Source organism: Clostridium sp. AM42-4 (assembly GCF_003480105.1).
Lineage (GTDB): Bacteria > Bacillota > Clostridia > Lachnospirales > Lachnospiraceae > Brotaphodocola.
On record NZ_QUIK01000007.1, the window covers coordinates 115343 to 164938 of the forward strand.

The following is a 49596-nucleotide window of genomic DNA, read 5'->3' on the forward strand; positions in this document are numbered from 1 at the left end:
CGGATTTTGCCAATAACTAACTACATATGATAGGGCGCAAGGTTTTGCGCTACGGTCGGACATCCATAATCCAGTTCTGGGTTGTGGATGTTTTTTATTGCACTTCCATACAGAAAGTGCATCCGTGGTACATCCGCTGATTTTGCGCCAGTACACACAGAAAGGACATCTGATTCTTATGAAAAACGAACTTTTTGAAACAACGCCGGTTCCAAAAGCGTATCTCACGCTCGCATTTCCGGTCGTACTCAGTATGATGGTTTCTCTCATCTACAACATGGTAGATACCTACTTCATTGCACTCACCGGCAAACAGGACCTGGTGGCCGGTGTTTCCCTGGCTGTTCCCGTATTCACGCTGATGATCGCCTTCGGAGATATCTTCGGACTTGGCGGAAGCTCCATCATTTCCAGACTGCTTGGCGAAAAAAACGAAACTGCAGCAAAGAAAGCCAGCGCATTCTGCATCTGGACTTCCATTGGTTTCGGACTTCTGGTGACGCTCATCCTGCTTTTGTTCCGCGCCCCGGTTCTAGCCCTGCTTGGCGCCAAAGGAACTACTTACCAACATGCCAGTGATTATTATACCTGGATCGCCATTGGCTCCGCAGCCATCATCTTCGGTCTTGTTCCAAGTAACATCCTGCGCACCGAGGGAATGGCAGCCCAGGCTATGATCGGTTCCATACTCGGTTCTATCATCAACATTGTTCTGGACCCTATGTTCATCTTCGTGCTAAACCAGGGCGCAGCCGGTGCCGCCATTGCAACGGTGCTTGGAAATGTATTTGCGGACTGCTATTACCTTTTCGTCATTGTAACAAAATCGCAGCGCCTCTCCGCATCCATCCGGGAAATCCACATTTCCGGGACCATGGCGCGGGATATTTTCACGATCGGCATTCCTGCTTCCATCACCAACCTAATGCAGAGCTTCATGGTCATGATGACCAACCATTTCCTGCTTGCTTACGGTACCGATAAGATTGCAGCTATGGGTATCGCCCTGAAAGCCAACATGATTACTGCGCTGATCCTGGTCGGCTTTGCCTTTGGCGGCCAGCCGCTGATCGGCTATAACTACGGCTCCCGGAACCAGAAACGGTTAAAAGAAATCCTGAAATTCGCTTATCTTCTGGAGATGGGACTCGGGCTGGTCTTCACGATCCTGATGAGCGTATTTGCCCCGGCCATCATCGGCATTTTCATGAAGGATCCCGACATTATGGCAAACGGCGCTGCCATGCTCCGCTGCCAGCAGCTCGGCATGGTCTTCATGTCTGTCACCCTGGTCTCCACCTGCGTCTGCCAGTCAGTCGGAAATGCCCTCGGCGCATTCCTTTTATCCGTATGCCGCCAGGGTGTACTGTACGCCGCTTTCCTGTTTCTTCTCTCTAATCTGTTTGGATACCACGGTGTCCTGTTGTCGCAGGCATGCGCAGACCTGGCAACCGCGGTGATGGCGGTGTGCATTATACGGAATTTATTCAAAAAATGATGAAACCTGCATCTGATGCTTCATCGTCCGAAACAAATGCGTGCAAATGATAACACCCACCATGATTGACAGATAATCCGCCGTCGGCTGCGCATAAATCACACCATCCAACCCAAACAGATGATTCAAAATAAAAATCAGCGGAATAAAAATCAGTCCCTGGCGGCAGACCGTAAGGATGAGGGAAGGCAGCGCCTTTCCCATGCCCTGGATCGTGTTGATGCACAGGAACAAAATTCCGATGAACGGGGCGGAAAGCTGCAGCGCAATGACCATCCGGATACCATATTCCACGACTTCTGCGTCGTTGATGAAGACCTGGATCAGGGACTTTCTTGCAATGAGCATAAACAGGGTCAAAATAACTCCCATAACCACTGAAACGGCGCCGGTAAATTTGAACACCTGCATCAGGCGCTTCTTATTTCCAGAGCCGTAATTGTAACCGATCAACGGCTGGATTCCCACACAAAGTCCGATCTGCAACAGCACTACCAGCATATTCGACTTCATTGCCACGCCCATTGCCGCAACCGGCGTATCGCCATAGCCGACCAGCGCCTGATTCAAGATGATGTTCGCAAAACTCATCAGAATGTTATTCAAAGAAGCCGGAATACCGATTGCCGCAACCGCTACGGCAATTCCATCTCCCATCTTAAAATCTTTCAGATGAATGGACAGCATCGATTTGCCGCGCACATAGTAGGCAATATAGAACAGGCAAGCCGCAATGTTTCCGATCACCGTTGCAAGCGCTGCCCCGGAGACACCCCAGCCAAGCCCCAGGATCATAACCGGATCCAGAATAATATTTACAACCGTTCCAAGCAGGTTCCCGATCATGGATTCCCTGGATGCACCTTCGCCGCGCAAGATATTCGCAAATGCGGTCGAAAACATGATGGTCGGCGCACCAACAGCAATGATCGTCAGATACTGTCTTGCAAAATCAATGGTATTCGCGCTTGCACCGATCAGGCGCAGAATCTTTTCCATACAAAGCACGGAAACTGCTGCCACAATGACGCCAAGTCCCAACGAACCATAACAGCAGAAGGAACTAATATGCCATGCACGGTCCTTTCTCCGTTCTCCCAGCGCTCTTGAAATTGCCGAGCTTCCGCCAATTCCAAACAAATGTCCCAGTGCCATAAAGATCATAAATACCGGCGTAGCCAGTGACACGGCTGCTACCTGAAGCGGATCTTTTGTCTGTCCAATGAAAAATGTATCCGCCATGTTGTAAATAACCACAACCAGCATGGAAATCATCGTTGGAATCGCCATCGTCGCCACGGCCTTCGGCACCGGGGCATTTTCAAATAAATCTGTGTTTGCTTTCACTGTCTTTTCTCCTTTTCCTGCGTACCTTCCTTTTTAGAACGTTTCTTCCCAAAATCTTTATGCCAACGTTCCTATTCTAAACGGCATTATGCTTATTGTAGTATTATTTTCATGTGGACGTCAAGTAGATACCATGGGTTCCGCAATACAAAAATATCTTGCAGTATGTACGCAATAGCAGCCTCTAATTTCTGCCCTTTATAAATCACAAAATTCTTTTTGTCTTTATCTGTAATAAAATTATCTGCCAGGATAATCATGTCTTTCTGAATAGAATCCTTTAATTTTGTTCCGACTAATTTTCTCATTTCAAAAAGATCATCAAATTGCATTATCTTCCCTTCCTTCTGATGCTATTATATACACTTCACACTCTAAAACAACAAGATGTATAAAAAAGTTTTTTACATTTCTTCTCATCGAACGGAGGTGGTAGACGTGATCTTAACAGAATATGACGAACAGAAATACCGGGCTATGGAGAAAAAAGAATGGCTTGCAGAGGGTGAAAAGCTCGGGGAAGCACGTGGTGAAATGCGAGGTGAAATGCACGCCAAAAAGGAATCCATAATGAAATTCACTGCCATACAAAAACAAGTCTGATTGAGTCTGTAAAAAACTCCGAAAACTCTGTTTTCGATTAGAGTTTTCGGCATCCAAATTTCCTGTCAGTGTTTTGAATTTTTTCATTTTCAAAAACTCTTTAGAGCAAAGGACACACTGTCACAAAAAGACAGTGTGTCCTTCGCTTTTACTACAGCTATATCGTCCGATATACCCTCACAATGTAGCCGCGACTTTTTCTACATTTTCTGGTTTCTAAGAAGCATTCTCCGATTCATCATCCATGATTATGAAATAATATGGAACTTCCATGATTGTCCGGATGCTCTCTCCTTCTGTCTTTGATACAATAATCTTCAGACAATAACTTCCTGCCCCAGCATCATCCAGACTACTTAATTGAAATACATTCTCTTCTCCAGACGCATTCAATTCCTGATGGAATATCGTATCAAGATATTTATTATCATCCTTCTTCCAAATTGTTGCTTCCACCTTATCAGCATCTTGATAAATGATCGTAAGCTTCAGTTCGCCATTCTTCGCATACAATCGCTTTTCTGTTTGAATCTTAACAGACGGAAGTTCCGTTGCATTCCTGGTCAGAGTTAATCCCGTTTTCTGCGCAAGCAATTTCCCTTTGAAAGAAGTATCCGTATCTGCGGAAGCCGATACATATAATTCTGCTTTTATATTGTCATATGATTGCCCTTCAAAATAATACGTATCTGACACTAAGCGCAATGTGATCGATTTGGAATCCGAAGTTTTTGAGATTTCATCCAACGGCACCAGAAACTCTCCGTGCTCATTTTGCGGATATACAGTAATATCGCTTTCATTTTCCTGAACTTCAAGTCTCATATCTTCTGGAATCCGGTCTGCCTGGTCCGTAGAAACTACAAGTCCATATGTACGCCCCGCCCACATGGAAAGATCCGATGCAGAAAGATTATAAGCAGCAGTTAACTTCAAACCTTGCTCATTCTGACTGTCTGAACTGTCTTGTGTCAATGTAAAACTCTCTCCAGACTCTCTCGTGATATTTGTACCTCTCTTTAATTCAGGAATGGCAGTTTCTGTATTACCGGATGTGCCATCCGAAGCATCACCTGTGTTGCCTGTATTCGGAGTAAATACCAGATTCATAAAGCTTCCACCATTTTTCATTGAAGATTCTGTTTCCTGGGTCTCCGCGGTATTTGTAAAGTCTACAATGAAACGATAACTTTTCTTCATCACATCCGAATTATCCGTCGGATCCGAATACATTGAACCTGAGTCAGCTCCCATTTTATAAAATTCGTTTAAGTTTAAACTACTTTCCGCCGCAAGCTTCGTATCTGCTTTATAATACCAATAATCCGGCACCGTATTTTGATCCGCACTCTGAGTCTGCATGATGATTGTAGTTCCCGCCGGAACAATCTGTTCAAATTTCAGATAAGGTTTCCTATATTCTCCAGCTTGCCGGTTGCTTACATCAAACTGTGCCGTGAATGCGGAATCAGCTCCAATAGTCAGCGTTTGAGAATCATCTATTCCATCAAAATCATCAAAATAGGTACCAGCCGCCTGTTTTACTTTCATCTCAGCATTCGGAAGCACACCTGTAATTGATACTTCTACACTCAGCTGGGATTCTCGACTAATCGTCGGAAGTATCAGATAATAAAGGTCTTTCAAGTCTTCATCAGCCCCTGCACCATATTTCTCAAACGATACACCAGAATCAGTTCCCGAACTATTACCTCCTACTGCTACAGAATACTGGAAATTCTTTTTATGATATCCCTGATCAATCTTCACACGGTACCATTTTCGATAACTGCCAGAATCATCAGCAAAACCAGAAGGTGCTTCCGATGGTTCCACAGTAATACCCGGATCCATAGTAAAATGCACCTGTGCATTGCTGCTTGTGTAAAATCCGGCATCCAATGCCTCTGAAGCAAGATAGTTTTTCGTTTCTCCATAATATGCTGAAATGCGGCAGTAAACTTCCGAAGAAAGTCCTCCACTGATGGAAAACTGATTTGGATTAGTCAGTTCATCACTTCTTATCTGAGTTATTTTTTTGATAACTCCGTTTGCGGTGTATTCCAGTTCATAAACAGGAATGCTGTGATAATCATCTGTTTGCGGATCTGTGCCCACTGTGATCGGGTTAATCGTCAGTTTTGTTCCAGTATTATCATAAGAATATACTAATCTTCCTGTCGGGGCTTCCTGCTTTGCCTTTGCAATCTGGTAATTGATCCAGATTTTCTGGCTATCTTCTGCAGCTGTACCAGATCCGGCCTCAATTTCTGCCCGGTACTGGCCTGCTTTTCTCGGCAGTTCTCCAGAATTCAATAGCTGAAATTCTCCTGTATTATTCAGCGTTCTCCAGGAATAGGCAATAACCGGTTCTGCTCCGCTCCATGTATCACCTTTGTAGCTGAATTTAACCGGATGGTTATTTTTATCATAAGTCACATTCACTGCATCCATGATTATTTCCGCAGTATGCGCTCCACAGCTGCAAATCTGGATCAGACCATTTTTCGTTTCATTGACCTGATATGATTGTTTTTCAGCAGGATGCAAACATACACTCCATTGTGCATACAGATTGATCGTCGCACCATTTTCCTGGGACAGTCCATTATCAATCTGTTTTCCATCAGGATAAGCAGTACCGGTTCCATCCATTTTGGTATTCCAGCCATCAAACTGGTAACCCGTGCACTGATACACATTTTTCGAAAGTGTCAGTTCTTCACCGACGGTACATGGCAGATTTGCCATTGTACCGGAATACGTAACACCCAAAGGCACATTCGAATGAAATACAACCGTATACATATTTCTCTGCCAGATTGCATAGAGCGTTAAAGTAGGATTATCTAAGATTCCCGTATCCGTCAGCCTAGTTCCTGTACTATAGCTATTCCCCTTCCCGTCTGCTTGCGTATTCCATTCAAGAATGGTCCACCCACCATGCTCAAATAAGGAAGCAGCAACTGTTTTATCAGAAATATCCGAATACTGCCTTGTAATGTAATCTCCGGTTGGGGTTGTCCCATTTCCAGTGAAATTTTCCATATAATTCACACGGTAAACCACATTTTTACTATCCTGCACACGTTTGTCAGAATATCCATTCTGGCTGTCTACCATAATCCGGTCTTCAAAATATGGGTTTCTCATAATTCCAGAAACCGTTACGGATCCGCCCTTCTCAATCAGCATGGAACCAGCCATAGACACATTTCCCTTAACAGGATCTTGACTAGCTTGTGTATAACCTTCATCCCCGATTTTCACGATTCCGCCTTCTACTTTTAAAGCATTGCTGCGCGATTCGCCTTTGGCTTTATTTCCATTCTCGTGTAAGCAGTAAAACTCAATGACAGAATCCTTACTACCATTCACATAAAACGCTCCGCCAGAAGTTCCCGCTGTATTATCTTCAATCACAGGACAGGATGTATGGTGATGTGTGGGATATTTTTCATATAGGAAATCAAACCCGTCAAATTTTCTGTCATCCAGGTCCGAAACAAAATGGTTCTGACAGGTTCCAACCACAATATTTGCCTTCTGCGATGTACTTAATACTGCGATGGCACCACCTGATGTGTGAGATGAATTATTGCTGATCATGCCGCTCAAAATGATTACTTGTGCTTCTTTCTGATCTGCATTTACATAAATGCCGCCACCCGCTCCACCAGATGTTTTGTTATATGTGATACTGCCTTGATACATCAGGACATTGCCATCTTCAACCGCAATTCCTCCTCCTTGCATCTTTGCCGCATTGTATGCAATGGTTCCACCATCCAGCGTAACCGATCCACTGGATACATAAACACCGCCTCCGCTCTGACTAGCCGCATTGGTTCCATTTACTGAGCCAATTGCACCACCTGTCATCTGGAAGTCACCTTCCAGAACCGCTACACCGCCGCCATAAGAAGCTTTGTTTCCGACTATTGAGATCTTATCACTGTTTTGCAAGAAAGAACCATACTGGATACAAACAGCACCACCTTTTCCTGAAGCTGTATTTCCAGACAACATAACAGTTCCTTTACATTTACTATCTAAACCAAAGCTTGCATCATTCTCATTCTCTGTTCCTGCAATATAGATGCCTGCTCCATTTGTTGCACTGTTTCCAGTAATATTTACTGCAGCAACAGGATTTAACGTAACATTCTGCTTATCAATGTAAATACCACCACCATTTTCTGAGGCTGCATTTCCTGTCAAGTTTCCATAATACAAATTGGGGGTTCCGCCTGCCAGATACACTCCAGCGCCATTTACCGCACGATTCCCAGAAATAGCAGTTGTCTGAGACGTAGTTTCCCCGTCCGCCGATTTGCCCATTGAGAACGTTCCGCTTTGCAAATAAGCTCCACCACCATTTTGCAGCGCTGTGTTATTTTCAATCATTCCACCGGATACTTTCAGATCACCATCTGCCAAGTATACGCCGGCGCCATCTTGTTCCGACTGATTGTTTCTGATATATCCTCCCGTAATATCGACAGTTCCATTTTCCAGATAAACGGCCCCGCCGCAGCCAGATGTACTTGTAGACATATCATTCTCAACAGATGTCGTTGCAATACAATTTTCAATGACGCCTTCTCCTGATAGCGTAAATGTTCCAGACTTCATGTAAACAGCTCCGCCCAATACGCCCGTTGCGTTTTTTATTGTTCCGCCACTGATCGTGACTCTTCCATTTTTATCATCCAGATAAACAGCCCCTCCATTTGCCTGTGCACGCTCATATCCAGCGCTACTTAAATTCTGATTGTCAATGGTTCCGCCTGTCATTTCAAACGAACAGTGTTTATTTTCATCGCTGTTTGCAAGAACAAACTGTCCCTGGATTTCGCCACCGGAAATTTCAGCAGTCGCAAAACCAATCGTACCACTCCCATTCTTTCCTCCACCGATCGTTCCGGTTTTTATGGTTCCTCCTGAGATTTCAATACCTGCTTCGTCTGTTCCGTTCTCATCTGTACTGGACTTTGTTACTGCTCCCGGAGTACCCGTTACACTGTCTCCACCACCAATGGATGCGCAATCCAGATTTCCTCCGTTGATCATCACCGAAGCATCTCCTCCTGCTCCGTTTTCGGCGGAACCGCCACCAATCTTACCGCCATTGCAGTTTACCGTGCCACCGGAAATAGTTACGACCGCCGATCCGCCTTTCGCATCTCCCCGGCTTCCTCCACCGCCAATACCAAATGCACCTAATTCATTGGTAGATGATGAATCATACTTATCTGTAATCTTGGAGTAGTTCACACATTCCACATGTGCTTGGCCACTGATCGTGATATTTGCAGAACCACCTTTTTTGCTTTTGCTCGTGCCTCCTCCGAGCGCATTGGTCATAACAAAACTGTCTCCGCTAATTGTAATATTCGCCTGCGCTGCGATTCCATCATAGCTATTACCACTGCCAATTGCATTTCCGTAACGGGCATAGGCTTTTACATAGCTATCTCCTGAAATCTCAATATCTGCAGAAGCACCATCCTTCTGAAATGAACTTCCACTGCCGATTGCTACTCCTCCATAATTATCAGTTCCAGGTCTTGAATAATATTCGTAGTTTTCCGCATACACCCTGCCGCCTGTGATCGTGACTTTTCCACGACCTCCACGCTCCTGCCAACCGATTCCGCCTCCAATTGCCGCACCAGTTCCACAGCAGATTGCAGTAATATCACCACCTGTGATCGTAACTTCTCCATCCGCATTTGCGCCACCGCCAATTGCAGTTGCACAGTTTTGTTTCGATGTCAATACACAAATAGTTCCGCCTGAAATAGTTAAGCCAGTCGTTCCCTGACTTCCATTTTGATAAAAGCCTCCAATTCCTGCTGCAGCCCAGTTATCTCCTAAACCTCCAGTTGTTCCCTGAGCTACATAGTTTATTATCTCTTCTTTAGATTTCATCTTTCTGGGTATGTAAAGTTCTCCGGTTGTACTTCCAGAACTTGCATAACTATCAATCGTCAGTGCAGAATTCGTATTATTATTCGTTAGTTCTTTATTACCTGTCCCATAACTAATACATTTCACCTGGTTCGTCCCACGAAGCTGCAACACGATTTTTTTAGTTGCACCGTTCGGCGCATTGATATTAATAATCCCATTCGTGCTAACTCCATCTAGGATAATTGTTCGCTCTTCCGTGAAATCTCCTGTTGCAACAACTCCGTTCGAAACCTTTGTTACCGCATCACTTTGCGCAATCCGGTATTTCGCACCATCCTTTCCGAACGGTACACTAACCTTTCTTCCATCCTGACGTGTTCCTTCCAAAGAATCTGGTGTCAGCGTGACAGCACCATTTGCCAGATTTACCGTTGCTATATTGCTGACCGCAATATAGTTTCCCAACCCAGGCGTAAGAAACGTCACCTCACCTTCTTTTTTCTCAGATGGCTGCCCAAAAAGAGTGATAGTTCCATTTGCAATTTTGTAAATTTCTATCGACTCATCATCGGACATAATACCGCAATCGGATACTGTAATTTCGCAGACCCCCGGTAAATCTCCATCAGAAGCATTCTCCGCTGTAATGCTATAAGCAAACATAACGGTCTTAGCTCCGTTATAATATTTTTCCTCCTCATCGCTTAATAAATCGACTTTCAATTCGCCAGGATCTGTTCCATTGCCTTTGATCGCAACTGAACCTTTTTTTCGTTCCCATGTTACTGTACCAAGTTGCAGTTCTGCCGTCCTTGCAGATCCAATGAAATAAGAAAAACCTTCCGTCAGGAAACTGGCGCTTCCATCGTCTTCCACCTCACCTGATAGACTGCTTGGTGTCTGCATATTTCCGTCTTCATCCACTTTCACATGGGTAATCAGCAAATCTTCATGATACTCATCTTTTGCATGCAGGATTTTAACCTTCACTGGCTGTTCTGGCTGATACTCTTTCCCGTCTACCCAGAGGGTAATGTCATATGCAAAGGTAATATCTCCTTCCGGAAGCTGCAGTTCACTCAGAGTTTCTTCTGATAATGGTTCCACTGTTACCGTGGTCTCTTTGGGCAGAATTCCAGTAACAGAAACCAACTGATCCGGGTCCTGAATCGTAATGACCGCATCAGGATTGCTCATATCCAGACCAACATAAACTGCCAGTTTTTTCATGGTAAATCTGACCTGGCCTTCGTTATCCATCGTAAAATCCAAAGACTGTGGAACTGAGACTGAATCGATCGTTTTAGTTTCTCGTTCACCTGCTGCATTTGTTTCTGATTCATCCTGATCTATCTGGACTAGCTTCAATTCGCCGCCCAGAAGCTCTGTATTATCAATCTGAACAGTCAATGCATATTCTGGCTCATAGCGGTTTCCGCGCAGCCAAAGGGAAATATCATACGCGAACACAGGCCGTCCGCTGTTCAGTTCTACTTCTTCCAGTCCATAATCCTGAAGTTCTTCTTCCGTGATCACTTCTGCCTTTAAGCTGGTACCGATTGGAAGTTTTCCACTGACCGTAACCGGTTCGCTGTCATCTTCCAGAGTTAACTGCTCGTATTCTTCGGCATTGGATGGACTTGCATTTGATACCGTCGCATTCGATCCACTCGCAAGCGTCCATTCCTCATCCTCATCTTCGGCATTGTCCGGTGTATGCTTGGCATTGGATGGAGTTGCATCACTCCAAAAGTCCTTTTCTTCATCCGTAATGGCACGTACCCCGGAAATCTGATTCGACAAGAGCACACTTCCTAACAGGCAGACGATCAGAACGACCGCACTGATCTGTCTCCATTGTCTTTTTTTCTTTAAAATCTCAATGAGTCGCTTCATTCATTCGTCACCTCCTCCACCGTTACTGCATTGTCTATTTCTGCATGATCCGTTACAGTAGTTACTGTAGCTTTATAATTTTTTTCTGCATCGGATTTAAAAAAACGGAATACATGAGATGCATTGGATTTCAGATCTATCAAGTCAGATTGACTTTCTCCGGAAGTATCCGTTACTGTTAACATATCTTTCATAGGGGAATCCGTGTTATCCGGAATCAATCCAACTGCTTGATTGATTAACCTTATCTTCTTTGCTTTATCTGCAGTCCACACCGTCACCTCAATATAGTTTCCATGATCGGTAACCGTTGCCTGAAGTTCTTCGTTTTTCTGCTGCACACGAATGATTGCTGATAAGGTCTTCGTGTAAGGTGCAGTGGCTGTTGCTGTTACCGTATAAGTTTTTCCCTGTTCAAGACCGGAAATGGTAACGGTTTTATCGTTTGTTTGACCATTTTTGCCTTCACCTGCTGCAATTTTCTCGCTAAGATTGGTCCCCTGCAACAGTCTCCCTGCCTCATTCCCATTTGCCGATTCCACATGATCAGTTTCTGCCGTGTTTTTCTGTTCTTCTTCCCATGTAACCTCATACGTAATTGGTACATCTGAATACCTCAGCTGATCTTCGTGATTCATCAGATGAAAGGTAAGCGTTGCTGTTCCATCCTCGTCCAATGCCGGAATTTCATGCACACCTCCATCCAGCACATCACTAGAAAAATAAAATTCTCTAGCAGTTATAGCGTCATTATATTGCGATGTCTGTATATATTTTGCATATATCATAGAAGCACCAAAAGCCAGAATGCATACCACCATCAATGGCATACGCATTCTGGCAATCTGATCCCAAAATTTTGTCGCACACTCTTGCTTTTTCTTTTGTCTCCTCATACACTCTCATCCCCTAATCTGCCTGAACTGCCTCAAATATGATGCTGACCAAATCGGTTTTTCCCGCATTCGATGCGTCTTTTGCATTCTCCGCATTCTCATCCCAACTGATACATGCGTAATACGTATGAGTTTGCGGGAAATTTGTATTCGAAGCAGGTTCAATCACGGCACTTCCATTCGATAATTCATTTTTATCTTTATCAGTTATAGAAACCGTTAATGGCCAGTCTTCATATTTACTCTTAAGACTCAACTGACAGGAAATTGATACTTCACTTTTATTCGTTACCTCTATCTTATAATAAATCTTTTCTCCAGGTGCAATTTCAGCTACTACAGGCCCCGTTTCCTGCTTCCATACACCTTTATTTGTTACATCAACCTCAAACTTCGCCACCCGCGCCGTTGAGCTTGCTGTCGCTTCTGACGTATACTTTGCATACGTCCCACAAAGTGACCAGGAGGTGAGCAGCACCATCGATGTCAGGATCACCAGCAGATGTCCAAGCCATCTCTGTTTTCTCTCATTCTTTCCCATAAACTCCCTCCCATCTGCTTTTTTGCTTTCTATATTGTCTTTACTTCCGCTATTTTTTCTTTGCTTTTTATCTCTTAGCTTCTTTTATCTCTTTGTTTCTTTTATTTTTCGTTTCCCCTATTTGTTCGTTTCCTCATCATCCTGCTTTAACCGCTGGATTTCTTCTTTGATTTTCTCCAACTCTGCCGCATCGGTATCGCTCTGTTTGCGGAACGATACCTCAATCAGAAAGATGGTGCAAAGAAACGCTGCCATCAGTCCGACCGGTGTTTTCAGGATGCGAAACCAGGTTCCCACAAATGGGATGCTTCCCACGGAGATGCCTTTGATCTGGCTGACTGCAAAGGGCTCGTCCGGGGCGTTGTTTGCATCGCCCTGAGTCGTTACCGTCTCACCATTCATGTCGATAATGCGGTGTACCACCAGACTTCGTCCGTTCTGATACACTACGATATCGCCAGTCTGGTAATGATCCGCTTTTTTTACGATCAGCAGGTCTCCGGCTGAATAGGTTGGCTCCATACTGCCGGAAAGTACGACCGCCGCACCGTAGCCGAACGGCATCGGAAGCGGATCGCCCATGACTCTTCCGGCATTGACGAAATAGATCTGCAGACCCATCAGCAGTCCAAGCAAAGCCAGAACCAGTCTGCGGATCCAGATGCTCCGGATGCCCGATGTTTTATTTTTTGCAAGGTTGCTTTCCAGTTGCCCGGGTTCTTCCTGCCTCATCTCCAGTTGTTCTTTTTCTGCCTGATCTGCTTTCTTGCATTCTGCTTCGGTATGTTCCACTTCTGCCTGTCCCTGTTCCGTCATATGGTGTTTCCTTCCCAGTCATGGTTTTCTTCCTGCTGCTTTTTCTATCTATTTTCTGATTTTTCTCCGCCCTCGACAGTTCCGTATCTCTCAATTATGCTATCGTTTCATTCTGCTTTACTGCTCGACGTGGATCACCAGCTTCAGCTTATGATTTCGGTCTGCACTGACAGCCAGATTTGTGTCGTAATCATCTGCAGACTGACTATTTCCGGCACTGTCGTTTCTTTCGTAAGGCCAGCGCCAGCGAATGCTGTAGTTTACATTCTGATTTGGCTGAAGAGTCACAGAAAATGCTTTCAGTTGTGCTGCGTCTTTCCAGTCTCCGCTGATTTCCTTGCCTGTTTCATCCAGAATCTTGTATTCCAGAGGAAGCGTTCCGCCATTTTTGCTATTGGCTTCTTCTTCCACCGTAACTGTCATGTAAGTGATGCTTTTCATGGTATTACGGATATAAAAATCGTAACGCCCTTCAATACCCGGATATAAGGTTTCATAAACCTGATTACCACCCAGATCGGTAAAAAGATCAATCGTAGCCGTCTGCTTCCAGAGTTTTCCGGTCTTAACATCACCGATCTCCACAGAACCAGATTCCTCCGTTGGTTTCGTCGGTGTTGTGTTTCCAGAATCACCGGAGTTACCGGAACCGCCTGAACTTCCCGAACCACCAGAGCTTCCTGAGCCACCAGAGCTGCCTGAGCCACCAGAGCTGCCTGAACTTTCGGAATTACCAACGCTTCCAGTTCCACCAGCAGTTTCTGCATTAGTTTCATTTTCCAGACTGCCGGATGATGCTGAACTACCCATATTTTCTGTGTTTCCCAAAGTTTCGGTACGATCCGAGGTTTCTGAACCCACCTGGTTTCCTGCTCTTTCAGAGCTTTCCAAGTTTTCTAATGTTTCTGCACTGCCGGATGTTCCAGAATTACCGGATGCTTCTGCATTTCCCGTATTTCCATTGTCACCGGTATTTCCTGCATTGGTTTCATTCAGGATTCCGATATTTTTACTTCCTGCATTCCCATTTCCGATCAGATCACTGTCCGTTTCCCGAATCAGGTAGGCATTGTTTCCGTAGTCCGGGATATTTAAGATGGAATCATCCGCCATCGACACGGTCTGGTCCGGCCGGAGAATGATACCGTTTGGAAGTGTGATCTGCTGCGTGTTTCGGTCAATTTGGGTCTGGTCCTCCAATATAAGGATTCCATTTGGATCCAGCGTAATACCAGACGGAAGTGCCGGAACGCTTGCCGCATTTTCATTTGGAGGCAGATAAATCTGTTCCGGCAACAGGATTCCACCATTCGCCAAGGCGATGGTTCCGTCCTGCAGCATATAGTGTCCCGATGCAAAGACCGCCGCTTCGCCCTCTTTCACCTGCACACTGGCCGATGAAGTAAGAACGCGTCCCTGTGTCAAGGCCGCTATTGTCTGATCCGCATTTATCGTTAAAGTCTGCTCCTGCTCGTCCAACTCCATATCCACATCCAAAAGGATTGTGTTGATCGGAATCTCAAACTGAATCTGCTGATTCAGCTCCCTCATTGTTACATATTGGAGAGACGGATCTTCCTGTTCTTCGATCTGGAACTTCATCGATGCTTTCTCGTTCCCGGAAGCATCCAGTACAGCAATCTGATGCTCACCGTGCTCCACATCGTAGAAAAAGAAAGAACCATCTTTTCCCGTTACCGTGTTTTTCGGCGTACTGTGAAGCTCTACGGTATGTTCACTGCACGGCATACCATTCGTATAACGAACCACTCCATAAATGGATAATGTTGTCTTGGTTTCTTCCTCCGGCTCAACCTTAATGGTCTGCCGGTTTGGCTCTGCCTGCTCCCGGGCCTGCTTTCCAAGGTGGTAGATGAGGCCGCAGGAAGACATAAGGATTAGAAGAAATAAGATAACGGCCAACAGCAAGATGCGTCGGTTTTTATTCTTTTGTATTTTCTTTGGATTTTGGCAATCCGGTTGTATTTTCATAGGCTTTCCTGCTTTCCTGGGTACAGTTTACGTCAATCCCTATCTCACCCATTCTGCTATATCATTTCTTCGCTTGTCGATTTTTCAGATTGATTTCTGGAAAATCGATAAAGGAAGAAGTGAAGATTGTTTCTTCGATTTTTTTGATACAAGCCCCGGTCACGACGGGGCTGGCATCAATTCTATGACATTTTTATAGTACAATCACAAACTATAAGCCAGATATGAATTAATCAACCTGAGTAGCTGTAACTGTAGCGGTTATTGTTGCGGTTGCAGCATCTTTTTGTGCGCCCACACCTAACGTTGTATCAGATGAATCTCTAGTCGCACCAGTACTGTCTGTATAATCCCACTTCCAATATACCGTATAGCTTGCTTTATTATTTTCAGATCCTGTGCCCAAAGATGCTACTGTTTTATTTAAATCGCCTATTTTTTTCGTCCATGTCAACTTGCTGTATTCTGCACCAGTTCCATCCATAATCGCATACTGCAAAGGAATTTCATCCTTATTATTTTCTATAAATTTAATAGTATATCCTGCATTTACCTGAGAATCATTTTCTAACGCTAACGTAATCTGTCCAGAAGTCCCAGGTGCGATAATATGCTTTCCTGTTACATCTGTTACATCTGTTTCTTTCTCCGTTCCACCTGTATCTTTTATTGAACCGAATAAGTCAAAAGTGAATGGATTAGTTCCTGTAATATCATTTGTCGCTGTTACATTCGTACCACCAGCACCTACCTTAAAAGACCACTTCGCCACAGTAGCTGTTGCTGTGCTACTTGCCGTACTCGTATACTTCGCCAGCGTTCCACTGATCACACTTGTGCTTAACAGCGTTACCACTGCCAGTGCGGAGGCTACTCTCATCATGTTGTGTTTCTTCATACGAATTTCCCCTTTCTCTTTTTCAGAACCCTCTCCAAGATTTCTGAATGGCTTCTTTGCCTGTGCTTTCCTTCGCCATGTCTCACAATGGAGGCTTTTGCACGTTGTTTTATTTATTCAATCCGCTGGCGTGACTCCTGCGGAACAGAATCGTAAGAATGCTGGTTACTCTTTGTTATTCTCTTTCTGGTTCTTTTCTTTCTCTGCCCGCAGGCTTTCCAGTTCTGCCAGCAGTGCGTCGGTATCTTTCTTTCTGCGGCGTTCGTAGATGCCCTGGCGGATGAAGTCAAAGCCAAGAAGTAAGATGATCGGCACAACCACGCAGGTGATCAGTCCCTGTGTCGTTGTCATATACATCACTAATTTGCCGAGTCCCGGAATTTTGTGTTTGTAGATGCCAACCAGATTACTGGCCGGTACCGGGTTCTGGTCATCGGCATTGTTGGCATCACCTCTTGTAATCCAGGTTAATGCGCCGTCTTCTGCGGTCTGGATTTCTACGACCCGGTGGGTTACCACGCTGTTTGTGTTGCTCGCCGGATCAAAGAAGGAAATGACATCGCCTGCCTTTACACTTTCCGGATCTGCCTGTTTGCATATGATCAGATCGCCTGCCTCAATGTACGGAAACATGGAATCGGATAATACGACCATGGGACTGTAGCCGCCGACATCCGGTACTGCATTTTTATTAAGATGACTTTTTACGATCAACGTGCAGTTGAGTATCAGGATCGGTGCCAGAATCACACACAGGATAGTTCCCAGTACTGTGAAAAATTTTGAAATTACGGAAGTTTCTTTTTCTTTTGCATCATTCATAGTTGTCATTTACCAGCGGACCAGAGTCTGGTTTTTCCGTCAGGTTCTGGTTTCGCTCCGCGCATTGACGGTCCTCCTTCCCATGTCGTTGTTTTCTTTATATGGTTTTCATTGGTTCAAAAGCTTTTCTGCTTTATCTGCCAGCCACAGCGTTATTTTTTTCCAGACTGTATAAAAATAGCCTGTGATATATTCGCAGGCATGTCGTTTGGATAATTTGTCTGTAAATAATGGTGGAAATGCATATTTTTTTACAATTATACATATAATTTTCTCAATCAGCAACTCACAAGCTGCCAAAATAAGACAAATGATGCCAAACTGTCGTATTTTTAATAGTTTTTTGCATTCTCTGGCTGCGATTTGTGGCAGGCACCATTTCCGTTATGATTATTACGAAAAACATTTTTTAATCATGGTGATTATCTTTTTAGTCCCCCCAAAAAAGCAAGAGCCGGGGAAATTCCCCGGCTCTCTATCTTTCCTATATCCGTCAACCTATTTTCTCTACTGCCCCAACCGGGCATACCTCCATACAGTTCCCGCAATGCAGGCAATGTTCCTGATGGATCTTCACCGGTTTTCCAGAAATATCAATGCATTTCTGCGGGCATTTGGAATAACACAGCTTACAGCCGATGCAGCGCTCTGTCACCCTGTATCCACTTTCTTTTTTCTCTGCACCGCCAAAGGAAAACGATGCACGCTCGATCGGGTGCTTTGACAGATCGAACCATTCTCCGTTTCCCTGATAAATCTGAAAAACAGTCAGGGCACTGCGCGACTGTTCGTCCAAATAAATCTTTTCCATGTAAGTATTTTTTGCAAACAAAGCAGGCAGTTTATCCGGACCAAGCTCCACAACCTTTCCCTGCACTGACACAGCCACGCAGGATAGTGTATCTTTTCCCTTCATTGCCGTAAAAGCAACATTTTCATTTGCTTTCTCAGGCGTTCGTAAAAACGCTTTCCTTTTGCTGTCAGAAAATAGATGCCCGTTTCATCGTAATCCATCAGGTCGATCGCACAGGTGACCGGGCTTCTGTAAAGTAAGCACTTTTTCGTGAGATAGTTACCGGGAAGAAACCAGCTATGATATACTCTTCTATTATTTATTCAGCATTGTCTTATAGCTTCCTTCTTCTGCCATCTTCACAAGTCCCTCTACACCGCACTGCACCATGCTGTCTACGGACTGCTCGGTGTAGAATGCCATGTGCTGGGTCATGATGACGTTGCGGAACTGGTGCAGATAGAACCAGTTGCGGTTTGCGATGATATCGCTTCTGCGATCACAATGGATGATGCCTTCCTCTCCCTCTGCGGTATCCATGCCGAGGGCACCGATCTGCATGGATTCAATGCCTTCGATGAGTGCCTCGGTGTCTGTCAGGCCGCCACGGGCACAGTTTACCAGAATCACGCCTTTTTTCATTTTGGCGATGCTTTCCCGGTTGATCATATGGTGGGTGGACGGAAGCAGCGGCATGTGAAGCGTGATGATATCGCACTCCCGGTAGAAGGTGTCAATATCCACATATTCTGCCATTTTCGCTACTTCTGCGTTCTGGTATACATCATAAGCCAGGATGCGGCAGCCAAAGCCCTGCAGGTCACGGATCACCTGCTGGCCGATACGGCCGGTTCCCATAACGCCTACGGTCATGGCTCTCATATTTTTTCCCTGAAGTCCTGCCAGGGAAAAGTCGTTGACATAGCCGCGCCAGAATGCCTGCTTATACTGTCTTAAGCACATGAGCATCATCATAATGGTAAAATCGGCTACGGCATCCGGGGCATAGCTGGCATTGCAAACCAGAATTTCCAGTTCTTTTGCTGCCTCCAGATCAATATGGTCGCTGCCGATGGTACGGGTCGACAGGCATTTCACACCAAGTTCACGGTATTTGCTCAGCAAAGCCCGGTCGATGGTTCCCTGCCCGAGCATTGTCACACCCTCGCAGCCAGCCACAAGACCGGCATTTTCCAGAGTCGGCACTTCGGTGTACTCTAAAAGCTCTACTTGATACTCTTTGGACCAGTAGGCAAATGATGCCTTTTCATCCGGCCGCACTTCAAATGCTGCAATCTTCACAATCGTATTCCCTCCTTGTTCTGAACATACTCAAATAAAATTTGTGTAAGTGTTATAAAAAATTATATACAACTCCAGATCGCTTTGTCAATACTGTCTACTATCATAGAAACTTACTTCTGCATCAACTTCCCCAGCCATCCCAAAAATCTATCTGTCCGCACTCTCTCACCATCGCTGTGCCCGATTCCCGGAATGATCTCCAGTTCTGCTGCGATCTGGTGCTTTTGCAGATTGTCCGTAAGATATTCCATGCGCTCCACCCTGCAGCTTCCGCAGAATTCATCGCCGACTGGTTTTCTGTCTTCTCCTCCGACTAAAATCTGGACCGGCACTTGCACAGGATCGCTCCTATCACTGGTAATGTGACCATCATCTCTTGTTTCTCCTCTTTCTTCCACGATCAGCCGACCGCGCTCCTGTAATCTGACTATATCATAATTCACTCTGTTTTTACCAATGCAAAAAAGCAACAGTGGTATGCATAAATGCTTATGCCCCTGTTGCTTTTGCTTATAATTTTTTAAATTACTGCCAAAAAGCATTGTTTATTTCACTACTGCCTCGATCGCAGCCTTCAGCTTTCCAACCATCGCATCCACATCTGCCTTCTCGATCACAAGCGGCGGTACAAAGCGGATGATATTGGCTCCGGCACTGATGAGTACCAGATGCTGCTCTAACAGCGCGTTGGTCACAACCGGACCTACTGCAGTGTTGAATTCCAGTCCCTGGATCAGGCCTTTGCCGCGGTGCGCGATGACGCAGTCATACGCTGCTGCAACCTCTTCCAGCTTCTCCCACAGATAAGCCCCCACTTCTTTGACATGACCGGTAATGTTCTTCTCTTTGAATACGTCAAGAACGGCATTGGCAGCTGCACATACCAGCGGATTGCCGCCGTAGGTGGTTCCATGGTCGCCCGGCACCATAGCGGTTGCTGCCTTGCCGCATGCAAGGAATGCACCAATCGGAACACCGTTTCCAAGTGCTTTTGCACTGGTCATGACATCCGGCTTCACGCCGTAGCCCTGCCATGCGAACATCTCGCCGCTTCTGCCCATGCCGCACTGGATTTCGTCTAACACGAGAAGGGCATCGTGCTCATCGCAGAGTGCGCGCACACCTTTGATGAACTCTTCTGTTGCAGGGTAGATGCCGCCCTCTCCCTGGATTGTCTCCATGATCACGGCGCAGGTCTTATCAGAGAACAGTGCTTTCACACTGTCCAGATCATTGAACTGCGCGAATTTGATATTCGGGATCAGCGGAGCAAACGGCTCCTGGTAGTGATCATTTCCGGTTAAGGAAAGTGCACCTAAGCTTCTTCCGTGGAAGGAATGCTTCATGGCAATGATCTCATAATCCGGTGCCATGCCCTTGTTGTAGGCATAACGCTTTGCGATCTTCAATGCGCCCTCAATGGCCTCGGTACCGCTGTTGGTGAAGAACACCTTGTCCATCTCGGAAACCGCCAGAAGCTTCTCACCTGCATCGATCGCCGGTTCATTGTAAAACAGGTTGGAGATGTGCGGAAGCTTGTCCATCTGCTCCTTTACTGCATTTTTTACTTCATCACAGCTGTAGCCCAGACCCATAACAGCAATTCCGGCGCCAAAATCCAGATATTCCTGTCCGTCTGTGTCATACAGCTTCACGCCCTCGCCGTGGTCAAATACCACTGGAAAGCGGTTGTAGGTTTTATATAATACGTGCTCTGCACGGTCAATATATTGCTGCTTTTCCATGTTTTGTATCCTTTCTTTTCCTGCTGTTCAAGCATATGCATCCAGCAACTTTTTCATCAGTTCAGGCCGACTTTCTGGGAATTTTTTCTTTCCTCCTTTCTATTTTTCTGCACACGGCTGAAAAACACTCATTTTTCTACTTGTTTTCCTCATGGAAATACCGCGCATCTCCATCTTTATAAATTGCGGTACCGATACCACGGTTGGTAAAGATTTCCAGAAGCAGGCAGTGTGCGATCCGGCCATCCAGGATATGGACGCGGGATACGCCGTTCTCGATTGCATCGATGCAGTTCTGCAGCTTCGGAAGCATGCCGCCGCCCAGGCTTCCGCTGTCTACAAAGTCCTGTGCCTCTCTGACGGTCATCTCGGAGATGAGGGAGCTCTTGTCCTCGAAGTCGCGGTAAACGCCCTCAACATCGGTCAGAAATGCCAGCTTCTCTGCGTTGACTGCACGGGCAATGGCGCAGGCTGCGTCATCGGCGTTGATATTGTAGCTTGCATAATGCTCGTCAGAACCGATCGGGCAGATGATCGGGAGGAAATCCTTCTCTAACAGATCGTAGATGATCTGCGGATCTACCTTGGTGATCTCGCCTACAAAGCCGATATCCTCGCCCTTGGAAAGCTTCTTCTCGCAGCGCAGCAGCATACCGTCTTTTCCGCTGATGCCGACTGCCTTCACGCCCAACTCGTTGACCAGCTGGACCAGGCTCTTGTTGACCTTGTTTAACACCATCTCCGCGATTTCCATGGTCGGCTCATCGGTGACGCGCAGACCGTTTACAAAATGCGGCTCCATGCCAACCTTGTTGACCCAGCGGCTGATTTCCTTACCGCCGCCATGTACGATGATTGGCTTAAAGCCTACCAGCTTTAACAGTACCACATCCTGGATAACCTGGTGCTTTAACTGCTCGTCTACCATAGCGCTGCCGCCGTATTTGACAACGATGATCTTGCGGTTGAACCGCTGGATATATGGAAGGGCCTCAATGAGGACCTCTGCTTTCTGTAACTCGGTGATCTCAGAACTTTTCATAATATTATCTCCCCTAAAATATTTTTAAGAACGGTAATCCGCATTGATCTTGACATAATCGAAGGTCAGGTCGCAGCCCCATGCAGTTGCACTTGCATCGCCCATCTTCACATCAGCGATCGCGGTTACCTCCGGCTCGGACAGGATCTTGGTTGCTTCTTCCTCGCTGTAGTCCAGTGCCACGCCGTCTTTGATAATCTGCATGCTGCCTGCTGCACTTTCGAAGAACAGGTCCACCTTCTCCGGGTCGAACTGTGCGCCGGAATAACCCATGGCACAGAGGATACGTCCCCAGTTTGCGTCATGTCCGAAGATTGCTGCTTTGGTCAGGCTGGACGTGATGATGGACTTGGAAAGGGTCACTGCCTGTTCCTTGCTCTCTGCACCGATGACCTTTACCTCAAACAGTGCGGTACAGCCCTCACCGTCGCCTGCCATCTTCTTTGCCAGGGTCTCATTGACGTAATTGAGTGCCTTGCAGAACTCCTCGTAATCTGCGTTCTTCTCGGTGATCTCTGCATTGCCAGCCATACCGTTTGCCAGAAGCAGACAGGTATCGTTGGTGGAGGTATCGCCGTCTACGGAGATCATGTTGTAGGTGTCTTTGACATCAGCGCTGAGTGCTTCCTGCAACAGTTTTTTGGAAATAGCAAGGTCGGTGGTAACGAAGGAAAGCATGGTGCACATATTCGGGTGGATCATGCCGGAGCCCTTGCACATACCGCCAATGGTAACGGTCTTTCCGCCGATCCCAACCTGAACAGCGACTTCCTTTTTCTTCGTATCAGTTGTCATGATGGACTTGGCTGCCTCAGTACCGCTCTCGATGGTGCCGGAAAGCTCCGGAGCCATGGCGGTGATTCCTGCTTTTAATTTATCCATTGGCAGCTGCATGCCAATGACACCGGTGGATGCCACTAAAACGGCGCTCTCCGGAACATTCAGTGCTGCGGAAGCTGCGGCGGCAGTCTCTGCACAGTAGCCCATGCCCTCTGCGCCGGTACAAGCGTTTGCGATACCAGCGTTGATGACAACGGCCTGTGCGTACTCAGACTCTTTTACGATTTTCTGGTCCCATTTGACCGGAGCTGCCTTTACGATATTGGTGGTAAAGGTTCCTGCTGCCTTACACGGCTTCTCGCTGTAGATCAGCGCCATATCTTTTCTGTTTTTGTATTTGATGCCTGCTGCAGTGGATGCAGTGGCAAATCCGGTTGCAGCGGTTACGCCGCCTTCGATTACTGTATACATCTTATCTTCCTCACTATTGTATAAATTTCGTAATATTCTCTTCATTCAGAACGAAATCGTAGTAGTTCACGTCGCTGCGCTCTACCCAGCCCACGTTGTGCCAGAACTCATTGCCGACCTCGTTGGATTTAAAGGCGATCAGGCTTACCTTGTTGATGCCTTCTGACTGAAGGGCTTTCATGGCGAAATGCACCATGCGGTGCCCGACTCCATGCTTGCGGTAATCCGATGCCACACACACATGGTAGAAAAAGCCGGTCCGTCCGTCGTGTCCGCAGAGGATGGCACCTACAATGCGGCCGTTCTGCTCTGCCACCACGCTGGTGGTTGGATTGCGCTTCAAAAACCGCGTCACGCCTTCCCTGGAATCGTCGATGGAACGGATTCCGAAGCCCTGAATGCTCATCCAGAGTTCATAAACTTTATCATAATCTTCCGGGGTCATTTCCCGGATCAAAATGCTCATGGTTCCTGCCATGTGATGCTTCCTTTCCCGGTACTACCTGTTTCCTTTTGTTTGCTTTCTTTCCGATTGCTTTTTCCGGTTGTTTTTTCGACTGTTTCCGTCTGCTGTTCCCATTTCCACATTCCATTTGGCGGGAAAAACAAACAAAAACAACAATTCATCTTACTAGTTTACGGGAATACCGGGATCTGCTTCAGTCCGGTATTTTCCGGCAGTCCGAATAACAGGTTCATGTTCTGCATGGCCTGTCCGGCTGCTCCTTTTACCATATTGTCGATTGCGCCCATCATAACCACACGATTTGTTCTCGGATCCAGCTTGAAGGACACGTCTGCAAAGTTGCTGCCCTCTACCCAGCGGGTCTCCGGTGCCATACCAGGCTCCAGGACGCGGACGAAATATTCATTCTGGTAATATTTATCGTAGATTGCCTTTACCTCTTCTGTCGTTACTTCCCTGGTAAGGGATGCATACGCGGTTACCAGAATGCCGCGGTTCATCGGAACCAGATGCGGGGTGAAGCTGATGGTTACCGGCTTTCCTGCCGCATAGGATAACTGCTCCTCGATTTCCGGGGTGTGACGGTGTCCTGCAACGCCATATGCCTTCATGCTTTCATTGACCTCGCAGAACAGACTGGAAACCTTTGCGCTTCTGCCTGCGCCGGAGGTACCGGACTTCGCATCGATGATGATGGTGTTCGGGTCGATGATGCCTTCTTTTACCAGCGGATAGGTGCTTAAGAAGGAACAGGTCGGATAGCAGCCCGGGTTCGCGATCAGTCTTGCGTGTTTGATCTTCTCGCGGTTGATCTCTGGAAGACCGTATACGGCTTCCCCGATAAACTGCGGGGTTGCATGTTTGATCTTATACCATTTCTCGTAAACGTCTACATCTTTAATACGGAAGTCTGCGCTCAGATCGATGATCTTGGTCTTGGATAAGATATCCTCGGTCACCTGGGATGCACAGAAACCCTGCGGGGTTGCGGTAAAGATCACATCTGCCATTTCTGCAAGCTTTGCCATGTCATCGTCCTTGCACGGCTCACTTACTGCGTGTGCAACATTTCTATATATAGAAGCAAAATCTTCCCCGACATAGCTTCTGGAACCGTACCATACCAGTTCCACATCATCTCTCTGAAGTAATAAACGGGCCAGCTCCGCTCCTGCGTAGCCGGTTGCTCCGATAATTCCAGCCTTAATCATAGCCGTTCCTCCCTATTGTTCATAAATATACACTTTTTGATGCTTATAACTGTCAAATACCCGCACAATCATAAATATTCCTAATATTTTTGATTTTCATTATAAGTACTTTTTCATCACAAGAAAAGACCTTTTTCCAAATATTCTCATTATGTACAAAATGTGTTCCTGTACATGAACAAGAGTTTTCTGGACTGAAGTAACTGCAAATACGATGCACCAGTTCCTGCGAGATTTCATAATTATACATCCGTTTTGCATAATATGCAATCTTTTTTTGAAAAATATGCAATTTAGTCTTGCATAATCCGAAAAACTGTTGTATATTTATGAAGTCTTACATGACAAGGGAAATTCAAAACATACATTTTTATAGACTACTCAAGGAGGATTTTGAGATGAAAGAGAAAGTTGTTCTTGCATATTCCGGCGGTCTGGACACCACCGCAATCATTCCGTGGTTAAAGGAGCATTTCGATTATGATGTTGTATGCTGCTGCATCGACTGTGGTCAGGGCAGTGAGTTAGAGGGTCTTCAGGAAAGAGCAAAGCTTTCCGGCGCTTCCAAATTATACATCGAAGATCTGGTAGATGATTTTGCTGAGAACTACATCGTTCCATGCGTACAGGCAAACGCTACCTATGAGAACAAATACCTGTTAGGTACTTCCATGGCCCGTCCGGCTATCGCAAAACGCCTCGTTGAGATTGCAAGAAAAGAAGGCGCTGTTGCTATCTGCCACGGTGCAACCGGTAAAGGTAATGACCAGATCCGTTTCGAGCTCGGCATCAAGGCACTGGCTCCGGATATCAAGATCATCGCTCCATGGCGTATGACCGACGTATGGACCATGCAGTCCCGTGAAGACGAGATCGAGTACTGCAAGCAGCACGGCATCGACCTTCCGTTCGCAGCAGACAGCAGCTACAGCCGTGACCGTAACTTATGGCACATCAGCCATGAGGGCCTGGAGTTAGAGGATCCGGCAAATGAGCCGAACTACGATCACCTTCTGGTACTCGGCGTAAGTCCGGAGAAAGCACCGGACCAGGGCGAGTATGTTACCATGACCTTCGAGAAAGGTGTTCCGACCAGCGTAAACGGCGAGAAGATGAAGGTTGCTGATATCATCCGCAAGTTAAACGAGCTGGGCGGCAAGCACGGCATCGGTATCGTCGATATCGTAGAGAACCGTGTAGTCGGCATGAAATCCCGCGGTGTTTATGAGACTCCTGGCGGAACCATCCTCATGGAAGCTCACAAGCAGTTAGAGGAGCTGGTTCTTGACCGCGCTACCATGGAAGTTAAGAAAGAGATGGGCGACAAGCTGGCTCAGGTTGTTTACGAGGGCAAATGGTTCACTCCGCTGCGCGAGGCCATCCAGGCATTCGTAACCTCCACCCAGGAATATGTAACCGGTGAAGTCAAATTCAAACTGTACAAGGGCAACATCATCAAGGCTGGTACCACTTCCCCGTACTCCTTATACAGCGAGTCCCTGGCATCCTTCACCACCGGTGACCTTTACGACCACCACGACGCAGACGGCTTCATCACCCTGTTCGGACTGCCGCTTAAGGTTCGCGCAATGAAGATGGCTGAACTGAAGAAGAACGAGACAAAATAAGACGTAACTATGATATAAAACCCGAAAAAAGCCGCTAAAGCGGCTTTTTTCGGGTTCTGCAACCATAAATATAAAAAGGAAGATTCTACTATGTCCAGTTCTATGACTAAAGGCAACCCCTTACGGGTGATGCTGCAGTTTGCCTTTCCGCTTCTGGTCGGCAACCTCCTGCAGCAGACCTACAATATCATTGATGCCGCCATTGTCGGCCAGAATCTTGGTGCACAGGCACTGGCCAGCGTCGGGGCCAGCACCAGTGTCCAGTTCATGGTCCTCGGCTTTTGTATGGGAAGCTGTACCGGTTTTGGAATTCCCGTAGCAAAATATTTTGGTGCGGGTGATCTTGCGCACATGAAAAAAATCATTTTCAATGGTGCCATTGTGACTACAGCCATTGCATGTATCATCACCGCACTCTGCGCCCTGCTTTGTCCGCGGATTCTTCAGGTACTTTCTGTTAAAAGCGACATTTACGACAACGCTTACTCCTACCTGATGATCATTTTCCTGGGCCTGCCCTTTACGCTGCTTTACAACTACCTTTCCAGCATCCTGCGGGCCGTCGGAGACAGCCGGACACCATTTCTGTTTCTTGCATTCTCCGCTGTGCTGAATATTTTTCTGGATCTTTTTTTTATCATCGTTGCAGGATGGGGATGTGCAGGCGCGGCCTTTGCCACGATTGCTTCCCAGGCAGTCAGCGGAATTCTCTGCCTGATCGTCATTGTGCGGAAAGTGGAAGTTTTATGGCTCTCCAAAGAAAATCGCGTGGTCAGCAAAGACGCTGTCGCAGAATTGCTCTCCATGGGACTCCCAACCGGACTGCAGTATTCCATTACCGCCATTGGCAGCATGGTCATGCAGTCAGCCAACAACGGACTTGGCGGCGATTACGTTGCCGCATTCACAGCCGGCGCAAAGCTCAAGCAGTTTACTATGTGCCCGTTTGATGCCATTGCCACCTCGGTTTCCGTCTTCTGCAGCCAGAACTATGGTGCCGGAAAATTTGACCGCATCCGCAAGGGACTTTGGGAAGGCATTGCAGTCGGAGTTGGATACGGAATTTTTGCCGGTATCATCCTGATTTTTGCAGGCCGTCCGCTCTCCATGATCTTTGTGAGCAAAGACGCCGCCGGTGTCCTCGATGCATCCGCACAGTATCTGCGCTGCATGGGCTATTTCTACTGGAGTCTCGGCATCTTAAATGTCACCCGTATGGTCACGCAGGGACTGGGACATTCCGGAAGAGCTTTCTTCTCCGGTGTCACCGAGATGATTGCCCGCACCATCGTGTGCATGGTTTTTGTCGGCACTTTTGGTTATACCGCCATCTGCTTTGCAGACCAGACCGCCTGGATCGCGGCGTGCTGTTATATTGCGCCGACGTGCTTTTACTGCCTGAAGAAAATATCGAACAATATTGTTACTTCACTTTAAACAGCTTCTCGGTCGGTATCTGCACCAGCAATACCGCTGCGAACACCAAGACACATCCGAAGAGTTCTCTTCCGGAAAGTTTCTGGCCCAGAATGATCCAACCGGCCAGCACGGAAAATACGGATTCCAGACTTAAGAGCAGGGATGCGACCGTCGGGTCTACGCCATTCTGGGCTACGACCTGAAGCGTGTAACCTACACCACAGGACATAACGCCCGCATAAAGGATTGGGGCTGCTGCTGCCACGATCGCGCTCCAGGTCGGATGGTCAAACAGGAGCATCGGCACACTCGTGATCACTCCTGCCGTAAAGAACTGGACGCAGGAGATCACGACGCCATCTGCCTTCGGGGAAAAATAATCGATCACCAGGATATGGACAGAAAAAACGACGGAACAAAGTAACACCAACCGGTCTCCTGCTCCAATGGAGAAGGATTCGGTGATGCATAAAAAGTACATGCCGACTGCCGCGATCACTGCGCTGATCCAAATATTCAGCCCGATTTTTCGCTTTAAGAAAAGGCCCATAAACGGCACAATGATGATATACAGTGTCGTGATAAACCCGGCTTTTCCCACCGTTGTCTGGCCAATGCCAAACTGCTGAAGGCAGCTTGCCAGGCACAGGATCGTGCCACAGCAGATGCCGCCGATGATTCCCATGCGGGTCTGCTTCTTTTTTTCTTCTGCTGTCAGTGTCTGCCACATGCTGTCTTTTCTTCCGTGCAAAAAGAAGATGCACGGGATCAGGACTGCCCCGCCAAGCAAAAATCTGCAGGTATTGAAGGTAAAGGTTTTTACATAATTAAGTCCTTCACTCTGCGCCACAAATGCCACACCCCAGACAAGAGCAGCAAGAAGCAGCATAAAGCTGTTTCTCGCGGTTTTTCCCGATTTATGTGTTGATGGTTCCATATCTTTTTGTATCCTCCGATTTCCCTTTTTCTCATTTCCAGCGGCTTGCTTTCCCAAAACCATCTCCCACACAGTTCCTACATGGATCGTATGCATTTTCTTATGTCACAATTACTGGTCCACATATGCCGCAAATCCGCTGCTCTGCGTTTCTTTGCCATCGGGATATACCCACAAGGCTTCGACTCCGTCCAAAGATTCCACAAATTTCATACCCTCTTCCGGCTTCATATTGAAGACCGCTGTAGAAAGCGCATCTGCCTTTGCGCTATCGCTGCATAAGATGGTAACAGAGTCATAGATATTTTCCGGCATCAGGCTATCCGGATCAATGATGTGATGATACCGAACGCCATCTACCTCATAGTAACGCTGGTAGGTTCCGCTGGTAACGAGGCAGGTGTCTGCAAGCTTTAACACATGCAGATACGATTTTGCCGCGCTGGTATCCGGGTTCTGGACGCCGACCCGCCACGGCTTGCCATCTGCCTTCAGACCGATGGTTTCCACGTTGCCGCCAAGGCTCAGAAGTGCGGAAGTGACACCGGCTTCTTTCAATGTTTCTGCCAGACGTTTGGTTGCATAGCCCTTGGCAATGGCTCCCACGTCCAGACTCATTTCTTCGTCTGGAAGATACACGGTCAATGCTCCCCTGTCAATCTGGATCTGTTCGAAATCCGTATGCTGTGCTGCTTTTTCCAACTCCACAAGATCTGGCACCCGTGCACTGTCCGGATCTGCCATGCCTTCCTCCCGGTATTCGTGCCAGATAGAAAGCACGCTTCCCATCGCCACATTCACCTTTCCGCCGGTCTCCTCGTATTCCTGCCGGGAAAACTCCAGCAGATCCAGAATCTCCGGATCTACCGTTACCGGGGCGATTCCCGCATTATCATTGATGGTCTTGATGTTATTCACGCCATCGTAATTGTCATAAATATCAAACAGTTCATGATATTTTTCCAGCGTTTCCTCTGCCAGACTCTTATATTCCTGAAATTGTTCTTCACTCGCCGCGCAGATCGTGATGCTTGTGATCGTATCAAAATAATCCAGATACTGCGCATCGTAAGCCGTCAGCTTCTGCCCGTTTTCGGAGCAGCCCGCCAGTAACAGAGCGGAGGCTGCCGCCAGAAGAACGCAACTTGTTCTCTTCATGTTTCACCCGATTCTTTGCTACAGTCACATAAATATGATACAACTGCAACATTTCTTTTTCTTATTCTTTTCTTGTTTCGTATCCGTCTGCTATCCAGACCTGCACAGACTGCATTTTCGCGTTTTTCTGCATTTCATGGCATCGCAATTTCTGCATTGCTTTGCCCGCATTTGCACAGAAATTCATTTCCAGACCAGCGCACAGACCAATTCATCATAGCACAAAAAAAGAATGTTGGAAAGCCAGCATTCTTTTTTCGTCCATTTATTTATCTGTTTCTTTTCTCACACAGGATGATCTAAATTCCTGTGTTCCTTTTTTCTGAGCACAATGAATTGGGTTCATCTTCTTTCACAATGTTCTGCCACTACAGCGTTTCCATCAGTTCCTTCAGGTGCGCTGTCAGCTTCGTATTCTCCGCGTAATCCACCGGGCAGTCAATGATGACCGGAACCTTCTGTGTGAACGCTTTTTCCAGGGTCGGTACCAGTTCTTCTGCTTTGGTAATGCGGTAACCAATGGCTCCCATGCTTTCCGCAAATTTCACGAAATCCGGGTTTGTGAAATCTACACAGCAGCTCTTTCCGTACTGATCCATCTGTTTCCATTTGATCAGGCCGTAGCTGGAATCGTTAAAGACCAGTGTCACAAACGGAGTTTTGGCACGCAGGGCTGTCTCAAATTCCTGGCAGTTCATCATAAAACCACCGTCTCCGCATATTGCCAGAATCTTTTTCTCCGGATGAACCAGCTTTGCTCCGATCGCTCCCGGAACCGAGATTCCCATCGTTGCAAATCCGTTGGAAATGATGCAGGTGTTCGGTTCATAACAGTTATAGTGACGGGCGATCCACATCTTATGGGCGCCTACATCGGAAATCACAATGTCTTCCCGTCCCATCACTTTTCGGACATCATTTAAGATCCGCTGCGGCTTCATCGGGAAGGAATCATCTGCCACATACGACTCATGCTCCTCTACCATCATCCTTTTGATCTCCAGGGCGCGCTCCGGTTCCTGACGTCTGGACGTTCTTCTTCCGATCTGAACAAGGGAATCGGCAATATCGCCAACAACCTCAACCTCCGGCTGATACAGCTTATTGATGTGGGCCGGGCGCATATCCACATGGACAATATCGATTTTTCCTTCCGGATTCCATTTTGCCGGTGCATATTCCACAATATCATAACCAACTGCGATCACCAGATCTGCATCTTCCATGATCTTGTTCTGATAGTCCTTCTGTGGGATACCGATCGTCCACATGGAATACGGATTATCGAACGGGATGACACCTTTTGCCATCATGGTATTGATGACCGGAATTTTCAGTTTGGTAGCAAACTCGGTCAGTTCCTTCGCAGCATGCCCACGCACAACACCGCTTCCTGCCAGAATGACCGGATTCTTCGCCTGGAAGATCATGCCAGCTGCATCCTGCACAGTATCCAGCTCTGCGTATTCCTTTGGCGCAATCTTTTTGTGAAGCGGTCTTTCTCCATCCGGTACCGGCATTTTCGCTACATTCACCGGCATATCGATGTGGGTTGCACCTGGCTTTTCGCTCTCTGCATATTTAAATGCCAGGCGCACGATCTCGCCAACGGTATCCGGCCGCACCACCATCTTGGTCCGTTTGGTGATCGGCTCAAACATCTTTGTCAGATCCAGGAACTGATGTCCGGTAATATGCATCCGCTCGGTTCCCACCTGCCCGGTTATGGCAACAAGCGGTGCGCCGTCACTGTCTGCATCTGCCACGCCGGTTACCAGGTTCGTGGCACCCGGTCCCAGCGTTGCCAGACACACACCGGCTTTTCCGGTCAGTCTTCCATAGACATCGGCCATAAATGCCGCGCCCTGCTCATGGCGCGTCGTAATAAATTTGATCGGTGACTGGTCAATGGCATTCATCACGGCCAGGTTTTCCTCGCCCGGAATACCGAATATGTATTCCACGCCTTCTTCCTGCAGGCACTCTACCAGAAGGTCTGCCGCATTTCTCTGCGGTTTTGGAGTGTCCTGAGATTTCTCTGTATCTGTTTTTTCGGTCTGAATCTGCTGTTTTTCCATGATGACTTTCCTCCCACGCTTTTATGATTCTGTACTATAGTTCTGTCCGTTCACAATTACAAGCATCATTTTCCTTTCCTATTTCACAACATTTTTATTGTAATCATCCCGTTTTTTCACTTTCATAAGCTGTTGCTGAACAAAATAAAGTGACGGTCCTCTGCTGCGGCAAAATCCGGCAGAAAAACCGTCACTTCCAAAGAATCATGGCAATTTTATTTTTTACTTTTTTTCAAATCCCACCGATGCCAGGAACCGTCCGAAAGCCTCTCTGCCTTCCGGCGTACACTTGTACACTCCTGCATCCTCCAGAACGCGTGCAAATACCTTTCCGACCTCTTCCCGCAGGATTCCATCTACATTTTCGCGGGTGATCGAAGCATAATTCGGGCGGAATTCGTCTACCCAGTCCGCATGCTTTTCAAGCACTTCATCGGAGTGGATGTCTTTGCCTTCTACGATCGCATCAGCCAGCTTTGCCAGCTCGTCCTTTAAGCGGGACGGAAGGACAGCAAGACCCATCACCTCGATCAAACCGATATTCTCTTTCTTGATGTGGTGCAGCTCCTGGTGCGGATGGTAAACGCCCAGCGGGAACTCCTCTGTTGTGATGTTGTTGCGCAGCACCAGATCCAATTCATAATAAGCCCCATTTTTGCGCGCGATCGGCGTAATGGTGTTATGAAGCTCTCCATCCGTTTCCGCATAAAGAAATGCGTCTTCATCGGTGTAGCTGCGCCATGCCGTTAACACCTTCTCGCCCAGGTCGATCAGGCGCTCCGGCTTTTCTCCACGCAGACGCAGTACCGACATTGGCCAGTGCACAATGCCTGCCTGGACATCTTCAAAACCAGGAATCGTAAATTCCTGCTCCAGTCCGGCCTTCGCCATGGCAAATGTATAATGACCGCCCTGGAAATGATCGTGGCTTAAGATCGAACCGCCTACGATTGGCAGATCAGCATTGGATCCCAGGAAATAGTGCGGAAACTGCTTTACAAAATCGAACAGCTTCACGAACGCAGAGCGGTCGATCTTCATCGGGGTATGCTGACCATTGAAGACAATGCAGTGCTCATTATAATATACATACGGGGAATACTGGAAGCCCCAGCGGCTCTCATTCACCGTAATGCGGATAATGCGGTGGTTATTTCTTGCCGGATGGTTTAAACGTCCGGCATATCCCTCATTTTCCATGCAGAGCAGGCACTTCGGGTAACCACTCTGTTTTGCCAGTTTTGCAGCCGCAATGGCCTTCGGATCCTTCTCCGGCTTGGACAGGTTGATGGTAATGTCCAGATCGCCGTATGGTGTACTGGTCACCCACTTCTGGTCCTTGCATACACGGTAACGGCGGATATAATCCGAATCCTGGCTCAGCTTGTAGAAATAATCCGTAGCTGCTTCCGGACCGCCCTCCTGGTAACGGGTCCAGAACACACGCTCCACCTCCGACGGGCGCGGCATCAGGCAATTCATCAGCTTTGCATCAAACAGGTCGCGGTAAGCAATGCTGTTTTCGATGATGCCCTGTTCACAGGCATAATCCAGAAGTTCTTTTAATGTTTCCTCCAGATTAATCTCACCAAAAGTTTCCTCCGGCTCCTCATATTCCTCAAGCTTCAATGCCTCTAACAGCTGGTTTGTTGCGTAAATGCGGTCTGTCTCTGTGATCAGCCCAGTATCCAGACCATATTGCACCAGTTTTTTGATTGCAGTGTAAACCATACGATTGCCTCCCCATTTTCACGCATGACAGTTCTTTGTTGCCCCTCAGCACTGCCACACACTTACTATAAACCTCTTGTTTCCTGCCTTGCAACGGTCCTTTTGTTCCAGTTGCTCCAGACAGCTTATAGACTCAGTATAATCATTTTTTCTGCGGAATTCTATAGAATAATCTTTAGCATGTCTACGAATTTCTCTGCTGTATGATTTTTTCGTCCACTCTGCCTTACAGCACACAACAGGAGTTACCATTTTTTACCTCTTCATTCCAGAAACCACCGGTGCGATCCGCTCCGTCACCAGACCTCCCAAAAGACCAATGACTGCTCCAGTGATCACGCCAGCCACTAAAAGAACCGGCAGATACGAAAACACACTAGCTGTCCCGGTGATCCATGCCGCCATGGAAAGCTGGCCAATGTTGTGACACACACCGCCCAGGATGCTGACTCCGGTTTTATCGAACCAGTCCATCTTCTTTGCCAGTGCCATGGCTGCAAGGCTTAAAACTCCGCCAGACAGCGCATACAGCATACTTCCTGGATTACTGAACGTAAATCCGACCATAACAATACGGATCAGTCCTACTGCAATTGTTCCTGCCGCTCCCACCGTATAAATCCCTACGACATTAACCAGATTGGCCAGTCCCAGCTTCATGCCCGGAACCGGCACCGGAAGCGGTATCAGGGCTTCCACGTAACTGAATATAAAAGCCAGGGCGATCAGGATGCCGTATAAAGCCACTTTTTCTGCAGGATTGTGCCCCTTGGCACGCCCTTCCTTCTTACTGTTTTCCAAATTGACTTCTCCTTATATCTGTGCTATAGTTGCGACACCATTATATCATTATCTGTACTTTTCAGAAAGAGGTGTTTCCATGACAAAAAAGAAACGGGAACTGATTCTGGTCCTTTTCATTCTTGTGGTTGCCGCTGCAGGCTTTTTCATCAACCATACCCTGCATCAAAAGCCAGCCGCACAGCTGCAGATTACGGTAGACGGAAACGTCACACAAACGTTTGATCTGACCAAAGATACCGACACCATGATAGACGGAGTAAATGGCGGCACAAATCATTTGATCATCGAAAACGGAACTGCTTACTTCAGCGAAGCCTCCTGCCCGGATAAAGTCTGTGTCCACCAGGGACGTGTATCACAGAACGGAGAATTGATCGTCTGCCTGCCAAACCGCGTGATCGCAAAGGTTGTGGCGCCGGAGTAAAGAATATCGCACGATAACGAACGAGGGGCGAAAGTTCCCGCAGCCGCCATGCATGGCGGCTGTGGAAACTTTCGCCCATTTGATACTTACTGTGCTAAATTGTTATTTAGAGATATGCCTTCAGTGCCTCAACCTTGTCGAGCTTCTCCCACGGAAGATCTACATCGGTGCGGCCAAAGTGACCGTATGCTGCGGTCTGCTTGTAGATCGGTCGGCGCAGGTCAAGCATCTTGATGATGCCAGCCGGTCTTAAGTCGAAGTTCTCACGGATCATCTCAACCAGCTTCTCGTTAGAAAGCTTTCCGGTTCCGAAGGTGTCTACCATGATAGAGGTCGGATGTGCTACACCGATCGCATAGGAGAGCTGGATCTCACACTTGTCAGCCAGTCCTGCTGCTACGATATTCTTTGCAACGTAACGTGCTGCATATGCTGCGGAACGGTCTACCTTGGTGCAGTCCTTACCGGAGAATGCGCCGCCGCCGTGACGAGCGTATCCACCGTAGGTGTCTACGATGATCTTACGTCCGGTCAGTCCGCTGTCTCCGTGCGGTCCACCGATTACGAAACGGCCAGTCGGGTTGATGAAGAATTTGGTTTCTGCATCTACCATCTCTGCCGGAAGAATCTCGTCGAATACATACTTCTTGATATCTGCATGGATCTGCTCCTGGGTTACTTCCTCGTCGTGCTGGGTAGAAAGAACGACTGCATCCAGACGCTTCGGCTTACCGTTCTCATCGTACTCTACGGTAACCTGGGTTTTTCCATCCGGACGAAGGTAACGGAGGGTTCCGTCCTTGCGGACCTTGGTCAGCTGGCGGGCCAGCTTGTGAGCCAGTGCGATCGGGTACGGCATGTACTCCTCAGTTTCGTTGGTTGCAAAACCAAACATCATACCCTGGTCACCTGCACCGATGGCATCCAGTGCATCATCATCCATGGTGTTCTCTTTTTTCTCCAGTGCGGTATCTACGCCAAGCGCGATATCCTTGGACTGCTCATCCAGTGCCACGATCACACCGCAGGTATCGCAGTCAAAGCCATATTTTGCACGGTCATAGCCGATCTCACGGACGGTCTCGCGCACGATCTTCTGAATATCCACATAAGCATTGGTGGTGATCTCGCCCATAACCATAACCAGACCGGTGGTGGTGCAGGTCTCGCACGCTACACGGCTCATCGGGTCTTTTTCCATCAGCGCATCCAGGATTGCATCGGAGATTGCATCGCACATTTTGTCCGGATGTCCCTCAGTAACGGACTCGGAAGTAAACAGTAACTTTTCCATGAAAATCCTCCTTAGAATAATATAATATTGAAATAAAACAAAAAGAAAAGTCCGTAGCAACGCCGCGGACTTGATTTCTGATTGATCAAATCCTCTTATTGCTCGATTTCTCGCTCAGGTTGGCACCTTCCGCACGCTCCTGCCTGTGGCATTTCGTGAGGGGTTGCCGTGACTTCACAGATCCTTTGTATCTCCATCACTCTGAATAAGGGATTACGCACTTTTCAGTTGTCAGTTACACAGCCATGAGCATAGCTGCGTGTCATATCTTAGCAGATACCCTATAGGCTTGTCAAGGGGTTTCTCGTGATATTTGTATAAATGAGAAAAAAGGGACCGCGCAATGACGCGGTCCCCAATGATCTTTATTGATTCTTTAGCGGATTTTACCCTGTACCCATGCACCAGATGCGTCTACATAGTAGTTATCCGGGGTCCAGGTGTTGGTCAGCATGTTGCCGTTGGTCAGGTCGCAGTAATAATACTTGCCGTCTCCTGCCTGGATCCAGCCGGTACGCATATATCCTACACTGTCGAAGCAATACCACTGGTTATTGATCTGGAGCCAGCCATTAGTCGGGTAGGTGCCATTTGCGAAGCGGTACCACCAGCCCACGCTGTCCTTGATCCAGGATGCCTGCTGGCTGCTGGCCGGGGAATTGGCAGTGCTTCCTGAGCTGGAAGAGTTGGTTACGTTATTGTAATTACCGGCTTTGATGTTTGCCAGCATCTCATCGTCTACATAGATGTAATCAGACTCGTACCAGTCACCTTTTTTGTTGTTGCTGTTGGTCGCACGTACCTTAAAGTAATATTCACCCTCTCTGGTAATGCTGGAAGCGAAGTTGTAATATTCGTTGCTTGTGGTCACTGCACTTCCTACAGAGCTGCTGCCACGGTACAGACGCACTTGATAGCTTACTGCGCCTGAAGTAGTCTCCCAGGTTGCAATTGGGGAATTGTCGTTCTGCCAGGTTACATCGTCGATTTCCATGGTACCTTCCAGACTATCCAGCTTTACGGTAATGATCAGTGTGGAGCTGGAATCTTGTCTTCTGGAAGAAACGTAAGTTGCCTTGGAACCTTTTAAGGTAACCTTTGCCTTAGTCATGGAGTTGAAGTAGTAGTCACTATCTGCCTCCAGTGTGATCTCCACTCTCGGCACATCGCCGTCTACCCACTCTCCATCATCGTTTACAATGTCTACGTCGGTAACGTCATAATTGCTGCCATTTGCACTGGCTGTTACACTTCCGCCGCTGTCTCCCACGGTAATATCGGAATCGATGGTAATGCTGACACTGGTGATCTTGGTGCGGCTCTCTGCTGCAAATGCAGAACCCACTGCAAGAGCACTTAACAATGCCGCGCCGATAAAACCGGCAAGTCCCTTTTTCCATAACTTCATAATGCTTCCTCCTTTTACACACTCTTGATTTTTTGATCCGTATACCCTTGGTTTGCTTTTTGATTACTTATAGGATACCGGAAAAACGTGTACAGATTGTGTCCAGAACATGACAAATTCTCTACAGAATTTAACGATTTGTTTACAATTCTTACCAAATCTGCGCATTTCTTATGTCTTGTCAGGGTCCTGATCCATTTACCGGCAAGCCGCCGGTATGCCATATAACACAACAGGCTGTCCGTTCATCCTATCCTGATAAAACAGACAGCCTGTATTTGGTCAGCCAATCTTTAAGCGGAATTTCTGTGCCTCCTTCTCGGAGTCTACCATTTCGATGGCAGCACCAAGAGCCTGGAGCTTTTCCTCAAATTTTTCATAGCCACGCTGGATATAGCCAATCTCGTCTACCACGGTGTAGCCCTCTGCCGATAACCCGGCAAGCACCAGTGCTGCACCTGCTCGCAGATCCGGAGACTCCACGCGGGCCCCGGTAAAGCCTCTCACACCGTCGATCACGGCTACATTGCCTTCTACCTTAATGCTTCCACCCATGCGGGCCAGTTCATCCACATATTTGAACCGATTCTCAAAAATGCTCTCGGTAATCATGCTGGTGCCCTCTGCTAAGGCAAGCGTTACCGCCATCTGCGGCTGCATGTCGGTCGGGAAGCCAGGGTATGGCAGAGTCTTGATGTTGGTGGAGTGCTGCTTCGGTCTGCCTACCACACGGACCTCGTCATCGCCCTCGATCACCTCACAGCCGATTTCAATGAGCTTTGCGGAAATAGCCTCCAGATGCTTCGGAATGACATTTTTTACGGTGATATCGCCCCGGGTGACCGCTGCTGCACACATGAATGTACCTGCCTCGATCTGGTCCGGAATGATGGAATAATCGGTTCCATGCAGAGTCCTGACACCGCGAATGCGGATCACATCGGTTCCTGCACCCTTGATGTTTGCACCCATGCTGTTTAAGAAGTTTGCCACATCTACAACATGCGGCTCTTTTGCTGCATTCTCAATAATGGTCATGCCCTCTGCCATGGCTGCTGCCATCATAATGTTGATGGTTGCACCTACAGAAACCATGTCCAGGTAAATATGGGCACCCACCAGATCGATCGCGTGGGCATGAACTGCTCCGCACTCGATCTCAATCTTCGCGCCCAGAGCCCGGAAGCCCTTTAAGTGCTGGTCAATCGGTCTGCTGCCGATGTCACAGCCGCCAGGAAGCGGAACCTGCGCACTCTTATATTTGCCCAGCAGTGCACCTATAAAATAATAGGATGCACGGATGCGGCGGATATATTCGTCATCGACCGACACCTCGCGGATGGTTGATCCGTTGATTTTTACCGTATGACGGTCAATCCGGTCCACCCGGGCACCGATCTCCTGGATTGCCTCCAGAAGAACATTGATATCCCGCACATCCGGAAGATTTTCAATGATCACGTCTTCATCTGTCATAATGGAAGCCGCCAGAATGCCAAGCGCTGCATTCTTCGCTCCGCTTATCACAACATCTCCGACCAGCGGACTGCCGCCTTTCATAATATACTGATTCATTACACACCTCTATAATCAAAAGTAAACCTTTACGATTCTATTAAATCTTTATGATTATACCACAGATTCCGATTTTGTAAAGTAGAACTCCGATAAGCCTGTGGTTTTTGTATACACTCATTGCTGTTCACAGGCAGGGATTTTCTGAACTGAAAATCCCCTATGAGATCCTATGGCAGATTTACCGCACAGATAAAGTCATTGCCGCGGACGCGGAAGAACTCGGTGCTGTCGTTGAGACCGGCCTTATAGGTTTCTCCCGTCTGCGGATCATACACGGTGATGTTATACTGGTCAAAGCCGCAAAGGACCAGATATTGTCCTTCCCCAGTATACGCTGCCACCGGGATTCCCTGGTCTATGAAGTAAAGCATCTGTGCCAGACTGCTTCCCCTTGCATTTAATACCGCAAGCTTTTCATTTTCATAAACCGTATTTCCCGTAAAATCATCCAGATAACGGGCCAGCGGTGCAAACACAGACTGTGGGTCGCGGATGTTTCTGATATTCCCGCGCTTTACGCGGTTCCACAGCACATTGCGGTCCTTATCCGTCACAAACCCCATCTGGTCGTAGGCCAGTGAAAGTGCCTCTGAAAAATCGGTCGTCACCTTTAAGAGATGGCCGCTTCCGTATGCATAAAATTCCATATCCGAAAGCTGGTAGTTGGACTTTAACTCCAGACGGTCGGACTGTTCGTAGCTCACCCGCTTCGGTGCCTGGATGCGGACACTCCGTCCATTCTTGATTTCCTCATCGAGCTGCACAAAATACACGCGCTCCTTCTCCGGTGATGCAAACCAGCCGATGCCGTCCATCTTTCCATTTCCCAGCTCTGCATTGCAGACAATGGTGTCCTCCGGGCTGTCTGAATAGCTGTGTGCCCCGGTTTTCATGACACGCTTTAAATGGATCCGGCTCTCATCTACAGTAACCTCTGAAATGTAATAGCCGTTCTTCTCGTAGCTAGTCTCCTCCTGCATCTGGTCGTTGATGATGTGGACACTATACATAGGAAGATTCTCTGTACGGCCATTCACCAGCCAGCTGTCCTCTTCCCTGGCTGTGCCATATACCAGATCCCGCCCTACAAAGCCAAGGGCGCGGACATATTCCCCGTCCCCGGAACGGACATCGCGGTTTTCCCCGGATTCCAGATCCATCAGGTGCAGGACCTTCGATCCGTAAAGGGATCCCTCCTGCCAGGCAATACGCTTTTTATCGCTGCTTACTGCAAAGGTTCCTTCTTCAAGGGAATCTGCCACAACCATATTTTCCCGGCTGTTCATATCGATTCCATACACTGCATGATCCACATACAGGTAAAGCATACCGCCGGAGGTCTGGCTGGCAAGCTGGTTCATGTCTGCCGCAAGCTGCTCATAGGAGCCGGAATACGGAATGAAATAGCGTTCCTCCAGTGCATTATCCCCGGCTGAATAATGATACCCGGCAATTCCGTTTTCCCCTTCGTGGTTTCCGCGGTTCATGTAGCCATACACCAGAAAGTCCACGTCTCCGCTGTCCTCCACGGAAAGGATCTTTACGTCATGATGGTCGTAGTTACAGCGCACATCCGTGCTGTCATCGTCCCGGAAGGAAAAGATCTGCACCGCACGCCGTGCCCCGGGCTCATAGCTCCACAGATCCCGGTCTACACGGAAAACGCTGACCCTGCCTCCTGCGCTTTTTACTAATTCGATCCGGTCATCCCCTGTAATACCAAGCAGGATTCGCTTTCCGGAAAACTCGCTGCGGTCCCCGGCAAAGATCTGGTTTACTGTACGGTCATACTGCATCATGTAAATGCGCAGCTCATTCCACTTCATGGTGAAGTCTTCCTCAACCTCATAGGTTTCCGTGCCTTCCTCGTCCTGGCGCTTTGCCCGGTAGGAAAGCTGGATTCCACACATGACACCATCTAGCTCCTTTAAGCGGATCTCCACCGGCTCTTCCGGCTGCATTCCCAGTTTTCCCCAGGTCAGCTGGGAAAAGCTGGAGTGGATAGACGTATGCCCGAAGGTCGTGTTGTCCTCTGCCGGGCTGCTCTCCAGATAGGTTGTCAGGCTTCTTGCCTGCTCATAATCAAAGGTTTTCATGGAAAAGTCCGCCGCCAGATCTACCATGGCGCGGGCATGCTCCTGCGCATCGGTCCACAGGATCCGGGTATAATAATAGACCGGCCCTGCAGCTTCTGTATCGAGCTGGAGCTTTAGCTGGTACTCCCGTTCCTTTGTCAGAAGGTTCTGGATAGGAAGTATCGCAGTGATGCCGTTTTCCGTTTGCTGCCAGTCCGGCACCTCTGTTTTTTCCACCAGACGCGCCCGGTCCATGCTGCGTACCTCATAGCTGATCCCGGTAACCCCGGTCCCCTCAATGTTCAGCTCCAATGCCCGGTCCGGCGGAAGGATCGTCAGTGTCTCCCCCGCTGCTACAGAATTCATTTCCTGACGGTAACCATAAAGACGGTTCATGTCGCGGCCCAGCATCTGGACTGTAACGCTCGGAAGCGTTGCTGCTTCCATATCTATATATACGGCCTGCTCCTGGCCGCGGTTCCATCGGTTATTCGCGAAAAAAAAGACGCCCAGCGCCGCCGCGAATACACCGGATAAAATTGCAATTCGTTTTACGATGTGATTCATATAGTTCTGATTTCCTTATTATTATATTGTTCCAATTAATCTTTTTTATCGTTGCTTCCTTATTTTACCTTGTTTTCCTGTTCCCCACAAGAAAATGTTTTCTTAATTTTCGCTTGCTATAATGTCCCCCATCCTTTATAATAGATTTACACATTCCATCTATTCATAATAAAAAATTCTTGTTTTCTATATTTCCTGTTTTATCTATTTTATTTTTATTATGTTCCCATTTTACTTACAAACACAAGCCTGCTTATTTTTTATCTTATCTGGAGGTATTTTTATGATATACGAAGCATTTCTGGAAACAGTAACCAACAAACTTCAGGAGGCTTTAGGCGATGCTTACCAGTTCACGCTCCGCCCGCTTCCGAAAAACAACGGTGTTACCCTCGACGGACTGACCATCCAGAGCCCCGGCTCTCCAGTCGCACCCACCATTTATTTAAATCCCTACTACGAGCAGTACCAGCGCGGAACAGATATTCACGAGATCGTCCTCGACATCTTAAAGCTCTACCGCACCACCCCGTCTCCTGCCTTTCTTCAGCCAGATTCCCTGGAAAACTTTTCTGAACTCCGCTCCCGGATCATGTTCCGGATCATTCATAGCGCGTCTAACCAGGTGCTCTTAAACGATCTGCCACACCTTCCCTATCTGGATCTTTCCATTGTATTTTTTGTTTTTCTGGAACGCAATGAGGCCGGCCAGATGACCGCCCTCATTCATAATGAACATATGAAACGCTGGAATGTATCCGTAAACGACCTGTGGAATGCAGCCAGCCGCAACACTCCGCGGGAATACCCGGCCCAGATCCAGAGCATGGCTGACCTGCTCAAGGAGATCGCACAGAAAAATATGGGAGAGCACTACGACCCGGAACTGATCCAGGATCTGCTGGACTCCGACGATGCTGCACCGCTTTATGTGCTCAGCAACAGCAATGGCCTTTACGGTGCAAGCTGCATGGTCTACCAGAACGTACTGAAGGACTTCGCAGACCACCTTCAGGCAGATCTGATCCTTCTGCCATCCAGTGTCCACGAAGTCCTTCTCACACCAAATCTGGAAGATTCTTCTTATGAAGACCTTAGCTCCATGGTTACTTCCATCAACCGCCAGGAAGTTTCCCCGGAAGAACAGCTTTCCAACCAGGTTTACCTGTTCAGCCGGAAGGATGGAAGCCTGAAGGTCGTTTCCAATGCACCGGAGCTGGTCGGAGCATCGGCACTGTCCTGATGCATTTCGCCTTTCCGGTATCTCTGTCTGACGCGTCCGGTGCATTCCCCTCCCGCTGGATGTTCCTGTCTGACGCATCGGCTCCGTCATTGAGATATTTTAGAAGATCCGGCTTCCGGCCTGGTAAATGATCACGGCAAAGCACCACGCCAGAACGATCTGGAACAATACCATCCAGATCGTAAATTTTAAGGATCTTGTCTCACGCCGGATGGTTCCCACTGCAGCCACGCACGGGGAATACAAAAGACAAAATACCAAAAGTGCATAGGCATTCGCCATACCAAACCCGGCAATTCCAAGCACCTTGGACAGCTCTGCCATTCCGGCGGCAGAGTTGATATTGCTGATTCCATACAATACGGAAAAGCTGGATACCACCACCTCTTTTGCGGAAAGTCCGGAGATCAGCGCTACCGCAATCTGCCAGGTGCCAAGTCCCGCCGGTTTTAAGATCGGAACTAAGAGCCGGCCGATCGCTGCCGCAAAGCTCTGGGTTACATCGGTCTCGTAACCGTGAATGCCAAAATTCAACACAAACCAAAGTACAATGGATGCCACAAAGATCGTGGTTCCGGCCTTGGTCAGATAATCCTTTACCTTATCCCATACATAGATTGCCACGGTTCTGGCATTCGGAGTCTTGTACTCCGGAAGCTCGATCAGAAGCGTATCCTCATCCTTATTCTTCTCATGCTTATGAAGGATAAAGGCGATCGTGATCGCAACGATGAGACCGATCACATACAGGGAATACGCCGCTAACATCGCATGCTCCTTAAAAAACATCTCTGCAAACAGCACATAGATCGGAAGTCTTGCAGAACAGGACATAAACGGGGTAATCAGGATCGTGCGGCGGCGGTCACGCTCTGTCGCCAGCGCCCTGGTTGCCATAACCGCCGGAACAGTACAGCCGAAACCGAGAAGCATCGGAAGGAATGCCTTGCCGGACAGTCCGACACGGCCCATGATCTCATTCATGACGTAAGCAACACGTGCCATATATCCGCTGTCTTCCAGAAACGCCAATGCCAGAAACAGGATGAAAATGTTCGGCAGGAAGGTCAGGATACCGCCCACACCGGCTACAATACCATCGACTACCAAAGAGATCAGCCAGTCTGAAGCATCTACATGCTGCATAGCCGCCAGAAGTGCCCCGGAAAACCATTCCAGTCCAATCTCAAAATAGCCCTTTAAGAAATCTCCCACAGTAAATGTTAAGAAGAACACCAGCGCCATAATTCCGAGAAAGATTGGAACACCAAACACCGGATGTGTCAGCCACGAATCGATGCGGTCTGTCGATGCCGATTTTTCGTCCCGGCCCACCATACATTCTTCCATGACCTCTTCGATATAGTTATACTTCTCGTTGATGATATCTTTTTCGTAGTTTTTCCCTGCGATATGGCTGATATCCACCGGATGGTCTTTCATGACCTCCGGGTCCTGCTCCAGAAGCTTTACGGCATGCCAGCGCATGTTTTCCATATCGCCGTATTTTGCCCGGAGGATTGTTTCAATCTGCGTGATTTTTTCTTCAATCTCCTGATCGTAATGCACTACGATGCCCTGCGGTCCCTCTTCGTAATGGTGGACCACTGCGTGCATCAGAACATCCAGTCCGGTGCGCTTTCTTGCAGAAACCGGGACAACCGGGATTCCGCCCAGCATCTCCGGAAGGCGGTGCAGGTCGATCTCCATGCCGCGTTCTTCCACGATATCCATCATGTTCAGTGCCAGAATAACCGGCTTTTTCAGTTCCAGAAGCTGTAAGGTTAAGTAGAGGTTTCGCTCCAGGGAAGACGCATCCACCACGTTGATGATGACGTCAACCTCACCCTCCTCGATGCAGCGTCTGGTTACAATTTCCTCAATCGTGTAAGAAGTCAGGCTGTAAATGCCCGGAAGGTCAATGACCTTGATCGGTCTTCCCTTATAATTGGTGCGGCCCTCCACACGCTCTACCGTAACACCGGGCCAGTTTGCCACCTTCAGATTCGCGCCGGTAAACGCATTAAAGAGCGTCGTTTTTCCGCAGTTCGGGTTTCCGACGAAACCGACACGGATTTCGCGGTTGTCTGTTTTTTTACCAGACTGGTTCGCGCTTTTCTCCGTTGGATTTTCCGGCTGTCCTGCCTTATCTTTGTTCTGCTGCATCTCAGTCATGGCTTCGCACCTCCATTTCTGAAATCTCGATTCCGTCACTGATGCGCTTACCCACAGCCAGCCTTGTACCGCGCACCTTAAAGATCACGGAACCGCTTCCTTTCTTGTTTAAAAGAGTCACCGGTGTCATGCTGTTGACTCCGAGTGCCTCCAGACGTCTGGTAATCGTCTCATTCACAGCCACACTGTCTACACGGTAGGTGCGGCCAATGATTCCTTCACTCAATTTCATAGAAAACAACTCCTTATAGTTAGCAATTAGTAACCAGTACATAAAAATATACCCTTATTGATAAATTTTGTCAATAAGGGTATATTTTTAAGACTCCAGTTCCAGCAGTGCCTGTTTCACTTCCAGCATCCGGTCACGCAGCACAGCTGCCTCCTCGAAGTTTAGCTCTGCAGCGGCCTGATGCATCTTCTTCTGGATTTCTTTTACCAGCTTGTTCAGTTCCTTGGCACTCATGGACTCCAGATCCTTTTCATCTGCCGAAGCATCCTTCTCCGCTGCCTTGGAGATTGCGATCAGGTCCCGCACCGCTTTCTTGATGGTGGTCGGAGTTATGCCATGTTCCTCGTTGTACGCCTGCTGGATCTGGCGGCGGCGGTTCGTCTCCTCGATTGCCACCCGCATGGAATCCGTGACCGTATCCGCATACATAATGACATGCCCCTCAGAGTTCCGGGCCGCACGGCCAATCGTCTGAATGAGCGATGTTTCCGAGCGCAGGAAGCCTTCTTTATCTGCATCGAGGATTGCGACCAGGGTGATCTCTGGAATATCCAGACCCTCTCGCAGCAGGTTGATGCCGACCAGCACATCAAACACATCCAGACGCATATCGCGGATGATCTCCGCACGTTCCAGCGTGTCGATGTCAGAATGCAGGTACTTGACCCGGATTCCGATTTCTTTCATATAATCGGTTAAGTCCTCTGCCATGCGCTTGGTCAGTGTGGTGATCAGGACCTTGTGATGCGCTGCCACCTCTTTGTTGACCTCGCCCACCAGATCATCGATCTGCCCTTCTACCGGGCGCACAGAGATTTCCGGATCCAGAAGGCCGGTCGGGCGGATGATCTGCTCTGCCCTAAGGAGCTCATGCTCTGCCTCGTAAGGGCCCGGTGTTGCGGAGACAAACATCATCTGGTCGATCTTGCTCTCAAACTCTGTAAAATTTAACGGACGGTTGTCGAGCGCCGATGGCAGGCGGAAGCCATAATCCACCAGCGTGGTCTTTCGCGAACGGTCCCCTGCATACATACCGCGCACCTGCGGCAGCGTGATGTGAGACTCATCTACAATGATAAGGAAATCATCCGGGAAATAATCGATCAGCGTCCACGGCGGCTCCCCCGGTTTTCCAAACGTCAGGTGCCGGGAATAGTTCTCAATGCCGGAACAAAAACCGGTCTCCCGCATCATCTCCACATCGAAATTAGTGCGCTCCGAGATACGCTGTGCTTCCAGCAGTTTATCCTCACTCTTAAAGAAAGCCACACGCTCTTTCAGTTCTTCCAGAATATTTTCCGTGGCAAGCTGCATCTTCTCTTTCGGCACAACATAATGGGATGCCGGGAAGATGGCAATATGGTTTAACTGCAGCTTTGCCTCTCCGGTCAGCGTGTCGATCTCCACGATCCGGTCGATCTCGTCCCCGAAAAATTCAACCCGGTATGCCGCACTGTCGGAATACGCCGGAAAGATTTCCAGTACATCGCCCCGCACGCGGAACGTACCGCGGTGGAAATCCATGTCGTTGCGGGTGTACTGAATATCGATCAGCTTGCGGATCACCTCATCCCGATCTTTTTCCATGCCCGGACGCAGGGAGATCACCATCTCCTGGTAATCGATCGGGGAACCAAGACCGTAGATACAGGAAACCGATGCCACAATGATGACATCCTTCCGCTCGGAAAGTGCCGCAGTCGCGGAATGCCGCAGCTTATCGATCTCGTCGTTGATGGCGGAATCCTTTTCAATGTAAGTGTCCGTGGACGGAACGTAAGCCTCCGGCTGATAATAATCGTAATAAGATACAAAATATTCTACGGCATTCTCTGGGAAAAATTCCTTCATTTCCCCGTAAAGCTGCGCCGCCAGCGTCTTATTGTGGGCAATGATGAGCGTTGGCTTGTTCAATGCCTGAATGACATTCGCCATGGTAAAGGTCTTACCGGAGCCCGTCACACCCAGCAATGTCTCGAACTGATTGCCCTCCCGAAACCCTTTTACAAGCTCAGCAATAGCCTGCGGCTGGTCGCCGGTGGGCTGATACTCGGAATGTAACTGAAAATGATCCATAATTCCTCCAAAATGTGAATCGTAACTTTTTAACTCTGCTTACCATCAATTTTTACGGTGACACTCACACATACATCACAATGGGTTTGCTTTTCTACATTAGAAATATAACACTTATCCAGGCGTTTTTCGTCCATAAAACTCCCAAAAGCCTGGGTATAATATCTTGGAACATACCCCAATACTCTCTGCTCTTGATCCATTACACAGATTGCAGTTTTGTCGTAGATATTTTCCGATTCTTTTTTTAAAAAAACTTCTTCATCGTGGTGCAAGGGCACTGACTTTTCACAATTTTCTCCCCCGCATCCAAGATAATGCCTTCTTGACGTAGGGCACTTCCAAATTAAATACAAATAATCTTTACCATTTTTCAGTGACATATCACTCCTGCTTTCCGAAATAGACTAATTTCATCATTTCTGTTTTACTGAGTAAAAATTTTAAGATCAAAGAAAGAAGAACTGTTATCGTAAAGCGGAGACCACGTCATTTTCCCATTTTCTTCAACAATGGCCCAATTATTCTGATGCCTGTCTGTATTTCCGATCAGATAATCGAAAATAACCATATCCAAAAAATCTTCGACTGGTACAAACTTTCGTATAGACTGTAGTACCATTTCTATGGAATATTTGTTTCCAGACACCCGGTCCATAAATTTTTCCGGATCATATTCTGGATATAGCGACGTAATAAAATGAATTCCTTCTAACAAAATCTGAGAATCCCGTTGTATGATATTATAGCTCATAGAGCCTTCACGCCCATGATAAACGCCTAACTCAAACTTTGCACATGGTAACCCGAGTAATTGTGCTATTTGCGATGCTAAGCATTCTGATACATGATCTGTTGTTTCAACTCTTCTATAAATATTACTATAGCATATGTCTCATAAAAAGTACAGTATTTTCGAACATAAGTTCTGTTTTGTTTCAGTTTTGTTAGAACACAATCTGCACCAGCACCATATAGCACACAGATCATCGCCGGAATCAAAAACTGGTCCGGGCCAAAGACGACCAGACAGCCCACACTGGCAATCAGACCTGCCCAGGCACTGATGTGGTGCTTGTCTTTTAACCACTGTTCTAAAAAGATAACGGCAAACATGGCTGTCATGACAAAGTCCAGTCCTTCCGTCTCAAAACGGATCAGGTTTCATAAATTAAAACCTTTCATTTTGTAAAAATTATATCTTAATCAGCATAGCATAACTGGTAAATTATTGCAATTGCGCAAGAAATACAATATATTTTCCTTTTTTCTTAATAATTTAATAAGAACTTTTATATTTTTTTATTTTTCGAACATAATTTGGACACATTTTCCCGCTATAGTATATTCTTGTCCTAAGGGACAGAGGAGGAAAAAATTATGATGAAGAAAGTATTTAACAAATCCATGATCGCTGTTGTAGCTGCTGCTGTGGTAGCTATGGGAATCACCGCTTGCGGCGGCACCAAAGAGGAGACCACTGCTGCAGAGACTACTGTAGAAGAGACCACTGTAGAGGAGACTACTGCAGAGGAGTCCGCCGAGGCTGAGGAGTCTTCTGAGGAAGAGGCTTCTGAGGAGGAGTCTGTTGAGGCTGAGGATGCTTCTGAGGAGGAATCTGACGAGGCTGAAGAGTCTTCCGAGGAGGAGACTTCTGAGGAAGCAGCTGAGGAGACCACTGCTGCGAACTAATAAATTTATTTCACTTTAATAGGGCCGTGTGAGTTGCCG

39 protein-coding genes and 1 riboswitch are annotated in these 49596 nt (G+C 47.6%); of the genes, 7 read left to right on the forward strand and 32 right to left on the reverse strand.

What is annotated here, in order from left to right:
- Nucleotides 1-178 precede the first annotated feature (178 nt).
- Nucleotides 179-1498 (forward strand): MATE family efflux transporter, encoded by a 1320-nt coding sequence (locus DW922_RS07510; protein WP_118726247.1) that lies wholly within the window; start codon nucleotides 179-181, stop codon nucleotides 1496-1498.
- On the opposite strand, the gene DW922_RS07515 is transcribed toward DW922_RS07510, so the two are convergent.
- Both DW922_RS07515 and DW922_RS07520 read right to left on the reverse strand, forming a co-directional pair.
- Nucleotides 1484-2845, reverse strand: a complete 1362-nt coding sequence (locus DW922_RS07515; protein WP_118720941.1) for an MATE family efflux transporter — start codon at nucleotides 2843-2845, stop codon at nucleotides 1484-1486. The two genes, DW922_RS07510 and DW922_RS07515, sit on opposite strands and share 15 nt — an antisense overlap.
- Nucleotides 2846-2937: 92 nt before the next feature.
- On the reverse strand, nucleotides 2938-3177 hold the full coding sequence (locus DW922_RS07520; RefSeq protein ID WP_118726213.1) for a hypothetical protein: 240 nt from the start codon (nucleotides 3175-3177) through the stop codon (nucleotides 2938-2940).
- A 106-nt stretch (nucleotides 3178-3283) separates the two neighbouring features.
- Here DW922_RS07520 and DW922_RS17475 point away from each other — a divergent pair, with 106 nt between their 5' ends.
- Complete coding sequence (locus DW922_RS17475; RefSeq protein ID WP_154106747.1) at nucleotides 3284-3448, forward strand: hypothetical protein; 165 nt, start codon at nucleotides 3284-3286, stop codon at nucleotides 3446-3448.
- Between the two features lie 216 nt (nucleotides 3449-3664).
- Here the strand turns inward: DW922_RS17475 and DW922_RS07525 are convergent, their stop codons facing one another.
- The 15 genes from DW922_RS07525 to argC all read right to left on the reverse strand — a co-directional run bounded on the left by DW922_RS07525 (nucleotide 3665) and on the right by argC (nucleotide 25038).
- Nucleotides 3665-10900, reverse strand: a complete 7236-nt coding sequence (locus DW922_RS07525; protein ID WP_195715025.1) for an InlB B-repeat-containing protein — start codon at nucleotides 10898-10900, stop codon at nucleotides 3665-3667.
- 356 nt (nucleotides 10901-11256) lie between these two features.
- Nucleotides 11257-12156 (reverse strand): hypothetical protein, encoded by a 900-nt coding sequence (locus DW922_RS07530; protein WP_118726215.1) that lies wholly within the window; start codon nucleotides 12154-12156, stop codon nucleotides 11257-11259.
- Nucleotides 12157-12169: 13 nt separating this feature from the next.
- A complete protein-coding gene (locus DW922_RS07535) occupies nucleotides 12170-12697 on the reverse strand; it encodes a hypothetical protein (RefSeq protein WP_118726216.1) in 528 nt (175 codons plus the stop codon).
- Between the two features lie 117 nt (nucleotides 12698-12814).
- Nucleotides 12815-13513: a signal peptidase I gene (locus tag DW922_RS07540; RefSeq protein ID WP_118726217.1), complete on the reverse strand. Its 699-nt coding sequence runs from the start codon at nucleotides 13511-13513 to the stop codon at nucleotides 12815-12817.
- Between the two features lie 117 nt (nucleotides 13514-13630).
- Nucleotides 13631-15505, reverse strand: coding sequence for a pentapeptide repeat-containing protein (locus tag DW922_RS07545; protein WP_118726218.1), 1875 nt, complete (start codon nucleotides 15503-15505; stop codon nucleotides 13631-13633).
- 229 nt (nucleotides 15506-15734) lie between these two features.
- The gene (locus DW922_RS07550; RefSeq protein ID WP_118726219.1) at nucleotides 15735-16403 is read right to left on the reverse strand and encodes a hypothetical protein; all 669 of its coding nucleotides are present in this window, start codon (nucleotides 16401-16403) and stop codon (nucleotides 15735-15737) included.
- A gap of 165 nt (nucleotides 16404-16568) precedes the next feature.
- Nucleotides 16569-17225 (reverse strand): signal peptidase I, encoded by a 657-nt coding sequence (locus DW922_RS07555; RefSeq protein WP_207666299.1) that lies wholly within the window; start codon nucleotides 17223-17225, stop codon nucleotides 16569-16571.
- A gap of 493 nt (nucleotides 17226-17718) precedes the next feature.
- Entirely contained in the window at nucleotides 17719-18141 is a 423-nt protein-coding gene (locus DW922_RS07560) for a 4Fe-4S binding protein (protein ID WP_347560279.1), read from the reverse strand.
- Between the two features lie 192 nt (nucleotides 18142-18333).
- Nucleotides 18334-19320: a D-isomer specific 2-hydroxyacid dehydrogenase family protein gene (locus DW922_RS07565; protein WP_118726221.1), complete on the reverse strand. Its 987-nt coding sequence runs from the start codon at nucleotides 19318-19320 to the stop codon at nucleotides 18334-18336.
- 113 nt (nucleotides 19321-19433) lie between these two features.
- The gene (locus tag DW922_RS07570) at nucleotides 19434-19766 is read right to left on the reverse strand and encodes a hypothetical protein (RefSeq protein ID WP_147353373.1); all 333 of its coding nucleotides are present in this window, start codon (nucleotides 19764-19766) and stop codon (nucleotides 19434-19436) included.
- Nucleotides 19767-19868: 102 nt separating this feature from the next.
- Nucleotides 19869-21068, reverse strand: a complete 1200-nt coding sequence (locus DW922_RS07575; RefSeq protein ID WP_118726223.1) for an aspartate aminotransferase family protein — start codon at nucleotides 21066-21068, stop codon at nucleotides 19869-19871.
- 136 nt (nucleotides 21069-21204) lie between these two features.
- The gene (argB, locus tag DW922_RS07580) at nucleotides 21205-22110 is read right to left on the reverse strand and encodes an acetylglutamate kinase (protein WP_118720924.1); all 906 of its coding nucleotides are present in this window, start codon (nucleotides 22108-22110) and stop codon (nucleotides 21205-21207) included.
- Between the two features lie 24 nt (nucleotides 22111-22134).
- Nucleotides 22135-23361: a bifunctional glutamate N-acetyltransferase/amino-acid acetyltransferase ArgJ gene (gene argJ / locus DW922_RS07585; protein WP_118726224.1), complete on the reverse strand. Its 1227-nt coding sequence runs from the start codon at nucleotides 23359-23361 to the stop codon at nucleotides 22135-22137.
- 13 nt (nucleotides 23362-23374) lie between these two features.
- Entirely contained in the window at nucleotides 23375-23839 is a 465-nt protein-coding gene (locus DW922_RS07590) for a GNAT family N-acetyltransferase (protein ID WP_118720922.1), read from the reverse strand.
- 158 nt (nucleotides 23840-23997) lie between these two features.
- Nucleotides 23998-25038 (reverse strand): N-acetyl-gamma-glutamyl-phosphate reductase, encoded by a 1041-nt coding sequence (gene argC / locus DW922_RS07595; RefSeq protein ID WP_118720921.1) that lies wholly within the window; start codon nucleotides 25036-25038, stop codon nucleotides 23998-24000.
- Nucleotides 25039-25436: 398 nt separating this feature from the next.
- Between argC and DW922_RS07600 the strand changes: the two genes are divergently transcribed.
- The gene (locus DW922_RS07600; protein WP_118544088.1) at nucleotides 25437-26666 is read left to right on the forward strand and encodes an argininosuccinate synthase; all 1230 of its coding nucleotides are present in this window, start codon (nucleotides 25437-25439) and stop codon (nucleotides 26664-26666) included.
- Nucleotides 26667-26756: 90 nt separating this feature from the next.
- Complete coding sequence (locus tag DW922_RS07605; RefSeq protein ID WP_118726225.1) at nucleotides 26757-28103, forward strand: MATE family efflux transporter; 1347 nt, start codon at nucleotides 26757-26759, stop codon at nucleotides 28101-28103.
- On the opposite strand, the gene DW922_RS07610 is transcribed toward DW922_RS07605, so the two are convergent.
- From DW922_RS07610 to DW922_RS07630, 5 genes are all read right to left on the reverse strand, one after another.
- Nucleotides 28090-29022, reverse strand: a complete 933-nt coding sequence (locus tag DW922_RS07610; RefSeq protein WP_118726248.1) for a DMT family transporter — start codon at nucleotides 29020-29022, stop codon at nucleotides 28090-28092. The genes DW922_RS07605 and DW922_RS07610 overlap by 14 nt on opposite strands.
- A gap of 111 nt (nucleotides 29023-29133) precedes the next feature.
- Nucleotides 29134-30180 (reverse strand): FAD:protein FMN transferase, encoded by a 1047-nt coding sequence (locus DW922_RS07615; RefSeq protein WP_118720919.1) that lies wholly within the window; start codon nucleotides 30178-30180, stop codon nucleotides 29134-29136.
- 368 nt (nucleotides 30181-30548) lie between these two features.
- The gene (locus DW922_RS07620; RefSeq protein ID WP_118726226.1) at nucleotides 30549-32258 is read right to left on the reverse strand and encodes an acetolactate synthase large subunit; all 1710 of its coding nucleotides are present in this window, start codon (nucleotides 32256-32258) and stop codon (nucleotides 30549-30551) included.
- A 222-nt stretch (nucleotides 32259-32480) separates the two neighbouring features.
- Nucleotides 32481-33989 (reverse strand): UDP-glucose--hexose-1-phosphate uridylyltransferase, encoded by a 1509-nt coding sequence (galT, locus tag DW922_RS07625; protein WP_118726227.1) that lies wholly within the window; start codon nucleotides 33987-33989, stop codon nucleotides 32481-32483.
- Nucleotides 33990-34244: 255 nt separating this feature from the next.
- Nucleotides 34245-34790: a Gx transporter family protein gene (locus DW922_RS07630; RefSeq protein WP_118720918.1), complete on the reverse strand. Its 546-nt coding sequence runs from the start codon at nucleotides 34788-34790 to the stop codon at nucleotides 34245-34247.
- 79 nt (nucleotides 34791-34869) lie between these two features.
- On the opposite strand from DW922_RS07630, the gene DW922_RS07635 reads away from it, so the two are divergent.
- A complete protein-coding gene (locus DW922_RS07635; protein ID WP_118720917.1) occupies nucleotides 34870-35217 on the forward strand; it encodes a NusG domain II-containing protein in 348 nt (115 codons plus the stop codon).
- 106 nt (nucleotides 35218-35323) lie between these two features.
- Here the strand turns inward: DW922_RS07635 and metK are convergent, their stop codons facing one another.
- The 4 genes from metK to DW922_RS07655 all read right to left on the reverse strand — a co-directional run bounded on the left by metK (nucleotide 35324) and on the right by DW922_RS07655 (nucleotide 42139).
- Nucleotides 35324-36511, reverse strand: coding sequence for a methionine adenosyltransferase (gene metK, locus DW922_RS07640; protein WP_118726228.1), 1188 nt, complete (start codon nucleotides 36509-36511; stop codon nucleotides 35324-35326).
- Nucleotides 36512-36603: 92 nt separating this feature from the next.
- Nucleotides 36604-36723, reverse strand: a riboswitch (SAM riboswitch).
- Between the two features lie 164 nt (nucleotides 36724-36887).
- Nucleotides 36888-37919 carry a hypothetical protein gene (locus tag DW922_RS07645; RefSeq protein ID WP_118720915.1) on the reverse strand — a complete coding sequence of 344 codons (1032 nt, stop codon included), beginning with the start codon at nucleotides 37917-37919 and terminating at the stop codon, nucleotides 36888-36890.
- Nucleotides 37920-38201: 282 nt separating this feature from the next.
- Nucleotides 38202-39494, reverse strand: a complete 1293-nt coding sequence (locus tag DW922_RS07650) for a UDP-N-acetylglucosamine 1-carboxyvinyltransferase (RefSeq protein ID WP_118726229.1) — start codon at nucleotides 39492-39494, stop codon at nucleotides 38202-38204.
- A 170-nt stretch (nucleotides 39495-39664) separates the two neighbouring features.
- Complete coding sequence (locus tag DW922_RS07655) at nucleotides 39665-42139, reverse strand: hypothetical protein (protein ID WP_118726230.1); 2475 nt, start codon at nucleotides 42137-42139, stop codon at nucleotides 39665-39667.
- A 283-nt stretch (nucleotides 42140-42422) separates the two neighbouring features.
- On the opposite strand from DW922_RS07655, the gene DW922_RS07660 reads away from it, so the two are divergent.
- The gene (locus tag DW922_RS07660) at nucleotides 42423-43382 is read left to right on the forward strand and encodes a DUF5688 family protein (RefSeq protein ID WP_118726231.1); all 960 of its coding nucleotides are present in this window, start codon (nucleotides 42423-42425) and stop codon (nucleotides 43380-43382) included.
- Nucleotides 43383-43481: 99 nt separating this feature from the next.
- Here DW922_RS07660 and feoB read toward each other — a convergent pair whose 3' ends face one another.
- The 6 genes from feoB to DW922_RS07690 form a co-directional block, all read right to left on the reverse strand.
- Nucleotides 43482-45557 carry a ferrous iron transport protein B gene (gene feoB / locus DW922_RS07665; RefSeq protein WP_118726232.1) on the reverse strand — a complete coding sequence of 692 codons (2076 nt, stop codon included), beginning with the start codon at nucleotides 45555-45557 and terminating at the stop codon, nucleotides 43482-43484.
- On the reverse strand, nucleotides 45550-45789 hold the full coding sequence (locus tag DW922_RS07670) for a FeoA domain-containing protein (protein ID WP_118720911.1): 240 nt from the start codon (nucleotides 45787-45789) through the stop codon (nucleotides 45550-45552). The genes feoB and DW922_RS07670 overlap by 8 nt, the downstream gene beginning before the upstream one ends.
- A gap of 87 nt (nucleotides 45790-45876) precedes the next feature.
- Nucleotides 45877-47865: an excinuclease ABC subunit UvrB gene (gene uvrB / locus DW922_RS07675; protein WP_118726233.1), complete on the reverse strand. Its 1989-nt coding sequence runs from the start codon at nucleotides 47863-47865 to the stop codon at nucleotides 45877-45879.
- 29 nt (nucleotides 47866-47894) lie between these two features.
- Complete coding sequence (locus DW922_RS07680) at nucleotides 47895-48248, reverse strand: HIRAN domain-containing protein (protein ID WP_118726234.1); 354 nt, start codon at nucleotides 48246-48248, stop codon at nucleotides 47895-47897.
- Nucleotides 48249-48292: 44 nt separating this feature from the next.
- A complete protein-coding gene (locus DW922_RS07685) occupies nucleotides 48293-48757 on the reverse strand; it encodes a HipA domain-containing protein (RefSeq protein ID WP_118726235.1) in 465 nt (154 codons plus the stop codon).
- Nucleotides 48697-48990, reverse strand: coding sequence for a hypothetical protein (locus DW922_RS07690; protein ID WP_118726236.1), 294 nt, complete (start codon nucleotides 48988-48990; stop codon nucleotides 48697-48699). Before DW922_RS07690 ends, DW922_RS07685 begins: the two co-directional genes overlap by 61 nt.
- A 255-nt stretch (nucleotides 48991-49245) precedes the next feature.
- Between DW922_RS07690 and DW922_RS07695 the strand changes: the two genes are divergently transcribed.
- On the forward strand, nucleotides 49246-49557 hold the full coding sequence (locus tag DW922_RS07695) for a hypothetical protein (protein WP_243032117.1): 312 nt from the start codon (nucleotides 49246-49248) through the stop codon (nucleotides 49555-49557).
- Nucleotides 49558-49596 lie beyond the last annotated feature (39 nt).

What these genes read in the sequence shown, in the direction of transcription:
- DW922_RS07510 (WP_118726247.1), top strand. Translation starts at nt 179, where the DNA reads ATGAAAAACGAACTTTTTGAAACAACGCCGGTTCCAAAAGCGTATCTC.
- DW922_RS07520 (WP_118726213.1), bottom strand. Translation starts at nt 3,177, where the DNA reads ATGCAATTTGATGATCTTTTTGAAATGAGAAAATTAGTCGGAACAAAA.
- DW922_RS07530 (WP_118726215.1), bottom strand. Translation starts at nt 12,156, where the DNA reads ATGAGGAGACAAAAGAAAAAGCAAGAGTGTGCGACAAAATTTTGGGAT.
- DW922_RS07535 (WP_118726216.1), bottom strand. Translation starts at nt 12,697, where the DNA reads ATGGGAAAGAATGAGAGAAAACAGAGATGGCTTGGACATCTGCTGGTG.
- DW922_RS07540 (WP_118726217.1), bottom strand. Translation starts at nt 13,513, where the DNA reads ATGACGGAACAGGGACAGGCAGAAGTGGAACATACCGAAGCAGAATGC.
- DW922_RS07545 (WP_118726218.1), bottom strand. Translation starts at nt 15,505, where the DNA reads ATGAAAATACAACCGGATTGCCAAAATCCAAAGAAAATACAAAAGAAT.
- DW922_RS07550 (WP_118726219.1), bottom strand. Translation starts at nt 16,403, where the DNA reads ATGAAGAAACACAACATGATGAGAGTAGCCTCCGCACTGGCAGTGGTA.
- DW922_RS07555 (WP_207666299.1), bottom strand. Translation starts at nt 17,225, where the DNA reads ATGAATGATGCAAAAGAAAAAGAAACTTCCGTAATTTCAAAATTTTTC.
- DW922_RS07560 (WP_347560279.1), bottom strand. Translation starts at nt 18,141, where the DNA reads ATGAAGGGAAAAGATACACTATCCTGCGTGGCTGTGTCAGTGCAGGGA.
- DW922_RS07575 (WP_118726223.1), bottom strand. Translation starts at nt 21,068, where the DNA reads ATGGAAAAGCAGCAATATATTGACCGTGCAGAGCACGTATTATATAAA.
- argB (WP_118720924.1), bottom strand. Translation starts at nt 22,110, where the DNA reads ATGAAAAGTTCTGAGATCACCGAGTTACAGAAAGCAGAGGTCCTCATT.
- argJ (WP_118726224.1), bottom strand. Translation starts at nt 23,361, where the DNA reads ATGTATACAGTAATCGAAGGCGGCGTAACCGCTGCAACCGGATTTGCC.
- DW922_RS07590 (WP_118720922.1), bottom strand. Translation starts at nt 23,839, where the DNA reads ATGGCAGGAACCATGAGCATTTTGATCCGGGAAATGACCCCGGAAGAT.
- argC (WP_118720921.1), bottom strand. Translation starts at nt 25,038, where the DNA reads ATGATTAAGGCTGGAATTATCGGAGCAACCGGCTACGCAGGAGCGGAG.
- DW922_RS07600 (WP_118544088.1), top strand. Translation starts at nt 25,437, where the DNA reads ATGAAAGAGAAAGTTGTTCTTGCATATTCCGGCGGTCTGGACACCACC.
- DW922_RS07605 (WP_118726225.1), top strand. Translation starts at nt 26,757, where the DNA reads ATGTCCAGTTCTATGACTAAAGGCAACCCCTTACGGGTGATGCTGCAG.
- DW922_RS07610 (WP_118726248.1), bottom strand. Translation starts at nt 29,022, where the DNA reads ATGGAACCATCAACACATAAATCGGGAAAAACCGCGAGAAACAGCTTT.
- DW922_RS07615 (WP_118720919.1), bottom strand. Translation starts at nt 30,180, where the DNA reads ATGAAGAGAACAAGTTGCGTTCTTCTGGCGGCAGCCTCCGCTCTGTTA.
- DW922_RS07620 (WP_118726226.1), bottom strand. Translation starts at nt 32,258, where the DNA reads ATGGAAAAACAGCAGATTCAGACCGAAAAAACAGATACAGAGAAATCT.
- galT (WP_118726227.1), bottom strand. Translation starts at nt 33,989, where the DNA reads ATGGTTTACACTGCAATCAAAAAACTGGTGCAATATGGTCTGGATACT.
- DW922_RS07635 (WP_118720917.1), top strand. Translation starts at nt 34,870, where the DNA reads ATGACAAAAAAGAAACGGGAACTGATTCTGGTCCTTTTCATTCTTGTG.
- metK (WP_118726228.1), bottom strand. Translation starts at nt 36,511, where the DNA reads ATGGAAAAGTTACTGTTTACTTCCGAGTCCGTTACTGAGGGACATCCG.
- DW922_RS07645 (WP_118720915.1), bottom strand. Translation starts at nt 37,919, where the DNA reads ATGAAGTTATGGAAAAAGGGACTTGCCGGTTTTATCGGCGCGGCATTG.
- DW922_RS07650 (WP_118726229.1), bottom strand. Translation starts at nt 39,494, where the DNA reads ATGAATCAGTATATTATGAAAGGCGGCAGTCCGCTGGTCGGAGATGTT.
- DW922_RS07655 (WP_118726230.1), bottom strand. Translation starts at nt 42,139, where the DNA reads ATGAATCACATCGTAAAACGAATTGCAATTTTATCCGGTGTATTCGCG.
- DW922_RS07660 (WP_118726231.1), top strand. Translation starts at nt 42,423, where the DNA reads ATGATATACGAAGCATTTCTGGAAACAGTAACCAACAAACTTCAGGAG.
- feoB (WP_118726232.1), bottom strand. Translation starts at nt 45,557, where the DNA reads ATGACTGAGATGCAGCAGAACAAAGATAAGGCAGGACAGCCGGAAAAT.
- DW922_RS07670 (WP_118720911.1), bottom strand. Translation starts at nt 45,789, where the DNA reads ATGAAATTGAGTGAAGGAATCATTGGCCGCACCTACCGTGTAGACAGT.
- uvrB (WP_118726233.1), bottom strand. Translation starts at nt 47,865, where the DNA reads ATGGATCATTTTCAGTTACATTCCGAGTATCAGCCCACCGGCGACCAG.
- DW922_RS07680 (WP_118726234.1), bottom strand. Translation starts at nt 48,248, where the DNA reads ATGTCACTGAAAAATGGTAAAGATTATTTGTATTTAATTTGGAAGTGC.
- DW922_RS07690 (WP_118726236.1), bottom strand. Translation starts at nt 48,990, where the DNA reads ATGACAGCCATGTTTGCCGTTATCTTTTTAGAACAGTGGTTAAAAGAC.
- DW922_RS07695 (WP_243032117.1), top strand. Translation starts at nt 49,246, where the DNA reads ATGATGAAGAAAGTATTTAACAAATCCATGATCGCTGTTGTAGCTGCT.